Source organism: Arthrobacter rhizosphaerae, from assembly GCF_023062595.1.
In the GTDB taxonomy this organism is placed as follows: Bacteria; Actinomycetota; Actinomycetes; order Actinomycetales; family Micrococcaceae; genus Arthrobacter; species Arthrobacter rhizosphaerae.
The window spans coordinates 396,633-453,554 of sequence record NZ_JALLAN010000001.1 but is presented as its reverse complement, the minus strand read 5'-3'; the positions used below and the strand labels follow the sequence as shown (position 1 = coordinate 453,554).

Genomic DNA, 56,922 nt, shown 5'->3' with positions numbered 1-56,922 from the left:
TGACCGGGTGTGCGAGGTGCTCTTCAGCTACGGATACCTTGAAACGACTGAATCCGGCAAGGTAGTGATCGGCCCGGACGGGCAGCGTTTGCGCCGCATCTACGGGGAAAAGGATCTGCTGATCTCCCAGGCCCTCCGGCAAGGGGCGTTCGACGACCTCGATGCGGCAGAGATCGCCGCCTTGGCGAGCATCCTTGTGTTCCAGGCAAAGCGCGAAGACCGCGGCCTGAGGCCGAGAATGCCAAGCGTTTCACTGGAAACTTCTGTGGACATTGTGGTTCAGGAATGGTCCGCGCTGGAAGACACAGAGGAAGCAAACAAGCTTCCGCTGACGGGAGAACCGGAACTGGGCCTCATGTGGCCTATCTTCAAGTGGGCGAAAGGCCGCCATCTCCAGGAAGTGCTCAGCGGAACCGATCTGGCCGCAGGCGACTTCGTGCGCTGGGTCAAGCAGGTCATTGACCTCCTTGACCAGCTGGCCAAGATCCCAGGCCTGGATCCCAGGATTGCCAGGCTCTGCAGCGAAGCGATCACGTTGGTGCGGCGGGGCGTCGTCGCGTATTCGACGGTCGCATGATCAGCCTTGCCCGCGAATAAAGGTTCGTCACCAGCGGTTTCCGCCGGAACTTCAGCTGTCAGTTTTCACTACCAGGTTCAGGAGTAGTTCATCCATGTCTGACTCATCGTCTGGCTCCTCGTCCCAAGGGCCGGCAAAAGACAAGCAGGCCCAGAGGCGGGTGACGTTGTACCGCAACGGCTCCGTCTATACCGCTGCTGATCCATTTGCGACTGCGATGCTCGTGGACGAAGGAACCGTGGCCTGGGTTGGCTCTGAGCAGGCAGCTTCCTCCATAGCTGACGATTCCATGGAGGTCATTGACCTTAGGGGCGCGCTGGTTGCGCCGGGTTTTGTCGACTCACATGTCCACCTCACAGAGACGGGGATTGCCCTGGGCTCGCTCCGGCTGGACGGCGTTCGTTCGGCAGGGGAACTGCTCGACGCGGTGGCGGGCTGGGGTGGCACTGGAACTGTCATGGGGCATGGCTGGGATGAGAGTGCCTGGCCTGATGGGACTCTCCCCAGCCGGGAAGAACTGGAGCGGGCCTCCGGGGGCAGACCGGTTTACCTGGCCAGGGTGGACGCCCATTCGGCGCTGGTCTCCTCATCCCTGGCAGCTGCGGCCAACTTGTCATCCCCGGACACTGCGGAAGCAGGCACCGACAGCCAAGTGAAGCGCGGGGACCATTCAGCCGCCCGCTTGGCAGCCCGCCAATTCCCCGCCGAACAGATTCGGGAGTTCCAGCGCCGAGCTCTTTCCGAAGCCGCAGCCAACGGCTACGTGGCCCTCGCCGAAATGTCCGCCCCCCATATCGGCACGGTGCTGGACCTGCAGCAGGCAGTGGGCTGGAACGCGGCCTCCGGCCAGGATTTTCCCGAGATTCTCGCCTACCGCGGCGAGCTCGCCGAATCCGAAGGGGATGCACGGGCCATACTTGATGGGCTAGGAGTTCCCGTCCGGGGGCTTGCCGGGGATCTGAACATTGACGGTTCCATCGGGTCCAGGACGGCCGCCCTTCGCGCGGATTACAGCGACGCAACGGGGGAGCGGGGCACCAGATACCTTTCTGTGGACCAGGCGGCTGCGCACGTCGCAGCCTGTTCGCTGCTGGGAATTCAGGCCGGCTTCCATGTAATCGGCGACGCCGGACTGGACGCTGTGCTGGAAGCATTCGACCAGGCTGCTGCGGAGGTAGGCGATCAGCGCATCCGGGCGGCGGGACACCGGCTTGAACACGTGGAAATGGCTGACTCATCGGCTATCGAGAGACTGGCCCGTCACTCCGTCACTGTCAGCGCCCAGCCGGCTTTCGATGCGGCGTGGGGCGCTGAGGGAGGCCTGTACCAGGAACGGCTCGGTACACGCCGCCTCACCATGAATCCTTTCGCCTCCCTCTATGCGGCCGGAGTGCCTGTGTGCTTCGGCAGTGACAGCCCGGTGACACCGCTTCGGCCCTGGGAAAGCGTGCGGGCCTGCCTGGAGCACAGCAATCCGGAACAGCGGATTTCGGCGCGGGCAGCATTCCTGGGGCACACCCGGGCGGGCTGGCGGGCCGCGAAATACTCCAATCCGATGGCTGGTCAGCTGGTACCCGGGGCACCGGCGAGCTTTGCAGTCTGGGAGGTTGAGGAACTGATGGTCCAGGTTGCCGACGGCCGGGTGCAGTCCTGGAGCACGGATCCCCGGGCAAGAACACCGCTCCTGCCGGCCCTGGACACCGGGGCCAGCCCCATATGTCTCCAGACGGTCCGCGATGGCAAGGAGCTTTATTCGCAGGACAGCCTCCGCGGCTAGCCGCTGTTGCAGGAACCCACCCCACTTTGGACGCCCTATAATAGAAAGTTGCGCCTGCAGCTCGGCTTTTCGCCTGGTCTGTGCGCTCTGACCGCTTCCACCAAGGAAAGGCCTCGCTGTGCGTGTCCTCACGATCATCCCCACCTACAATGAGCTGGAATCCCTGCCGAAGACAATCGGCCGCCTCAGGACCGCAGTCCCCGCATCGGATGTATTGGTTGTTGACGACAACAGCCCTGACGGCACCGGACAGCTGGCGGATGGCCTGGCCGCAGAGGATTCCCAGATCCATGTCCTGCATCGCCAGGGCAAGGCAGGACTCGGAGCGGCCTACATCGCTGGGTTCAAATGGGGACTTGAGGCGGGTTATGACGTTCTCGTAGAGATGGACGCTGACGGCTCCCACCAGCCGGAGCAACTTCCGCAATTGCTGGAGGCCCTGGAGCAGGGTGCCGATCTGGCCATGGGGTCCCGCTGGGTTCCTGGCGGAAGCGTAGTTAACTGGCCGCTGTACCGGCAGGCCATTTCGCGCGTCGGGAGCACTTATGCGCGGCTCATGCTGGGATTGAAGATCAAGGACGTCACCGGCGGCTTCCGCGCCTTCCGCCGCACCACCCTTGAAAAGCTCAACCTCGAAGAGGTGGCCTCGGTTGGCTACGGCTTCCAGGTGGACCTTGCCTGGCGCGTTGCAAAGCTGGGACTCACGATTGTTGAGCGTCCCATCACGTTCGTGGAGCGCGAGCTCGGGGACTCGAAGATGAGCGGGAACATTGTGGTTGAAGCCATGATCAATGTCACGCGCTGGGGCCTCGCCGCTCGGTGGCAGAAACTCACCTCCGGGAAGAGCTCCGCAGCTTAAGCTGCCAGGCGGTATTAAGACACAAAAAAGCCGGGCCTCTCGTCATGTAAGCGATGAGGGAGCCCGGCTCTCTTATGTGCTCGGTTCTTTTGTGCGCTGTGCGGTTCGGCCCTTAGGCTGAGCGGCGTTCTCCACGGCGTTCACGCAGAATCGTCAGGCGGTCCTCAAGGATCTGTTCCAGCTCGGGAAGCGACCGGCGCTCAAGGAGCATGTCCCAGTGGGTCCGGACGGCTTTTTCGTTGCTGTTGATGGGGCGTTCGCCGTCCACCAGGAGAGCTTCCTTGCCCGTTTTCGACACCCATACCGGAGGGATTTCAGCTTCCGAGGAGAAGGTGACGAAGACCTGTTCGCCGTCCTCGCAACGGTACTCAACCCGCTGGCGGGGAGCCGGCTCGACACCGGATTCCGTCTCCATGCTTTGTGCGCCGAGGCGCATGCCCCGCAGGCTGCGATCGCTCATGATTTCTCCCTTTGGTCGGTTCGCAGAGCCTGGCCCTGCGCTAGCCGGAGGTAAGTGACAGCCCCCGGACTACGGTTTGCACTACGTTGCATCGTTAACTCCAACGCTTTTCGCAGCATTCTTGTTCCAGCCTTATTGAACCGGTCGGACAAATATCCTATTATACGGTTTCTTCTACAGCCAAGCAAAAACAGCGAAGCAAAAATCAAACATAGGAGGAGTTGCCCTGTTCCGGGCAACTCCCCTTATTTATGGGCTAAGGCCCCTGCACAGCCTGTTTTTCAGTGGTTTGCTTTGCCGGAGCGCCCGCGCCGAAAAGGCCTTCGGAGTCCGAGTTTGTCCCACCCAGGGCGTTACCGATGCCCTTGAGTGCCTCGCCAACTTCGCTGGGAATGATCCACAGTTTGTTCGAGGATCCTTCGGCCAACTTCGGCAGCGTCTGCAGGTACTGGTAAGCCAGCAGCTTCTGATCCGGGTTGCCCTTATGAATTGCGTCGAAGACCTTCTGGATCGCCTGGGCTTCACCGTCGGCGCGCAAAATGGCGGCCTTTGCGTCGCCCTCTGCCTTGAGGATTGCTGCCTGTCGCTGGCCCTCGGCGGTGAGAATGGCCGACTGCTTGGTGCCCTCGGCGGTGAGGATAGCCGCACGCCGGTCCCGTTCGGCCCGCATCTGCTTCTCCATCGAATCCTGGATGGAGTGGGGCGGATCAATCGCCTTCAGTTCCACGCGCGAAACGCGGATGCCCCAGCGGCCGGTGGCTTCGTCCAGCACGCCTCGCAACTGACCATTGATCTGGTCGCGGGACGTCAGGGCCTCTTCGAGGTTCAGACCACCGACGACGTTACGGAGCGTGGTGGTGGTCAGCTGTTCGACCGCCTGGATGTAGTTGGCAATCTCATAGGTTGCAGCCCGCGGGTCAGTAACCTGGAAATAGACCACGGTGTCGATCGAGACCACCAGGTTGTCTTCGGTGATCACGGGCTGCGGGGGGAAGGAAACCACTTGTTCCCGGAGATCCAGGAGCGGCAGCAGCCTGTCCACGAAGGGGATCAGGATAGTAAGTCCCGGATTAAGTGTGCGCTGGTACTTTCCGAGCCGTTCGACTACGCCTGCCCGCGCCTGCGGGACGATTCGTACTGAGCGTACAAGCACGATGATTACGAATACGATCAGAACCAGCAGCACGATCGTGACTGCGATATCCATGCATCTCCTTCATTCCCCAATAGTTGTATTCAAGCTGAGTACGCAAGCGCGGCCACCTGGCGGAGGCCCCGCCGTTCACACCTTCTTGCTGCCCGGCGGCCGTGCCGGCGCAGTTACTGTACTGGTTCCGGCTGGGGAACGACGACTGCCGTAGCTCCTTCGATGGCCGATACCACCACGCGCTGGCCCGCCTCAAGAACTCCGTCCTTGGAGCGCGCACTCCACACGTCGCCTCCAATCTTGACCAGGCCGCCGTTGGAACTGACTGATTCCATGACCAGCGCTGATTCCCCGATAAGGCGGTCCACATTGGTCCTCTGTTCTGCAGGACCTTTATGGAGGTGTTTGAGCGCCACGGGCCGGACGAGGCCAACCATGAGGAGTGACACGACGCAGAAGACGATGATCTGCAACCAGAGGTCGGCGCCGGCAAAATCTGCAACGAGGGCGGCAAGGGCGCCACCGCCGAGCATAATGAAGAAAAGGTCCAAGGTGAGCATTTCCACCACGGCAAACGCCAGAAATACGGTCAGCCACAACGCCCACCAGTTCTCGCCAAGCCAATCAAACATGTAGCTCCCCCTTCGTCGCCGGGACCTGCGGGAGCAGACCCTCAGTAACTGTGCTTCCATCGTAGTCGGAAGCCTGAGGGGGCGGGGAGGGTCAGGAGGAGAGGTCGGGAAAGTGGCCAAGTCGTTATCTCGGACACTCGAGGTCAAGAGCCTGGGACGGAAGGGCGGCGGGGTTCAAAAGCGGTGATCCGGAAACGGGCAGAAACGTTGGTGCGGGACGGCAGGGAAGCCAGCAGGTCGGGAAGCGCCGATCGGTCCAGATGGTGCCCGGCCGGCCCCATCAACGCGAGATTGACGACGTCGACCGCTGGAAGGCTCAAGTCGAGGTCCAACTCCCGGGTGGCCAGTTCAATGAACGCTCCGTCCATGGATGCTGCCAGCCGTTCCTCTTTGGCCGGCTCCAGCCCCAGCATTCCGGTCGTTCCCGCAACTTCGGCCAGATGACCAGGCCTGGGCGTTACCACGATGAGTCTCCCACCAGGACGCAGGACCCGGGCAAACTCGGCGGGGTTGCGTGGAGCGAAGACGACGGTGACGACGTCGACTGCCCCATCCGCCAGTGGAAGGGGCTGCCATACATCGCAGACAATGTTGATGGCGTCGGGATTCAACCTGGCAGCGCGCCGCAAGGCGAACTTGGAAATGTCCAGGCCGATGGCTGAAGCCGGGAACCTGTCAAGAATCGCCCGCAAATAGTGTCCGGTTCCGGTGCCGGCGTCGAGGACAGCAGCGTTGGTGGCAGCGAGGGCCGGCGCGGCGGTGTCTGCGATGGCCAGGGCCAGCCCGTCATAGTGCCCGTGGGACAGAAAATCGCTGCGCGCGGCCACCATGTCGGCCGAGTCTGCCTCGAAGGCAGTCCCCTTGCCCACCAGGAAATTGAAGTATCCCTGTCTGGCGGCATCAAAGCTGTGACCCGCAGTGCACTTCAGCGTGCGCAGTTCGCCGGCGCCGAAGCTGAGTGCCTGCCGGCAAACGGGGCACAGCAGCAAATGGACGGTGTCAGAAGGCATAGCCCCATCTTAAGTGCCCGGCTCACCACTAAGTTGTTCCGCATCCGACCCCCGAACTACTAGGCTCGCAAGGGTGAAACCAGAACACCTGCCTCTGCTGAATTCCGTATCCGCCCCCACCGTTCATCCTGACGGCACGAGGGCGGTCGTGTCCGTTGTCCGTCCGGACTTCGATGCTGACACCTATGTGGGCCAGCTCTGGAGCATCTCCCGGAATCCCGAGAGACTGCCGCGGAGACTCACACGCGGGTTCCGTGACACGTCGCCGTCGTTTTCTCCGGACGGGCGTGTGCTCGCATTTCTCCGCGCGTCTCCGGACGGGAAACCGCAACTCCATGTTGTGGACGCGGCCGGAGGAGAGCCGCAGGTCATCACCAACGCGAAGCTTGGCGTCTCCTACTTCGCCTGGGCGCCTGACTCGCATCGGATAGTTTTCGCTGCCAGAACTCCAGAGGAGGGCCGGTACGGAACGGTCGACGGCGTTTCGTCCGCCGCCGAGGACGCCCGGTTGATCACGGATTACAAGTACCGGATGAACGGCGTGGGCTACACCGCTGATAAGCCCCTCCAGTTGTTTCTCGTTCACGTCCCAGATCTTGACGACGAGCCCAAAGTGGTGCGCGCCGGCCGTGCCGCTCGACAGGGGAAAGATTCCACGGATCCGCGTGCTTCGAAGGATTCCCCCGACGTGCCGGAGGACGAGACAGTGCCTACCGCCCGGCAGCTGACTGCGGCAGCGGTTGACCATGAAAGTGCAACGTTCAGCAGTGATGGAAGCACCATCTTCTTTGTGGCAGCACTCCACGAGGGAAGCGACGGCGATCTGGCCACCGGTATCTACTCCTTGCCCGCGGCGGGGGGACAGGATCCCGTTCCTCTGCAGCCAACTGAGGGACCGCGGCAGGCGGTCCACAGCGTCCGGCAGAGCCGGGACGGCAAGTGGCTCTTTTACCTGGCCCAGGAACTCGGCACCTCGGGCCTCGACTTCGTAGCCCGGAACACCGCCATGTACGTGATGCCCTCGGGCGGTGGTGACCCCATCTGCATGAGTGACGTCGAGAACATGGATCTGGATACTGGCGCTGGGCTGCTCGAACTCCATGGGGACGATTCGGTGCTCGTCCTGAACAACGCCCAAGGCACAGTGGAACTGCTGGAATTCGGTGCCACCGGCAACCACTCGCTCGTTGTCCACGGGGACCGTGTGGTTGTTGGAGCGGGATCGGGAGGAGGCTCGATCTTCGTCACTTTTGCGGATTCAGCCACTACCGGTGACGTGGCCATCCTGGAGGCTGGTCAACTGCGCTTGCTCACCGACTTCTCGGCGCGGCTGCGGACCGAAGCAGGCATCATCGAGCCCCGGGAGCTTACCTTCACTTCGCCGGACGGTCATCCGGTGCACGGCTGGCTTGTCATGCCTCCAGGCAAGGGACCCCACCCGGTGCTGCTCAACATCCACGGGGGGCCCTTCGCTCAGTACACGGTTGGAGTGTTCGACGAAGCCCAGGTGTACGCCGAGGCGGGATACGCCGTCCTGATGTGCAATCCCCGTGGCTCGGCCGGCTACGGCCAGGCCCATGGGCGTTCCATTAAGGGCAAGATGGGCACCGTGGATATGCAGGACGTCCTGGCATTCCTCGACGGCGCATTGGAAAAGTTCCAGGAACTGGATTCCACCGCGCTGGGAATTATGGGCGGCTCCTACGGCGGGTACCTGACCGCGTGGACCATCAGCCAGGATCACCGTTTCAAAGCGGCCATTGTGGAACGGGGATTCCTTGACCCGGTCAGCTTCGTGGGCTCTTCTGACATCGGCTGGTTTTTCGGCGGCGAGTACACCGGACCAATGCCTGAGGAAATGGCTGCCCAGAGCCCGATGGCCACCATTTCGGCCGTGCGGACCCCCACGCTCGTGATCCACAGCGAGGAGGACCTGCGGTGTCCGGTGGAACAGGGGCAGCGGTACTTCACGGCACTGAAGCAACAGGGAGTGGAGGCCGCGTTCCTGGTCTTCCCGGGGGAGAACCATGAACTTTCGCGATCCGGAACGCCCCACCACCGCAAGCAACGCTTCGAACACATCCTCCGCTGGTGGGCGAAATACCTCCCAGTGAAGGCTTGATCAGTCCGGCAGGAACCCGAGTTCCTGCCGGGCCCGGCTGATGTCCGGCGCCATCCAGCGCAGACCGTATTCCTCGTTCGTGGTGAGGGACCGGAGCTCGGCCTTGTCTACATAGAGCGTGCCGTGGAGATGGTCGGTTTCGTGCTGAACGATCCGCGCCTGCCATCCGGCATACTCTGCTTGCATGGCGGCCCCGTCCGGAGTGGTGTAAGTCAGCTGAACGCGGTCCGGGCGGGACACCACCGCCTGCAGGCCGTTCAGGGACAAACAGCCTTCGTAGAACGCTGCCCGGCCTGCGCCTATGGCGATATACGAGGGATTGAGCAGCACCAGGAAGTCCAGGGGTGCCCGCTCGCGGAGGCCCGCAACATCAGGCTCGACGTCGAACGCGTCTTCCGCCACGGCAATCTGTAGCGGGATCCCCAACTGCGGGGCAGCGAGCCCGACGCCAGGAGCGTTATGCATGACCCGGCGCATAAGGTCGATCAGCCCAGCCAGTTCCTCATCGGTGAGCTGTCCGTCGTAGCGGGCGGCGGACTGTCGCAGTGCAGGATGCCCCACCTGGACGATGGGCGGGAGACCCTCCGCAGCCAGGATGGATTGAACCGTCTCCTGTATCTCGGCGGGACTGGATGGAGTGGGGACTGAAGCCATAGGAAAAGCTTAATGCGGCTGAGTCCTACTGCGGTCCGCAGGTAGCGGTGACGAAATCGTGGATTCGGCCCCGAAGCTCGGCACCCGCGTCTACCTTTAAGACTCCTTGCTGCCCGGCCACGGTTATCCGCAACGGGAACAACGTCCCTACCTTGTCCTCTGCCACCGCATGGGGATCACACCGGGCCGGACGGATAACCAGGCGCAGCTCCGAAGCCGGTCCGCCCTCCTGAACCTTGACTCCGCGCGGCCATGGCCGGGAAGGTTCTTCAGCAATGAGCGGTGTCCCGTCGATTTTCTCTATGGTCAGGCTCCGCGGTTCTGGGCCAGGGTCCCCACCGCCCTGGGTACTCCCAGTGCTGCCTTGGGGTGACGGCTTGGGGAGTATGAGGATACGGACGACGGCGGTGCCGCCTTTCTCAGTAGCATCCAGTTCGGGCACCGGGCGGAACTCCGCAATCGCCTCGGCAGCCTTACTGACACACCGTTCCGCATTGTTCCGGGTCAACACACCATGTGGATCCGTCGGCTCCAGTGTTGCTTGACCTGGCATCGCCGGCTGAGTGGTGATCTGAAGCTGTGGTTTATCACCCTGAACCGTTGTCAGGCCTCCGGTCGGTTCACCGAAGCCGGTGCAGGCAGGCTCGGGGAGCTGCGCGGGAAGGCTTTTGGTCTGCCTCGGCGGAAGCTCGATGCCACCGGCGGACGGATCCCAGGTAATCGCGGCACCGAAAAGTCCGCTACGGAGGGAGGCATCCAGAACCGTCACGGGTTCAGGAGTGTTGTTCGTGAGCTGTATTTCGATGATTTGCCTGGCGTAGTTGTCCCTGAACTGGTTGATTTGGGCGCTGATGGCCGGCAGCCCGCCTATGGGAGTTGGCGATGGCGGCACAGGCGCAGAGGCTGAATCGGGACTGCCTTCGGGCCGAGGGCCAGAATTGCATGCGGCGAGCGTCATGAGCATCGCCATGGCAACGATAGAGGCAAGAGCGGACTTGAACCGGCGTCGTGAGGTCAGCGGTGCGCGGCTCATTCCTGAAGTCTAGGCCGTTGGTCCACGCCCCGTCACTGGCTGGCGCTGCTGGCAGTTCTGCGGGCTAGCGAAGGTGACTGGGGTGAAGATGCCCAATTCGGCTAAGGTCGTTTCATGACAGAAAAGGACCCCGTGGTTTTGGACCCCTTAATGTGTGTGCTCGGCTTTATCCGCGCGCTTGAATCAGGCGGCGGCGCAGAAGACATCAGGCCATTTTTGGCGGATGACTTTGTCCTCGTCGAAGCGCCGCATGTGCTGGCACCCCGCGGTTCGACCAAAACCCTTGAGGCGGTACTGTCAGGAGCAGAGAACAGCGGGGAAGTGGTGGCCGGGCAGCGCTTCGAGGTGAACCGAACCACTTGCGAAGGCGGCCGCGTGGTCATCGAAGCGGACTGGTCAGCGACGCTCCGGATGGACCTTCCGCACTGGGACTCCGGAGAAGTCATCAGGGCCAGGACCACCTCAGTGTTCGAGGTCAGCGACGGCCGGATCCTCAGCCAGGACAGCTACGACTGCTACTTCACGGGCGGCTGAACCTAAGCGCAGGCAGGATCTTCAGTGCATGGTAAAGCGCCGCGCAACCCAGGCATTGACTGTCGGGATTCCCGCAAGAGAGCTCAGCATCCGATTTCTGGCGGCCAGCAGGAGCGGCGGCACGGGGCGACCCAGAGCCATATTGATCTCGGCCTGACGCATGGCCTTAGCCGAGGCGCGCAATCGTGAGCTTTCGTAAGCACGCAGCTCAGTTGCCACCGGCTGCCCTCTTATCGCCGCCACGATGATAGGCGCGAGCGCTGCAGCATCAAGCCATCCCAGGTTCATTCCCTGACCGCCGATGGGACTGACCTCATGGGCGGCATCCCCGATCAAAGCTGTTCTGCCATGGATCAGCCGCACGGCTCGTCGCGACCGGACGCCGAAGGTGCTGAGCATGCTGTTGGTTTCGGGATCTATGCGTATTCCCGTTCTTTCACACACCAAGTCAGCCAACATCAAAGCCCCTGCCTGTGGCGGCAGACCCGGCATTCTAGCCACCCAGCGGCGGAGGGAGCCGGGCAGGGGGAACGATTCGACGATCCCCTTCGGTGCAAGGAACAACACAGCATCTGATCCGAATTCGGTAGAGTCCTTGAAATCGCCCATCAGGTAGGTGTCGGGATAGGTCTTCAGCCGCGACGGAACGCCCAGGAAATCCCGCATGCTGGACCGGACGCCGTCGGCCGCGACGGCGAGCACTGAAGTCTGCGCGGAGGATGCGGAAGCGGAGGCAACGTCCAGCGTGACGGTCCGTCCGTCGTCGTGCATTCCGGTCACAGTGGAGCCGCGCTGGAGGGCATCCGGATCCAGTTCCCGGAGGCGGCGCTCCAGTATTTCTTCCGTCTGTTCCTGCGGGAGGGAGAGGACGAAGGGGAAGCGGCCGGAGAGCCCGTCAAAGGACATCCCGGCTAGCGGTTTGCCGTTTCCGATCGCGACGCCGTGGCGGATTTGAACTCCCGAGGCCACCAGCCGGGAGGCGACGCCGATCCTGTCAAGGGCTTCCAGCGCAGGCGGGTGGATCCCGATGGCCCGCGAAAACGGCGACCGCGACGGTCGTTGCTCAAAGACCCGCACCGCCAGCCCCTGGCTGACCAAGAGGGACGCCAGATACAGGCCCACAGGACCTCCGCCAACGATCAAAACGTCGATCAAGGGTTCAGTGCCTCGGGCAATTGCGGCACCCTGTAATGCAGGACGGTCCTGAAGGGAAAACGCCGCTCGGCCACCCAGCCCGGGGGAGTGACGGCGTTCAGTTCCTGGGGCGTGTAGCTGCGGCGGATGGATGTGAGCCCGTCCTGCCTGATGAACGAACGCCTCAGTGGCAAGGCCGCCACGGAGAAGACGGCATACGCGATCGGGCTGCGCCGAAGGTCGTTGTGGATGACAAATCCGCGGGATAACGACGCCGACTCCGCCAAGAATTGTTGGAGTCCCGCCGAGGGAACGTGGTGAAGGACGTGGTTGGAGATCACGACGTCGAACGTAAGTCCTTCTGAAACCAGCTCGGCGGAGGATGCCTGGCGGAAGGTAACGCCGGCTGTTGCCGGGCGGCCAGCGGCAAAACGGTAGGCGCGCTCATCGGGATCGATCGCGGTGACCAGCAGCTGCTTGCCGTCCCGGGCAGCCCAGGCCGCGAGCAACACGGGGACGTCGCCCCCTCCGCACCCGATGTCCAGGAGGGTCGTAGGAGTGGTAGCTGATAACCGGGGCAGCAGCTGCTTCCGGTAGAGCCTGCGCCAGCCCGAGACCAGCCTGTTAACCAAGGCGAACTGTGCGTAGGTATTCTCAAGGCGTACCGGATCGCAATCGTCTGCGTCCATTTCCTCGACGGCATCAACCGCCCGTTCCCGCAGCAAGGCCATCACCGGCTCAGGCACGGAAGGGCTGGGCGAGAGCATCCAGCGGCGCCTCCATGAGCAGTTCAGTCGATGCCGTAGCCATTCCGGCAGTATTCCCTGCTGAAGCCTTGGGGCGGGACGAAATCTTGGTGAAAAGGGCCGTCTCCACCGTCAGTCCGGGGCCGAAGGCCATGGAGCAAATCCGTTCGTCGCCCGGTTCTTCCGGTAGTTCCAAAATGTATTTGAGGACAAACAACACGGTGGCGCTGCTCATGTTTCCGTAGTTCCTCAACGTCTCGCGGGCAGGAATCAGTTGTTCATCGCTGAGCTGCAGCCGGCTTTGGACCTTGTCCAGAATGCTGCGGCCGCCAGGATGGATTCCCCAGTGCCTGATGTCCGTGTAGGGCTTGTTGCGGAGAGATTCCTCGCGCGACAGCAATGGTTCCAGGGCGCCGATAATGTGATCGTCGATGATGTGTGGGACGTAGTTTCCCAGGACCATCTCGAAACCCTCGTCGCCGATGTTCCAGGCCATGGATTCCTCGCCGACCGGAGTCAAAACGGTCTCAAAGTGATCCAGCTGCAGGAGCGGTTCGGCGTCAGGAATGTCCCGGGCGGTCACCACCGCGCCTGCAGCGCCGTCGGCAAACAGTGCTGATCCCATGATCGTGTCCGGATCGTTGGACGTGCGCACGTGCAGTGAGCAGAGCTCGGCGCAGACCACCAGGACCGCGGCCTCCGGATCCGCTTCACAGAAGGACTTTGCTGCGCGGAGTGCTGGAAATGCTGCATAGCATCCCATAAAACCAAGGTGGTACCGCTGGACCGAGGGATTCAGGCCGAGGGCGCGGACGATCTTGTAGTCAGGGCCGGGATTGAAGAATCCTGTACAGGAAACTGTCACGAGGTGGGTGATGTCCTCCGGTCCGATACCGGCGCAAGCAGTCAGGGCAGCATCTGCTGCCTCGATAAACAATTTGGTCGCTTCCCGCGCGAAGATGTCGTTCCGGACCTTGGTGCTGGGCCGGAGCAGGAGACCGGTCCGGGGATCAAAGAACTGGGGGTTGTCGGAGCGGATTTCCATTGTCAGCTCGTCAACTGCGGTGTACCGGGTGTCTATGGCTGCCGAGTCGAAGCAGGTATTGACGAGCCTCGAGCCGAGCCTGGTGAGCCCGGGCTGGGCTGCGAAAACCTCCCGCGCTTCGGACTGGATCAGGATAGTCGGAGGGACTGCAGTTTCCAGGGATCTCAGGTAGACCGTCATGGTTCATTGTTAGTGAGAGACGGTGGATAAAACAATGCGAAAGGCGGCCACTCATCGGGAAAGATGAATGGCCGCCTTCCAGTTGCGGGGTGGTTATCCCTGACGAGTGATAGTCGCCGCCCGGAAATCGTCCAGGACGCTGCCGGTCGCCTGCGAGGTCACGACACCGCCCTTGCCCGTCTTACCGGTAAAGAACTGCACGTCGGCTGCCCGGAGCGACACAGCAGCAACAACCTCTGTGTTCTTGTAGATGGTGACAGTGCCGTTCACGTAGCTGGCAGTGAGGACGTCTCCTGCCGCGAATGGAGCCAAAGCGTCGGGGTAGGAGTACCACGCTTTCTCAGCACCCAAGGTGGACAGGCGCACTGATTTGGTGGGTGCGTCATAGACCACTGAAACTCCGCCCGAGAGGAATGATTTCCCGGACTGGGCCTTGAGCATCACACCCTGAACCGACTTGGGTGCGATGGACTTCAGCGTCAGGGAAGCCGTCTGGTCTGCACCAAACGTGCTGGAGTAGAGCGTCGAGCCCCCAAGGAGCGGGCTAAGGGCCTTGTCCTTGATGACGTAGGACTGAGGTCCGGTCTCGCCGCTCCACGAACGTCCCAACGTCCCGTTCGCCCGGTCAAAGTTGTCCAGCACCGGGGCGTTGACCGTAAAGGAGCGGACGACGTCGGGGGCCGCCAGGAACCGTTGGTTCCCGTCCTGCTTGGCAGTGATGGTGCAGGTTCCAGCGCCTGCCAAGTGAACCGAGTTGTTTTGCAGGGTGCACGAGCCGGCGGCAGAGAGCGATACAGGCAGACCGGAAGTAGACGTTGCACTGACTGCGAAGTCAGCGTCCCCGAGCGTCTTGGTTGCAATCGGTCCAAAGGAGATCGACTGTGAAGCCGGTGCCGGGACGTCCACGATTCCCTGAGTGGAGTTGCCTGCTATATCGATAGCCCTGAACTCAACAGTTGCCGCTGTCCGTCCTGCGGGAAGGGGCCCGGAGTACGGTGCCCATTCGGCCGTGCCCACCCGGTAGTCAAGGGCAGCAACGCCGGAGTAGGGATCTTCGGCGGTGAGGGTGAGCGTTCGGTCGTCGTCGAGGGTGGCAGCCGTTCGTGGTGCTGTCCTGTCGATCTTCAACGCGATTGATGCTTCCGCGGACACGTTTCCGGCCGCATCTGTGGCCTTTGCCTTGACAGTGTGAGCGCCATCGGATGCCACGTCGAAGGAGTGCGTGTACGGAACCCAGGCACCGTCGTCGACCGATACCTCAACGCTGGGGGCCGTTGCGGAGTTATCACTCACAGTGACGTTCACCGTAACAGGACCCACGTACCAGCCCTCAGTACCATTCGGTGCTGCAGGCTCGGTAGCCACCGTAACGGTCGGGGCAGAGGTGTCGGCGAATCTTGGCTCCACACTTTCGAGTGTGGGAACAACCGGATTAATCGATCCGTCTGCAGCGAAAGTGAGCCGGTCAATGGTGGTTTCCCGGTGCATTCCGTCGCCGCCCGGGATGGCGAAGCGGTGGTACACGATGTACCACTCGTCCGTACCGGGGACCTGCACCACAGAGTTGTGTCCGGTTCCCAGGATGCCGACTTCAGGCTTCTTCTCGAGAATGACTCCCTTGGAGGTCCACGGTCCGGCGATGCTGCCGGCTGTGGCGTAACCGACGCGGTAGTTCTCGCTCCTTGTGTCATCGATCGAATAGGTCAGGTAGTAGGTAGCGTTGCGCTTGTGTACAAAGGCTCCTTCCCTGAACTGCGTCAGGCCGGTGATGGTCTTTATGTTGGCAGCGTTGTAGGAGACCATGTCCGGGTTCAGGGGAACATAGCGCGCGGTGCCGTTGCCCCAGAACAGGTAGGACACGCCGTCGTCATCAGTGAATACAGCGGGATCGATCTGTTGGGCACCTCCGAAGGCCGCCTTGTTTACCAGCGGGGCGCCGGAGTCGACAAAGGGGCCAGTGGGAGAATCAGCGACAGCGACGCCGATGTTCTGACCGGCGCTGAAGTACAGGTAGTACTTGCCGTTCTTCGTCGCAGCTGCTGGAGCCCAGGCATTTGTATGCGTCCAGCTGACGTTCGCGAGATCGAGCACCACGCCTTCATCTGTCCAGTCCACCAGGTTCTTGGACGAGAAGACGGAGAATTTCGTGCTGCCCCAAGAAGCAATTCCATCGGTCGTGGGGTAGATGTAGTACGTGTCCCCGTAGACCACGATGTTCGGATCAGCTGTGTAGCCGGGCAACACCGGGCTCTTCATTTCCAGCACTGAGAAGGTCCAATCCGCCGTTGAACCATCAGGCCCTGTCACCTTGTACGTGACTGGCTTGCTCAAGTCCGCAGTGTCTCCGGAAGCGGGGCTTGAGGCAGCTCCGGGAAAGAGGCTGAATGTAGGCGAGAGCTTGCTCAGATCCGTGCCGCGCTTGACGGGGAAGGTGACTTTTTTGCTTGTGCTGTCGACGATGGGCGCCACCTTCAGAAGGCTGGCATCCGTCAGGGAAACGTCTGCCAGTCCGGTCTTATCGCCTGAAAGGTTCATGACTTCATCCGCTGACAGCGCCCGGTTGTAGATGGCGAACTCGCGGAGGGAGCCGTTGAGGGTTTTGTCTGCGGTGTAGACGGACTTGCCAAGGTAGTTCGATGTGGTGCTGCCCACCCCGATGTCGGCGGGGTTCAGGGTGGCGTTCAGGTTCTCGCCAACCTTCTTCCCGTCGAGGTACACAGTGGCGACAGTGCCCTTCAGCGTGTAAACCAGATGCTTCCATGAATCGCGGGGGAGGGCTGATGTGCTGTTGGCATTTTGTTCCGTTGTCCAGTTACCTGAAGCGATACCGGTCTTATAGACAGAGTTGCCGGTGGCGAACAGGTATCCGTTACCCACTCCGGCGGCGTCGGTGTTACCGAATCCATAAAGAAAGTAGGACCCGCTCTGGGCGGTGCTGACTTTGACGTCCGCTTCCACCGTTAGGTCCTGAACACCGGAGAGGATGTTGTCGGGGACATCGACATAACCGCCGGCGCCGTCGAGCTTGAGAGCGCCGTCCGGCTGCCAGCTGCCGCCCGCCACGATCTTGCCGTTGAGGCCATTGCCTGAGGAGTCTGTGACGTCCGTCCCCGAGGTCTGGTCAAAGGAGTAGCGGAGGATCTCGCCCTTTTCATTGGCGGGAGCGGGTTTTGGTGTCTGGCGAAGGGCATCCAGCTCAGCTTGCGTTACCGGGAGAACGGTTCCGTGACGGGGACTGGCCGGCAGGTCATAGTTGGTGGACAGCTTCCAGCTGGGGGTTTCCAGGCTTGTGCTTTCGAGCGGGATGTAGCCGCGTCCTCCGAACTCGTCAAGGAAGAGGTAGAACTTCTCCTCTGTGTTGGATTTGAAGACGGTGGGACCTTCCACCGCTGCAGTTCCTGCGTTCTTGCCGATGCACGAGCTCTGGAGCGCCCAGTTCCTGGGGTTGGTGGTGGGAAGGTCGACGGCGAGAAGGTTGTTGGACTTTTCCTGCATGATGTCCACGCAGCCCGAAACGCCGCCTTCATCCTTGGTGAAGCGGTAGAACGTGTCCTTGTCCTTGATGACCGTTGAATCGATGACTGAGGTGCCCGGGTCGTTCCAGACCTTGGCTTCAGAGAAGGTGCGGAAGTCGCGTGTGGTCGAATACATCATCTTGTTCACAACCCCGGCGGTGTGGCCCGGGTCGGATTCTGCATAGATCTTCGATGCCCAGAACACAACGTACGCGCCGATGCTGGTGTCGTAGTAGGCCTCCGGAGCCCAGGTGTTGCCGGCCGTGCTGGGGGAAACCTTCACATGCCTTTGTTCGGACCAGTTTTTGAGGTCGTAAGATTCCCAGACCTCAAGGTATTGGCTGCCCTGGCGCTGGGAGGAGTCCCAGGAGGTTCCGCTGCCGATGGAAAGGTCCGTGGCGATCATGTAGAACTTGTCGCCTTCGGGGGAGCGGATCACGAAGGGATCGCGCAGGCCTTTGGTGCCCATGGTGGACGTGAGGATCGGCTTGCCGCCGTTGGTCTCATCCCAGTGGAGGGCATCGTTGCCGCGGCTTGCGGCCATGTAGATGTTTTCCCCGGCAAGGCTGTTCCCCGTGAAATAGGCGAAAGCGTATCCGGCATAGGGTGCAACAGTTGGCTTGGCCTTTACGTGGGCCGAGAATTGCTTCGTTCCGGTCGCTGTTCCGACCTTCAGGGTGGCCGTCAGGACGACGTCGGTATCCACAGCCGGGCGGTTAACGACGCCTGTGGCGTCAATGATCGGGCTTGCGGACTGCCAGGTTACCGCGGCTTGTCCGCTGGTTGCCGGCAGCGTGACATTGCCGCGGACGTCGTCGAGGGCCGGAAGGGACAACGCAGCAGTGGCGGCCGCCAGCTTTTCTTCATCTGACTCGGCAGGGAGAACGGTTGCAGTGAATGTTTTTGTTCCGGAGGCGTCACCGCGCGTGATTGTTGCCGTGAGGGTCACGTTTGCCGGACCCTGCGCCGCGTTTGGCCGCGTCACTGCTCCTGTGTTGGTAATGACAGCGGGGTTGCTTGACGACCACGTCAAGGTGGAGCCATTGACGCCGCTTGCCGGCAGGGACAGGTTGCCTGTCACTGCCGAGAGGTCTCCGAGAGACAGTGCTGCTGCATCCCGTTCCACCCTCAGTGTGTCGCTTGGTGCTATTGCTGCCGCCACCTCGCTTGGAGTGAGGGCAGCATCGTAAATCCGGAAGTTACGGACGGACCCGGACAAAAATTTGTCCGCTGTGTAGACCGAACGGCCGAGGTAGTTCGCCGTCGTTATTCCGTTGCCGATGCTGCCTGGCGTGATGGTGATGCCGGTTTTTTGTCCGACCTGTGCGCCGTCGAGGAACAGTGTGGCTGTTCCATTTGCCAGTGTGTACGTGATTGTCTTCCAGACGCCGCGCGCCAGGGGCTGGCTTTGGGAAAGGGTCTGCTCGGTGGACCAGTTGCCGGAGGCGATAGAGGTGCGGTAGCTGTCACCAGTGGTAAACAGGTAGCCGTTACCGGCGTTCGACGTCGTGTTGCCCAGGCCATAGATGAAGTAGGGAGTTGCTTGTGTCGGTGCCATCAGAACCTCGGTGCTGACGGTGATGGCGGACAGTCCCTGCATGATGTTGTCCGGAAGGCGGACATAGTCATTGACGCCGTCCAGCTTGAGGCCTTCGCTTCCCGTCCACGTGCCGCCATTTACGACCGTGCCGTTGCGTCCCTTTCCGGAGGTGTCCACAGCCACGGTTCCGCTGCTTTGATCCAGGTTGTACTGCAGGACGAGCCTTGGGTCGGGGGTGGTCTCAGCCAACGCCGGGACCAGCGGGGTCAGGGCAAGCGCCGAGGCGATGGCCCCCGCCGCTGCCGTCCTGGTGAGTAACCGTATGGGTCGCATCGTTGCGCCTGCTTTCCGTGCCCCTTAGTGAACGGGGCGTTTTTGTGGGTAATTTTCTTGCCAGGGGACGGCAGCCGTGACAGGGCGCGGTCGCTTCTACGCCAGGGGTGTGGCTATGGCGCGGTGAAATCTGTGGGGTGTATTCGGTGCGGTGATTTCCGCGCATTTTGATCCGTGCGGCGGCACGCGGGCAGCTTGGGGGTGCTGTGCTGTGCCGCCGCATGGACGATCAGGTGAGCGGGGCTCAGTACTGACGGGTAGGCAGGGCCTTGGTGGCCTGTTCCTGGGTGAAGGTGGTTTCTTCGGTGACGACGCGCTCGGGGACTGTTTCGCCGGCGAGGACCTTCTTGGCGAGGTCCATGAGCTGGGTGCCCAGCAGCGGGCTGCACTCGACAATGTAGTTGATCTTGCCGGCGCTCAGGGCGGTCATGCCGTCCTTGACGGCGTCGATGGTGATGATCTTGATGTCCTTGCCCGGGACCTTGCCGGCGGCTTCGATCGCTTCGATCGCGCCGAGGCCTTCGTCATCGTTGTGGGCGAAGACAACGTCGATGTCCGGGTTGTTCTTCAGGAAGGCTTCCATGACCTGCTTGCCGCCGCTGCGGGTGAAGTCACCGCTCTGGGAGGCGATGATCTTCAGCTTCGGGTCAGCCTTGATGGCAGCTTCGAAGCCTTCCTTGCGGTCGTTGGCGGGGGCGGAACCGGTGGTGCCCTGGATCTCGACGATGTTCACGGTGTCGGTGGCGGCCTTGGACTCGCCCACGAGCCACTCGCCGGCCTTTTTGCCTTCGAGGACGAAGTCAGAGCCCAGGAACGTCTTGTAGAGGCTCTTGTCTGCGGAGTCCACGGCACGGTCGGTGAGGATCACGGGGATTTTGGCGTCCTTGGCTTCCTTCAGGACGGTGTCCCAGCCGGATTCAACCACGGGGGAGAAGGCGATGACGTCGACCTTCTGCTGGATGTAGGACCGGATCGCCTTGATCTGGTTTTCCTGCTTCTGCTGCGCGTCGGAGAACTTCAGGTCGATCCCGGCTTCCTTCGCGGATTCCTGGACGGACTTGGTGTTGGCGCTGCGCCAGCCGCTTTCCGCGCCGACCTGGGCGAAGCCCATCACGATCTTCTTATCAGCACCGCCCGTGCTGGAAGCGGCCTGGCCGCCACCTCCGCAGGCAGTAAGGGCAATAGCTGAGGCGGCCAAAACGGCTACTAGAGATTTCTTAAACACAACATCCTCCCGGAAGCGTTAGTTACATGCAGGCGGGAGACCCCAACACCACCGTTGCTGCAAACTGAAGCAGATTCGCTCTGGCGACAAGTGTGAACGCTAACAAACAAGTGCGTCAAGTAAGTTAGATCACATTTCGGTGACGTCGAGACATCGGGGGAGCGCTGGGGAAGCAGCGGGCTTCGCCCAATTAGTGTCGGAGGGACCTAAACCGCGCGGGTGGAAAGAGAGTTGTAGGGGCGTCGAACCACCGGACGCCGCGGTGTGGAGTGCTGTTTTTGGACAGGTTCGAGGGAAGGCTTTGGGCAGAGGTCCTGAATCAGCCCGGTTCCGGCGCATTCACGTACATCTTTGATTGCCGCGGCAGCGAGACGTTTGTCAGCGAACTGTTCAGAGACCGCCAGTACAACTCCATTGGGGGCAACCAGCCTGAACCGCACGTGCGATTCGGCATCCATGAATACCTCGAACGAACCTGCCATCAATTTGCTCCTTCCAGGCAACATCGCCTTTTGAATCGTGGCGGGTGCTTGCCTGGCCGACATTCGGCGAGAAGGATCAGTGATTTGGTAAAACCCAACCGGTCGATCCACATCCAGTGCAGCGGCTGGCAGCCCCAAAACGATGTTTCCAGAGAGGGGCGGAGCCCGTAAGGGACAAAGGTCCCTTGTTGCGTGAAAACAGGAACAGCGGCTGTTAGTTGTGGGGCGATGTTCCCCCCGATCATGACCTGCCTCCAGACTGGCAGCGGACATGTTGATATGGGACGAGTTGGTGACAGGATTCTCTCGTGACATCTATCGTTGAGGCAGCCATTGAGACACTTTACGAGGCGCGTATTCCGTTGGGTCCTGGTCTAACTAATACCGAGATCGCCGACGTTGAGCAGCAATTTGGTATCAAGTTCAGCCCTGATCATGCGGGGCTGCTGAGTCTGGCTACTCCGATGGGCCCTGGATGGGTTGATTGGTTGGGGGAGCCTTATGGGATTAATCAGCGGCTGAGCTGGCCCCTGGAAGGAGTCCTGTTTGACGTCGAGCAGAATGCCTTCTGGCCCGGTGAATGGGGTGAAAGGCCAAGTGAAACAGCTACGGCTGTGCAGGCAGCGCGGGAACGTATGCAATTCGTGCCGACGCTGATTCCTGTCTACTTGCACCGTTTTCTGCCCGGAGCGCCAGCGCCGGCGGGAAGTCCGGTTTTTTCTGTTTACCAGACGGACGTGATCTATTACGGCAGTGACCTTGCTGCCTACTTCGCCGCTGAGTTTTTCCGGGCGCCCGACGTGAAGTTACCGAGGTATCGTGTCGGCTTTTGGTCTGATTTAGCGGAGGGCCGCTGGGTCTAGTCTCTGATCGAGCTGAGCGACCGCGACGTGACATGAGAAAGGCGGAAAGCAGACTGAGAGGAGTTCACTCATCTACTTCTACTCCTCCTTCCAAACTGGCATGCACGGTTATTCATGGGCCGGGAGTAGCCCAGAATCCGAGGGCGACAGTTCCCCTGAAGCTCCGCGTCTTCCGAGCGTCAGTCCTGCGGAAACTGTCGGCCGCCTTATCGTTACATCGTGAGATTCGTACAGCGGGTCGCCGCTCCGGTCCAGGTTGAAGTCACCGAGCACCATCAGGTTGCTGTTCCAGTCGTTGGGCCTGCGCGACCGCGCGGTTGTTTCGGCTGCAGGTTCCGCGGTTCGCAATAGGCGGGCACGTAGACTTCCTTCCATGCGCGTCTTCGACATCGCCTTCGACTACCTTCTCGACACCACGCCTCCGGGAAAGGACGCGGACTCTCATAGTCCGCGGCTCAAGGCTGACCATCAGCTGCTCTGGAAGAAGGAGCTATGCGATGGGCAGCTGTTCGAACTGGCGGTCTCGGAAATTCCCAAGGTGCGTCGGGAAAACTACCTGATGTTCGAGCAGACGCCCGATAAATCGTTCACGTTCGGCAGCGACGCCATCACGAACTCCTACACCAGGTGGGGGAAGCCCAATGCCTTGGTCGCGGCTAAGGCCGAGTTGAGTGAGGAGCAGAAGCGCCGCTATTTCGACCCGCCGTACACGATCGGCAGCGCCATGATCTGGCCCGTCAGGGGAATACACCTGCCCACCCTCAACACCGCCAGGGGAATGCGGATACGGATTGCGGACCGGATGGACCTGACTCTGGAATGCATCCGGCGCCACTACGCCAAGGAGCCAGGCAGCCCCCTCGCCGACGTCACCACTAACTATGGGGACTTCTTCGAACTCTTCCGCACGTTCGAGAAGTTCGTGGAGTTCTTCCACTTCCAGGATCTCGTGACGCCGGAGGGAAAGATCGACTTCTTCCTAGAGGAGGATGAGGACAAGGTCTTCACGCGCACCGGCGTCCCGGTCACGAAAGAAGAGTACATCAGGGTTCAGGAAGCCTCGCTGAAGTTCATAGCGTTGCGGGGCAACCGGATGGCCGACTGGGTCGAGGAGAACCACCGCGACATTGAGGTCCGACGACAATAAACACCGGCCTGTCCCTGCCCCAGTGGCAGTCGCACGCTGGCTGATGGAACCGGTCAGCGGTACCCTGCGCATCAAGCGGCGGATCATGCTAGGTGTCGACGAGGTCAGCAAAGGTGATGCTTCTACTCCCGTGGGTTCAACGCCGATAATCTACATTATGTAAAGTAACGGGAATTCTGTGATGCTCTGCAAAGTGAAGCTCGCTGACATTGCCCCTTCCCCAGCTGATCGGGACCGACAGAAGACGTTGCATACTCAGGACGCCCGAAAGGCCGATACGTCTGGATCGTGATACCCCGTGACGTCGTCCGCGAGTTGACGAGTTCGAGCGCAAGATCCGGACCGGAATCCGGAAACAGCCGTGTGCCCTGTCCGACGACGACGGGATAAGTGACCAGGTCGAGCTGGTCAACCAAGTCGTTGGCAAGGAGCCATCGGACGAGTACGCCGCTTCCTGGCACCACCAGTTCGCCGTCTCGCTGCCCCTTCAGATCACCGATGGCAGTGGCAAGGTGGCCGTGCAGGACTGTCGTGCCCGCCCACTGCGGATCGGTGAGGCTGGTAGATGCCACATACTTGGGCCGGTCGTTCAGCGCTGCGGCAATCGGGTTGACACTCGGGTCAGTCATCGCGCCCCAGTAACCGGCGAATATTTCGTAGGTCCGCCGGCCGAACAGGAAAGCGTCCGCGCCGCCGTAGACCTGGTTGAGGTAATCTCCGGCTTCAGTGTCGAGAAGCGGTATGGCCCATCCCCCGCGCACGAAGCCGCCGCTCCGATCTTCGTCAGGCCCGCCCAGCCCCTGCATCACACCATCCACAGAGACGTTGGTCGTGGTCGTCAACCTCATGTGTGTCACCTCGTTGAAGAACGGGTCCTGCTCCCCTGCTCAAGCGTTATCTGCTTCAGACAAGCACACTTCTTTGTGTAAATTAAGCCCTCCGCGCTCTGAGGCTCGGGATAAGCGCGAGGCCCCTCGCCTCTCCCCTACCGACCCCTGCCGGGAAGCTACGTCCAAGAAAGCATTGCGGCATATCAGCCCAAATCGGTCACTCCCCCGTCATAACCCGGCGCTACCTCTTATAGAGTCGGGCCATGACCATTCGAAACCGTTCGAAGACCGCAATAGTAACGGGAGTCGGGAGGCGCCGATCGATCGGGGCGGGTCTCGCCGTCGGACTGGCAAGTGATGGCTGGGATCTCATCCTGAACTATTGGAAGCCCTACGATGTGCGGATTGGCTTGGAGAGAGGCACCGCCGACCCCGAGACAATCGCCGACGAGTGCCGTGCACTTGGAGTCGCCGTAAAGCTTGTTTCCGGGGACCTGAGCGACCCGACGGTGCCGGCAGAGTTGATCCGGGTGGCTCAGAGTCTGGGGCCGGTGACGGGTCTAGTCATGTCACATTGCGAGTCCGTGGACAGCTCGATCCTGACCACCACCATCGAGAGCTGGGACCGCCATTTCGCAGTGAACGCGCGGGCGACATGGCTCCTCATCAACGCTTTCGCCGAGCAACTGCCGGAGTCGGTGAACCCGGGCCACGTCGGCGGCCGGATCGTCGCGTTGACGAGCGACCACACTGTGAATAATCTGCCCTACGGGGCGAGCAAGGGAGCCCTCGATCGCATCGTCACGGCGGCGGCGGTCGAGTTGGCTGATCGAGGGGTTCGGGCGAACGTCGTCAACCCGGGTCCGATCGACACGGGTTGGATGGATGACGCAACGCGTGAATCAGGGATCGGAGCGACGCCCGCCGGGCGCCTCGGCACGGCCGACGACACAGCAGATCTCGTTCGATTCCTGTTCTCGGAGTCTGGCTCCTGGATTAACGGTCAGATTCTGTCCAGCAACGGCGGCTTCAAAGTCAGCTGACCGGTGTGCAGCCCTGTCCTGACGTCACGTGCGCCTGAACACTGGAAGACTGCCGAGTCCCACCTCAAGCTCAACGAGCCCCTCCCCGTACTCGGTTCCATCGGGGCCAACCCATGTTCCGCCCGGGAGCACCACAGTGCGGCGAACCGCGCCTCTGGCAAGGACCGGCGCAACCAGGATCCGCTCGCCGAGGAGGAATTGGTCGGTCACCTGTTCAAAGCCCGGAAAGTGGTAAGCAAGCGGACGGATGATCGGTTCGCCGGTCTGTGCCGCATGCTCCGTCAGCGCCCGGATTTCCGGGAGCAGTTCCTGGCGGATCGCGACGGCGGAGAGCACCGCAGCGAGGTGCTCTCCGTCAAGCACACGGCTGGGCGATATGGAGAACTGCATCATGGGGAACAGTGCTGCGCATTGGGCGTAGCGGACGAACTGCTCCTGGTCGACGGCGGAGCCGGGCGCGAAGGCAGTGAGTTCACCTCCACCCACCATGTCGGCGCAAGTGAATGCGTGGCCGATGAGGCCCTGGGCGATGCCTTCCGGAATGAGGGAGAGCAATCCGTCTGTGCCCCACGTCGGAGGCTTGTCGTGCAAACGCTGGGCGAGCGGTTGTCCGCCCATCTTCCAGCAGGCCCTGTACTCGTTGAACCCGTAGTTGAGGCCAAGCCTTGCATAAGCCTCGCACAGGTCAGCCGGGCTGTTGCCGTGCGCCGGCCGGTCGCCGTGACGGTAGTCCCGCAAGTCCCCGGCGTCGAATTTGAAACCGTCAACGCCGTACTCATCGCGCAAGGCATCCAGCTGCGACAGCAGCCACTTGCCCGCCTCGGGATTGGTCACATCAAGAAGGGCACTGAAGCCGTTCCACCACTCCCGCACGATCACCTCCCCGTCTGCACCGGCGAGCAACAGGCCGCGGGACCGCAATTCACGGAACTGATCGCTGTCCGGGCTGATAAACGGCACGAGCCAGAGCATTACATGAAAGCCTTTGGCATGCAGCTGCTTGACCATGGCAGCCGGATCCGGAAAACGAGAGGCATCAAACCGCCAGTCCCCGTAACCGGCAGACCAGCGGTCGTCGATCATGACTACACCCGGCGGGAATCCGGCGTCGAGCAGTCCTTCCACATAGGCGAGCACGCCCTCCTGGGTGGGCGCATAGGGCATTTCAATCCAGGTGTTGTATTGCGGACCGTCGAAGAGTTCGAGGGCCGGTATCAGGCCCGACGGCGGGAAGAAGCTCCCCGAGGCGAGAAGGAAGGCATCCTGCAGTGTCCCTCCGGCTGCCTCGAAGAGCTTCGCTCCGCCGTCGGCATGGAGCTGACCGTCCGCGAAAGCGAAGGCGAAAGGGTTCTCCGACCATAAGACCCTGCCCCTGCTGGAGACCAGCAAGGGAGCAGACTGGTTTGCTCCCTTGCTCGGATCATCCGCGAAACCGGCGTTGACGGCGAGGTCGCGTCGGTGTGGGCGCGGACCGAAGGGCATGGCCTGCCCATCGGCGACGGCGCCGCCCCACCAGCCCTCCCCTGGCAGCAGCTCGACGGTCATCATCGCAGCATTTTTGGACATGAAGGCTCCTGGGAGTGGTTGAAAAATGGGAGAGTTACTCGAGTAGATTATCGGGAGAGGTTCACCTTGTGTAAGGCAGGCTCAGCTTCTAAATACTGCCCCGAAGGCCGCCAGCGCGGCATCGCCCGCGGGGAGGCCGTCACCGCCGGAAGGGCTGGCTTCCAGTCCGATGACGCCTGAATAGCCGGCATCCCTGAGCTCTGCCGCGACTGCGCTGTAATTGATTTCCCCGGTGCCGGGTTCAAACCGTCCTGGAACATCCGCCACCTGAACTTCGCCTGTCCAGGGCAAAGCCGCCCGAACGAGTTCGATGAGGTTCCCCTCCCCGATTTGGGCATGGTAGAGGTCCAGCATCATCTTCAGGTTCGGGTGATCGACGGCCGAGACCAGAGCCAGAGTGTCCTTCGCCCGTGCCAGCGGTATGCCCGGATGGTCGAGGATGGTATTCAGGTTCTCAAGGGCAAACGTCACACCGTGCTTCTCGCCCAGGCGGGCAAGCCGTTCAAGCGTACGCAGGCCGGTCAGCCACATCTGCCCGGTGGAGCGGTGAACCGGGCGAACCGCGAGGCCGCCCTCCCCCAGCTCTGCCGGATGCACCACCATCCGCTCGACACCAAGTTCCAGGGCGGTGGGAATCAGTTTTTCGGCAGAAGCGAGAACCTCGTCGGCGCCGTCCGGGTCGATCAGGCTGCCGCCGAAGTAGCCGCTCATCGAAGAGAAAGACGCTCCGGTGGACGCCAACGCACTGATGTCCCGTCCACGGGTGTCCCAGAGTTCCACCTCGAAACCTTGTTCGTGAATCCGCGTCACCCGGTCCATCAGAGGCAGATGGCCATAAACCATCTCGGCGCATACAGCCAGGCGGAAGCTCATGCACTTTCCCCGGCCGGCTGGAACTGCGGCTCAGCCGGGCGCAAGTCGGCCACCGTCGCAACATCCACCGGCATCCCGGATTCAGCAGAACGAAGCGCTGCCAGCGCCACTGCCAAAGCGTTGCGGGCGTCCACCCCTCCCGGATGTTTGTTTCCGTGCTCCTGAATACCTTCCCGGCGTGCTTTCACCGCGTCAACAAAGGCACTCAATTCCGCAGTGTAGGCGTCGCGGAAGAGGTCCACGTTCAGCCGCGCGGTTGCAGCGCCCATGCCCGCAGCAGTGTAGGTGGTGGCGCTGGACTCCTGTGGTCCGCCGGCCGTGACCATTCCCGCGGAACCAAAGACTTCGCCGCGGACGTCATAGCCATAGAGGGCATTGAAGTTTGCCTCCGCCACCGCTATCGCTCCATTGCTGTAGGTGATGGTGACGACGGCGGTGTCCAGCAGCCCGCCCGCCTTGGCTTCCGGGGCGACGAGAGCGTCGGCGACGGCATACACACTGATGGGAATGGCGCCGGGATTGAGCCAGTTCAGGGTGTCGAAATCATGGATCAGTGTTTCCAAAAAGATCGTTCCGGGTGCAATGCGCTCCGGATTGGCGATTCCGGCAGCGGTGCCGGGGTCCCGGGTCAGAGACCGCATCAGCTGCGGAGTGCCCACAACGCCGTCGTCAATGAGCTTGCGTGCAGCGGCGAAATCCGCCGCATAGCGGCGGTTGAATCCGAACTGGACGGTGACCCGGGCCGTGTCAGCCTCTCGGAGCGCCTCATCGAGTTCCTCAACGGTGCGCCCGCCAGGCTTTTCGCAGAACACATCCTTGCCCGCGCGGGCGGCGGCCGCGATCAGGCCGGCGTGGAAACGCACCGGTGCCGCAATCAGGATGGCGTCGATTTCCGGATCGTTGATCACATCTGCGGGATCGGCACTGATCTTGCTGACTCCCAGCCTGCTGGCCAAGGTTTCTACCGCCGGAAGATCCGGGTCTGCAATCGCGTCAAGACGGGCAGCAGGAATGCGGAGGGCAACGGACTCCGCATGAAAGCTGCCGATCCAGCCAGCGCCGATCAAGCCGACCCGGACAGGCTTGGCATCGCTCACTGGATGCTGAAAATAACTCATGAATGTTCCTCTTCCTTGGTCCTAGATCGTTCTAGTCCGTCTATGCTGGCACGTCATACGAGACATGTCTAGATCGTTCTATACACTGAAGGGGACGAGGAGGAACATGAAGGAACAGCAGCGTCGGCCCACGTTGATGGACGTTGCCCATGCGGCAGGCGTCTCGCGGGCCCTGGTTTCCATAGTGATGAGGGGTGCGCCCGGCGCAGCTGAATCCACCCGGCAAAAAGTCTTGGATGCCGCCCGGGAACTCGGTTATAGGCCGGACACCAGGGCCCGGTTGCTCCGCAGCAGCCGGACCAAATTGATCGGTCTCAGCTTCTCCAGTTCCCAGCCCTTCCACGCCGAAATTGTGGACGCTGCTTACGCGCAGGCCAATTCCCGTGGATACGAAATAGCCTTGAGCGCTGTAGCCAACGGCCGGACCGAAACCCGCGCCATCGAGTCCCTCCTGGATCTCGGCGCGGAAGCCCTGATCATGATTTCGCCGACCCTCGGCGGGGATGAGATGGACCGATACTCCGACCAGGTGCCTGTCGTAAGCCTCCTCCGTAATAACGTGGGTAGGCTTGTGGACTCCGTCAGCAGCGATGATCACGCTGGCATCCGTCTTGGCGTGGACCACCTGGTGGGCCTGGGACACAGCAAAATTGTCCATGTCGGCGGCGGTACAGCAGTGTCAGCCCAAGAGCGCCGCGAAGCCTTTCGCAGCGAAATGCAACGTCACGGGCTGGAAGCAACAGTTATCCAGGGAGGGCCTGGCGAGGAGGACGGCCTGCGGGCGGCCCGGTTCCTGCGGGATAACCTGCCGACGGCTGTTGTCGCCTTCAATGACAGATCAGCACTGGGCCTGATCGAAGGCTTCAGGGCGTATGGACTGCGGGTTCCAGCCGATGTGTCTGTGCTCGGCTATGACGACAGCCAGATGGCCCGGCTCAGCTATGTGCAATTGTCGTCCGTGAGCCAGGACGCGCCGCTGCTTGCCGCGGCCGCCGTCGACAGGGCCGTGGATCGGATAGAAGGTACTGCGAGTCCTGCCCATGTCGTGAGAACTCCACACCTCGTTATCCGCAAGACAACTGCTCCTCCTGCGGCCTAGCCAAGGATGGCGTCGTGCCACCAACCTTCCCAAGGGCTCGAAGTCAGCTGGCCGCTAGGAAAGCCTGTGGCATTCTCCGCGCCGGAGTGGGCGTCGTCGTCTTTGCCGCGGTAATCGAGAAAGAGAGTAAGGCTGCTCGCAAACAACATCAGAATTTCCTTTCGTGTTTTGCTGGGACGTCGTTGTCCAACTAGGCATTAGCGTAGCTCCGCAATGTTTCCTGGCCTCGACGCAACGTTTCGTGTTTGTATCAATGTCCTCACCGAGCGATTCCCCGGTGGTTTAGCGACACGGCAAACGGGCGACGGGGTGGGTTGGCCGGTTAGAGTCCCGCTGATCTTGTGCTGCTGCAGGAGCAGAAGCAAGGATTGGTTATGGACCTGCGTTTGAGGGCGAGAACACTGCTACAGCGGGAAGATCTGGCGTTGGTCGACCTCTGGATCCAGTACTGGAGCCGTGGCGGAGACTGCGATCCTTTTGAGTTCGACGCCTTTATCCACGACTTGTTGCCCGATTCGTGGTTCGACATGTGTGCTCTTGCCGGGGCTATTGACGACCTCGCCTACGAGACCAGCAGCTAGTAATGCTGGGCACAAAGGCTATGGACAGGACCACCTGGCGTCAGTAAATTCGAAGAAGGATCCCAGCATGGCAGTCATGCCGGGGAACACCCTTCCGGCTCCGGTGTGCGGCCGGAAAGCGGCAACCGCTGTAGCCGTTCGGCGGCACAGTATGCACACCCGAAAAGAGCCGATGATGGCACAGACACATAGTGAACAGTCCGGGGGGCAGTGACCTTGGCCAGTTACAAGTATGCAACCGGCGGGACCGCCGCGCCGACAGCATCTCCCCAGGTGGTGCCCAAACGCAAGGGCAGCGTCATCGTCAACTGGATCACCTCCACGGACCACAAGACGATCGGCTTCATGTACCTGATCGCGTCCTTTGTGTTCTTCTTACTGGCAGGGGTGATGGCCCTGGTCATCCGTGCCGAGCTGTATGAACCCGGTATGCAGATCCTGCAGACCAAGGAACAGTACAACCAGCTCTTCACCATGCACGGCACGGCCATGCTCCTGATGTTCGCAACTCCCCTGTTCGCCGGCTTCACAAACGTCATCATGCCGCTGCAGATCGGCGCCCCCGACGTTGCCTTCCCGCGACTGAATGCCTTGGCATTCTGGTTCTTCCTCTTCGGTTCCACCATTGCCATGGCCGGCTTCATCACTCCCCAGGGTGCGGCGTCCTTTGGCTGGTTCGCGTATGCCCCGCTGAACAACACAACTTTCACACCCGGTGTCGGCGGTGACCTGTGGGTCTTCGGACTGGCACTATCGGGTTTCGGCACCATCCTTGGCGCCGTCAACTTCATCACCACCATCATTTGCATGCGTGCCCCCGGCATGACCATGTGGCGCATGCCGATCTTCACCTGGAACGCCCTTGTTACATCCATCCTCGTGATCATGGCCTTCCCCCCGCTGGCTGCAGCACTCTTCGCGATGGGAGCGGATCGCAAATTCGGTGCGCACATCTACGATCCTGAGAATGGCGGTGCGATTCTCTGGCAGCACCTGTTCTGGTTCTTCGGCCATCCCGAGGTTTACATCATTGCCCTCCCGTTCTTCGGAATCGTCTCGGAAATCTTCCCGGTCTTCAGCCGCAAGCCGATCTTCGGCTACAAAGGCCTGGTCTACGCAACGATTGCGATTGCCGCCCTCTCGGTGACCGTGTGGGCCCACCACATGTACGTGACCGGCTCCGTGCTCCTGCCGTTCTTCGCCTTTATGACAATGTTGATCGCTGTGCCAACCGGCGTGAAGTTCTTCAACTGGATCGGCACCATGTGGGGCGGATCCCTCACGTTCGAAACGCCCATGCTGTGGAGCATCGGGTTCCTGGCAACGTTCCTGTTCGGCGGCCTGACGGGCATCATCCTTGCGTCACCACCCCTGGACTTCCACCTGTCCGACTCGTACTTCGTGGTGGCGCACTTCCACTACGTCGTCTTCGGCACCGTTGTGTTTGCCATGTTCGCAGGATTCTACTTCTGGTGGCCCAAGTGGACGGGCACCATGCTCAATGAACGCCTGGGCAAGATCCACTTCTGGATGCTGTTCCTGGGCTTCCACGGCACGTTCCTTATCCAGCACTGGCTGGGTGTGGAAGGAATGCCCCGCCGCTACGCGGACTACATGCCCGAGGACAACTTCACCTATATGAACCAGTTCTCCACCATCGGCTCATTCCTCGTCGGGGCCTCGGTGATCCCGTTCTTCTGGAACGTCTACATCACCTGGCGCGCAGGGGAAAAAGTGGAAGTGGACGATCCTTGGGGCTTTGGCGCCTCCCTGGAATGGGCTACCTCCTGCCCGCCGCCGCGGCACAACTTCACCTCGCTGCCGCGTATCCGTTCAGAACGTCCGGCCCTGGACCTGCACCACCCGGAACTCCGGGTGCGGGAACATGAGACCACGCATTCGCCTGCAGCGGATGTCCTGGGCGCAGCCGATATCGGGGAGAAAGACGTGCGCAGCCCCAATCCCGATGAGTAAGTCGAGCTGAACCAGCTACTCCAGGCCCATGGCGTGCCGGACTTCATTCAGAATCCGGTGCATGCTTGTCTCCGCTGTTCCTGCATCGCCTGAAGCAACAGCGGCAGCAACCTCTTCGTGCGCTCGCAGTGCCTCAGGGCTTGGATGAAACGGCATCAGGCCTTGCCGGGTGCGGCTTGTCAGCACTTCCTCCACCATGCTGTCCAAGGCTGAGAACATCTCATTGCCGCAGCTGTTCAGCAGGAGACGGTGGAAAGCTATATCCGCTGCCAGGAATGACTCCTGATCCCCTGCTTCTCCGTACTGCCTAAGCTCGGCCGCCAATCCTGCCAGCCGGCTTCGTTCTGCTGAGCTTGCCCGGCGAGCGGCCCCGGCAGCCGCGATGGGTTCGACGGCGATACGCAACTCAGTCAGGCTGCTGTATTGCTCAGCCCTGCGCTCGGAGGCCAGCCGCCACCGGACCAGTTTTGGATCAAAAACGTTCCAACGCGCCGGCTCCTGAACGACAATGCCTACCCGACGGCGGGAGTAGACAAGGTTTATTGACTCAAGGACCTGCATGATGTCACGTGCCAGGGTCCGCGAAATTCCGTATTCCTGCTGGATCTCATCCAAGGTAAGGCGCCGACCCGGGGCCAGCCTGCCAGAAGCTATGGCCTCCCCCAACGAATCCAAAACTTTCCGGTGCAACACGGGACCCGCCGCATTGGCTGTTGCCCCGCTCCCCTGTGTCGCCGTCGACATGGCAGTCCTCTCTTGTGTACTGGATCTGCCAGACAGAAACAGCACTCCCTAGAATACCCGACCGCCAGTCATAAGGTATGACCTGTGTTACAAAAGATACTACTTATCGCCTTCAATGGTGCTATCTTATTTCCGAGCAGTCTTGGGCTGCGAGCTTCAAAACAAAAGCCAGCGTCGTCTTCTACGGAGATCAAAACAATGAAGTGTCCTCCTACCCACCTTGTGGTTATGGGTGTTGCCGGTGCCGGCAAGTCCACGATCGCGGAAGCTCTTGGCGAAGCCCTTGGCTGGGCCCAGGCAGAAGCGGACGAATTCCACCCGCCGTCGAACATCAGCAAAATGAGTCAGGGCGTCCCCTTGGAGGACGCTGACCGCTGGCCGTGGCTGGTTGGCATCCGGGATTGGATGACCGCCAAAGCCGAAGGCGGCGACAGCACAGTGTTGACCTGCTCCGCCCTGAAGCGAAGCTACCGTCGCCTCTTGTCCGAAGCGCACGGCCGTGTCGTCTTCATCCACCTCGACGGCGATGCGTCCCTTCTGGCCGAACGCATGCGCGGACGGGAAGGCCACTTCATGCCTACCACCCTGCTGCCCAGCCAACTGGCAGCACTGGAGCCTCTGGACACGTCGGAGCTGGCAGCCGGGAGCATGCAGTTGGATATCGCGAGCCCCCCGGCGCAGCTCGTTCAAACTGTCATAACCGCTCTCCGCCTCCGTGATGCAGAAGCCAGCACCCCCACCCCTGCAATCAGCTCCCTTTCCCCGAACTGTCTCAAAGGAGAATCATGACCATCGAAGGATGGACCCAAACGCTCGGCGCGGTTCCGCTGCTGTTGATCGCGGCCGCGGCAATCGGTGTCCTGCTGTTCCTCATCATCAGGCTCCGGATGCACGCGCTCATCGCCCTCATCGTGGTGAGCCTTGCAACGGCCTTTGCCACAGGCATACCCACGAACCAGGTTGTTCCAGTGCTGATCAACGGCTTCGGCACCACGCTCGGAACGGTGGCGCTGCTCGTCGGGCTGGGGGCCATGCTGGGACGCATTGTCGAGACCAGTGGCGGGGCCAAGGTCCTCGCCGATTACCTGATCGGGATCTTTGGCGAAAAGCGGGCGCCGTTCGCCCTGGGGCTGGCGTCGCTGATCTTCGGCTTCCCCATCTTCTTTGATGCCGGACTGGTGGTGATGTTGCCGGTGGTCTTCGCGGTCGCGCATCGTCTTGGCGGTGGCGTCCTGCGCTATGGCCTGCCGGCCGCAGGAGCGTTCTCCGTGATGCACATCTTCCTGCCACCGCATCCCGGCCCGGTCTCCGCCTCCGCCTTCTTCGAAGCAAATGTTGGCCTGGTGATGATTGCCGGCCTCATCGCAGCAATCCCCACCTGGTATGTGACGGCCTACCTTTACGGGCTCTGGACCGGCAAGCGCCTGGTCCTCCCCGTGCCGGAACTGCTGGGACATGCCTCTGCGGCCGCCGAAGCGAATCCGCCCCGATTCCGAACCATCATTGGCTTGCTGCTGCTCCCGCTCCTGCTGATTTTCGTCAACACCGGCCTCAGCACCCTCGCGTCCTCCGGCGTGTTCGCTGAGTCCGTCAAGAACGAGTACTGGTTCCAGCTCCTCCGCACGTTGGGGGAAACTCCGGTGGCGTTGCTGATCGCAGTACTGGTGGCACTCTTCGTTCTCGGGGCAAGGCGCGGAACTCATGGCGGCGACCTTGAAAAGCTGCTCGAGTCCTCTCTGGGGCCAGTCTGTTCAGTGATCCTCATCACAGGTGCCGGCGGCATGTTCGGAGGTGTGCTCCGGGCATCAGGCATTGGCTCCGCTCTCGCCGGCGTGCTTGGGAATATCGGAATCCCGCTCATCGTGGCAGGTTTCCTTATTTCCGCCATCCTCCGCATCGCCCAAGGATCCGCCACCGTGGCCTTGACCACCACCGCAGGCTTGATCGCCCCGGCCGTGGCTGCCGCAGGGTTGAACGGAATGCAGGTCGCAGCGCTCGTCATCGCTGTCGCCGCCGGCTCGGTGGTGGTCTCCCACGTCAATGATTCAGGCTTCTGGCTCGTGGGGCGGTTCTTTGGAATGGACGTGAAGACGACGCTGGCTACGTGGACCGTGATGGAAACGCTGATCGGCGTGATGGGATTCGCCATCGCCTCCGCCATCTTTGTTCTTGCGGGGCTGGCGGGCTAGTACCCCGCCGGGCGGCGACTTGCTTCCCTGCGGGTGGGCTAGGTTGCGGCTGGGTGGCTCAGCTCAGGTTCCTTCGTAAGCTTTCTCCAATGCCGCAATGTCGAGCTTCTGCATCCCGAGCATGGCCTGCATTGCCCGTTGGGCTCCCTCAGGATCCGATCCGCCCAGCAACTCGCCCAGCCTGTCTGGAATGATCTGCCAGGACACTCCGAACCGGTCTTTCAGCCACCCGCACTGGCTTTCTTCACCGCCGTCGGAAAGGCTGTCCCAGTATCTGTCCACTTCTGACTGATTGGCACAGGGGACCATAAAGGAGATGGCTTCATTGAAAGTGAAGCCGGGGCCGCCGTTCAGGGCCGTGAACTCCCGGTCTCCCAACTCGAACTGCACGGTCATCGCCTCCCCGGGTGTCCCAGGGCCAGCCTCTCCATATCGGGCGACTTCCAAAATCCTGGAATCTTCGAATATTGACGTGTAGAGCTCGGCTGCTTCCTCGGCCCGGCCGTCAAACCAAAGGCATGTTGTGATTTTTTTCACGATTAATTTCCCATCACTGTAGGTCTCCGCAGACGCCATTCAGAGGGCATACGCAAGAACCCGGAAGCCCAGTGCGTGTGACCAGAGCCTAGTCCAGCGGCAGTTGGCTGACCAGCCCTACCGTGTTGCCTTCACTGTCCCTGATAAAAGCCATCCATTCCTGGGTTCCTGCTGGCCCCAACTGTGCGTCGGCGTGGCTGAAAATCACACGCGGTTCGCTGACGACTTCGACGCCTCTGTCCCGAAGCCGTTCAATATCAGCCCGGACATCCTGCACAGCGAGATAGATAAGTGACGACGGCGCGCCCCGATCCAAAAGAAGCCGGACGCCTTCCAAATCGAAGAACAAAAGACCCGGAGGGTCAAAAAGCCCGGTGGGCTGGGTACCCAGCAGTTCCGAATAGAAAGAGGCTGCGCGATTCAGGTCATTGGCCTTTTGCGCGACTTGCAGCAGGTGCACTTCTTCCTCCAAGGCGTGATTGTGGCGGATTCATGCCTAGTGTTGATCTTATGACTTCCCCTCACCGGCCTTCTGTCCCGACTACAGCCGCCAAGGTCTCTGCCGCGACTGTCATCGGGGCCGCCGCCGCAGATGCCCTGCTTATTCTCGTCTTCGCAGCCCTCGGCCGGGAGGCTCACGAGCGGGGCGACGTTATCTCCGGTGTCCTGCTCACAGCCTGGCCCTTCCTTGCCGGCGCAGCAATAATGTGGCTGATGATGCTCGCCTGGAAGGCGCCCTTTTCGCCATGGCCCGCTGGAGTGGGCGTGTGGCTCGGCACCGTCGCCATCGGAATGCTGCTGAGGGCCCTGACTAATCAGACGGTGGTGGTGACATTCATCATCGTCGCCTTGGTGACCCTCGGTGTCTTCCTCCTCGGCCACCGTTTTGCAGTAACGGCCTACATACGCCTCCGCGCCCGCCAGAGGCAGATGCACTAGGCTGGGCAACACAGATTCAAGGGCCTGCCCGAACGGCAATGGCACAACCGATCCGGAAGGGTTCGCAGTGATCACCGCTTTTGTCCTGATCAAAACAGACGCCTCACGCATCCCGGAAACGGCGGAGGAAATCTCCTCGATCCCGGGCATCAGCGAGGTTTATTCGGTTACCGGCGAGTGGGACCTCATCGCGGTTGCCCGCGTTTCACGCCACGAGGAACTTGCAGACGTCATTGCCGACAAGCTTTCCAAGGTCCCGGCCGTTGTGCACACGACAACCCACATGGCTTTCCGCGCCTACTCTCAACACGACCTCGACGCCGCCTTTTCGTTGGGATTCGAGCAGTAGGACTTAGCCCTGGCTGAGGGCAACCCAGCGATCCAACACTGCGGCAGCCGCACCGGAATCGACGGCGTCCTCTGCTTTAAGCAGTGCTGCACTCATCCTCAGCATCAAGGGCCCTTCGGCAGCGAGGTCAAAAGCCACCAGTCCAGCCGCGGCGTTCAGCAGGACGGCGTCCCGTGCCGGTCCTTTGGTGCCTGACAGAACCTGACGCACGACGGCGGCATTGGCTTGGGCGTCTCCGCCACGCAGTTCCTCCATCGTCGCCGGACGGATACCGAGTTCCCGGGGATCAAAGGTTTCCTGCTCCACCTGACCGTTCCGGATTTCCCAGACAGTGGACGGCCCGGTGGTGCTCAGCTCATCCAGTCCGTCGTCGCCACGAAATACCAGTCCGCGGCTGCCCCTGCGCGCCAGCACACCGGCTACCAGCGGTGCCATCCGCGCGTGGGCGACGCCCACGGCTGACGCCTGGACTTTGGCGGGGTTGGTCAGCGGACCAAGGAAATTGAATGCCGTGGGTATGGCAAGTTCCCGGCGGGGAACAGCGGTGTGGCGGAATGAGGGATGGAACACCTGGGCGAAGCAGAAGGTGATCCCCGCCTCTTCAGCATTCCGGGCGACTCTGTCGATGGCCAGATCCAAACGCACTCCGAGTGCTTCCAGCACGTCAGCGGACCCGGAGGAAGATGAAGCCGCTCGGTTGCCGTGCTTAACCACCCGGGCACCGGCCCCAGCCGCCACAAGGGCAGCCATAGTGGAGATGTTGATGGTGTTCAGCTGATCTCCGCCTGTGCCCACGATGTCCAGCTTCTCCCCCGAGATGCTGATGGGGTTCGCGTGAGCCACCATGGCCTTCACCAGGCCGGTCAGTTCATCGACGGTTTCGCCCTTGGCCCGGAGCGCCACAAGAAAACCGGCGATCTGTGCAGGGGTCGCTTCCCCCGACATGATGTTGCCCATGGCCCACTCGGTATCTTCTGCCGTGAGGTCCGTGCGATGGATCAGTGCCGAGATGAGCCGCGGCCATGTGTTGGCGGGCGGCTGCGCAGATACCTGTGAAGTCACCTCCTGATGCTATCGAGGCGAATGCTGCCAGACCAATGTGAACGCAGTCGGGAACTTTTTCGCGCGAATTCGCGTCTTTGTAGAAAAAGTCCCCTGAAAACCCGGTTTGCGTTGGGCAGGAGGAACTTTTGCAGACATAATGTCTATGTGACTGCTGCGACCCATGCCCCCAGTACCCCGGCGCACCCGACGCTCAACCGCCCGAATATGGTTTCCGTAGGAACCGTGGTCTGGCTGTCCAGTGAGCTGATGTTCTTCGCCGGCCTCTTTGCCATGTACTTCACCTTGCGTTCCACATCCGGAGGGATGTGGGCCGAGGAGACTGCCAAGCTCAACTTCCCGTTTGCCCTGGTGAACACCATCGTCCTTGTGGCGAGTTCGTTTACCTGCCAGATGGGGGTGTTCGCTGCTGAGCGTCTGCAACCGCGCCGAAGCGGCGGAGCTTTGCAGTTCACCCGCTGGGGAATGAACGAGTGGTTTACTCTGACGTTCCTTATGGGTGCGTTCTTCGTTGCCGGGCAGGCCACTGAATACGCGATGTTGGTCTCGGAGCACGTATCGCTCTCTTCCAATGCCTACGGTTCAGCCTTCTATATGACCACCGGCTTCCACGGCCTGCACGTCATTGGCGGACTCATTGCCTTCCTCTTCATCATGGGACGTTCCTTTGCCGCGAAAAAGTTCGGGCACTTTGAGGCAACGTCGGCAATTGTCACCTCGTACTACTGGCACTTCGTCGACGTCGTGTGGATTGGCCTGTTCATGGTCATCTACGTGCTGAAGTAGCCCGACTTGACTCTTTTTCTACAAGAGGCAGAATTTCAAGAAGCGGCTCCCGGAGCCGGCGCACCATCGAAAAAAGGAACCACCACGTGAAGGCACTCTCGCAGAAGCGACGTCACCCACTGGCCGCAATAGCATTGCTGTTGATGGGCCTCCTGGTCACGGGTGGGCTGTACGCCGTTGCCACCACCATGAACCAGGCCAAGGCTTCGACCACAAACTTCACCGAGCACGATACAGAAGAAGGCGGAAAGCTTTTCGCCGCTAACTGTGCAACCTGCCACGGCATGGGTGCAAGTGGAACGCAGGATGGCCCTTCCCTGGTAGGTGTTGGCGCTGCTTCCGTCGACTTCCAGGTAGGCACCGGCCGCATGCCGATGCAGATGAACGGCCCGCAGGCGCAGGAAAAGCCGGTTCAGTTCAACGAAGAACAGACCCGCCAGCTCGCGGCCTACGTTGCCAGTCTCGGCCCCGGCCCGTCCATCCCCGAAGCCGGGCTTCTGGACGAGAAGGGCAATGCAGCTGAAGGCGGAGAGCTGTTCCGCGTCAACTGTGCCATGTGCCACAACGCTGCCGCTGCCGGTGGTGCCTTGACCAGGGGCAAGTACGCACCGCCTCTTGCTGGAGTTTCCGGACAGCACATCTACGAGGCCATGGCCACGGGTCCGCAGAACATGCCTGTGTTCAACGATGCGAACATCTCCCCCGAGGGCAAGCGCGACATCATCACCTACCTGAAGCAGATCGAAACCAACGGCTCGCCGGGTGGAGCAGATCTCGGGGCTTTGGGCCCGGTTGCTGAAGGTCTGTTTGTCTGGATCGCCGGTCTCGGCGTCATCATTGCCTTCACCATCTGGCTAACCTCCCGGACGTCATAGCTGCCGCTCCGGACAACGTAAGAATCTCCGCCGATCAGGCGGATAGGAATTGAAAACTAACTCGGCACCGACCGAGACGAGAGAAGGATGAGGCGAATCATGGGCAACCATAGTGACGGCAGTCCGAACCACTCGGGCACCGTAGCTACGGCTGGTCAGAATGAGGTGGAGAAGTTCCAGGATCCTGGGCTTCCTCCGCATCGTTTGCGCCTGGCTGACACGGACCCGCGGGCCGCAAAACGAGCAGAACGGCAGGTAGCCTTTCTGTTTGGCCTTTCGGTCGTTGGCACAGCGACCTTCATACTGGCGTATTTCCTCATTGACTTGGGGGAAGGCTCCGGTGCCACCATCGCGACCATCCGGCTGCAGAACGCCCTGCTGGGGCTCGGTACAGCCTTTGCCATGCTTGGCATCGGCACCGGCATTGTGCACTGGGCCAAGGCCCTTATGCCGGACCACGAGGTATCCGAAGAGCGGCATGCTGTCCGCTACGAGGAGGACCGCCAGGCCGCTGTGCGCATCGTCGACGACATTGTCGAGGAAACCGGCATCAAGCGCCGGCCGCTCATTCGCAACACCCTCCTTGGCGCTGTCGCCTTGGCACCCCTGCCCGCGATCGCCATCTTCGGTGACCTCGGTCCCCGGCCTGACAAGGCCTTGGCCCACACCATGTGGGCACCCGAGGACGGCAAGCTCAAGCGCCTCACCCGCGACCCTGACGGAACCCCGATCAAGGCTTCGGACGTCACCATCGGTTCGGCCTTCCACGTCATTCCAGAGGGCCTCAACGAACTCCACGAAGGCAAACTGAACGAGAAGGCCAAAGCCGTCGTTCTGTTGATGCGCCTGGATCCTGAATCCCTGAATCCCTCACCGGGACGCGAAGACTGGGGATACAACGGAATCGTTGCCTACTCCAAGATCTGCACCCACGTCGGGTGCCCTGTTGCCCTTTATGAGCAGCAGACGCACCATCTGCTGTGCCCGTGCCACCAGTCGACCTTTGACCTGACGAAGGAATGCAAGGTTATCTTTGGCCCGGCCAGCCGTCCTCTCCCCCAACTGCCTATTGCAGTTGACGACGAGGGCTACCTCGTCGCTACGAGCGACTTCAACGAACCTGTAGGACCGAGTTACTGGGAGCGTGATGAGCATGAGCGCAGCATCAAGAGCTGAAGCCCCCGCCTACGTCGCTAAAACAAAAGTCGGCCGGATCACGGACTTTGTAGACGAGCGCGTTGGCGGCTCGGGCATCCTCCGGGAATTTGGCCGCAAGGTATTTCCGGACCACTGGTCCTTCATGTTCGGCGAAGTCGCCTTGTACTCCTTCGTCATCCTTCTTTTGTCGGGCACGTTCCTCACGTTCTTCTTCGACCCCTCCATGGCGGAGACCCATTACGATGGCTCCTTCACCGGGCTGCAGAACGTTGAGATGTCAGTCGCGTACAGCTCGTCACTGGACATTTCCTTTGACGTCCGTGGCGGTTTGTTCATGCGCCAGGTACACCACTGGGCCGCCCTGCTGTTCGTAGCCTCGATTGCGGTTCACATGTTGCGTGTGTTCTTCACCGGTGCCTTCCGTAAACCCCGTGAACTCAACTGGGTTGTCGGCGGAGTCCTGCTGATCCTCGCCATGGCCGCCGGTTTCACCGGTTACTCCCTTCCCGATGACCTCCTTTCCGGCAACGGCCTGCGCATCATCGACGGTGTCATCAAGTCGATTCCGGTCATCGGAACGTACATCTCGTTCTTCCTCTTCGGCGGCGAGTTCCCGGGCACGGTCATTATCGGCCGGCTCTACATGCTGCACATTCTGTTGGTCCCGGCCCTGATCCTGCTCATGATTGTGCTGCACCTCTTTATGGTGGTTGTCCACAAGCACACGCAGTACCCCGGTCCCGGCCGCAATGACGGAAACGTCGTCGGCTACCCCCTGGGTCCTGTCTATGCAGCGAAGGCCGGCGGGTTCTTCTTCATCGTGTTCGGTGTTATCGCACTGATGGCAGCCTTCTTCACGATCAACCCGATCTGGAACTACGGCCCCTACGACCCCTCCCCTGTATCCGCAGGCACCCAGCCTGACTGGTACATCGGCTTCGTTGACGGCGCGCTCCGTCTGATGCCGGGCGTCATCGGCGACTTCCACTTCGAGTACGTGATCTTCGGCTATGTCCTGACACTCAATGTGCTCCTGCCGGCACTGGTTCCTGCGGGCATTCTCTTCACGGTCATGTTCATGTACCCGTGGATCGAACGTTGGATCACCAAGGACAACCGCGAACACCACGTTCTTGACCGTCCGAGGAACGCTCCCACGCGTACCGCAATCGGCATGGCAGGCTTCACGTGGTACTGCGTCATGTGGGCGGCAGCTGGTTCCGACCTCATTGCGACACACTTCAACGTGTCCCTGAACGACGTCACCTACTGGCTCCGTGCACTGTTCTTCATCGGCCCTGTCCTGGCGTTCATCGTCACCAAGCGTGTCGCACTGGCCCTTCAGCGCAAGGACCGTGAGATCGCCCTCCATGGCCGCGAGACAGGACGTATTGTACGTCTGCCCCACGGTGAGTTCATTGAGGTCCACGCTCCGCTGGACGACTACAAGCGCTACAAGCTGGTCGGTTTCGAATCGCCTGCGCCGCTTCCGGCCGTTCCCAACGAACACGGAATCGTGACCAGGAAAGAGAAGCGCCGTGCTGCCCTTTCCAAGCTGTTCTTTGAGGACCGCGTCGCTCCGGCCACACCTGGAGAGCTTGAAGCCGCCCATGGCCACCACGGGGAGCACGAAGCTGTAGAGACTGCAGAGGAACAACGGAGCCTCACCCACTAGAAGCGGTCGCAATCGCGACAATTGCTTGAAACACGTAAGGCCCGGTCCATTGGACCGGGCCTTACGTGTTGCTTGGAACATTATTGCTATTGCTGCCGGTAACCTGACGCGTAGTTCCGGGTAGGCCGCACGCCTGGACGCTGCAAGGGCACCCAGAGCTTATAGCGGTCAGCACGGTAGTAAGAGACGGAATAGTCCACCATCGCCCTTGCGACGAAGGCATGGCGCTGGATCTTCAGCAGCGGCGAGCCGACTTCGACATTAAGAAGACGTGCCGTAGAGGGAGTGGCTGCCGTGGCCTCAATCATGTCCTCGCCCCACTCCATGACGAGTCCGTAGCGTTCACTCAGGACGTTGTACAGGGACGTGGGTGGCTCACCGTCGAGCAGGCCTGGGACACGATGGGCGGGGATAAAGTTCTCGTCCACGCTCATAGGCTCGTTATCGGCCAACAGGAGCCTTCGGAACCGGACCAGGGCCGTACCTTCCTCCAGTTGCAGCTCCCGGGCAAGAAAAGCGTTGGCGGCTATCTGTTCGAAACTCAGGACTTTGGCTGCAGGCACCATTCCGCGGCGTTGCATCTCTTCGGTGTAGGACGTGAGCTTAACCTGCAGGTCGAGCTTGGGCCTGCGGACGAAAGTACCCAGCCCCACTACGCGCTCAATGACCTCCTCCCCCACGAGGGCATCGATTGCCTGCCTGACCGTCATCCTTGCCAGCCCAAACCGTTCCGCCAGGTCTCTTTCTGAGGGGAGAGCTGAACCAGGCGGGCACGAAGAACCGATATAGGCGCGGAGTAGTTCCCGAAGCTGAATGTAGATAGGAGTGCCGCTCTTGCGGTCGATGTCCCCGGCGATGCGGGCGGCGTCAGAAGGCATCAGAGGCGCCCTTCCGATTGTTTTTCATATGACAAGCCTAGGCCAAGACAGGCAAAGGTCTAGACCACCTTCCGGTCTCGAATTCCACTCTCTGAAGCGAGCCCGGCTACCCTTGGATTGGTTGATCAAACAGTGGCTGCGTGCCGCTGCAGAGAAGGAGTTACGTTGCCAGTTCGTAAGGCGATCGTGGAATCAAAAATAGGGCTCCATGCCCGCCCGGCAGCACGGTTTGTACGGGCTGTCACCGACACCGGGCTTCCGGTGACCATCAGCAAAGAAGGCATGTCCCCGGTGGATGCGCGCTCCCTCCTGGAGGTCATGACGGCGGACTTTGAATGCGGGTGCGAGGTTGAGTTGTCCGTGGACTTGGACGCTCTCCCGGCCGGATCCACAAGGGAAGATGCCGATGGCGCGCTGACGGCACTGTGTACGCTGTTGGAGTCGATGGGGACGGACCACAAGTCCTCACGCCTGCCTTCCCCTGCTTCGGACCGGGCAGCGGCTTCCTGACCACTTGATTCTTGAATGTCCGGTATTCTCCGGGAGGCGAACGCCTTAAACGCGGCGGGCCCCACCAAAGGTGGGGCCCGCCGTCCTACGTCTAAAAAGCTTGCGCCTGAAGGCTAGTGTGCGTGGTCTCCACGGCTGTACTCAAACACCCAGCCAACGAGGGCTACCGTGGCAAGCCCCGCTGCGATGAAGACAATCCAGAAGCCCACAGCAAGGCCCAGGAAGCCAGCTGCACAGGAGAGTCCAAGAACCAGGGGCCACCAGCTCCAGGGGCTGAAGTGACCCTGCTCGCCGGCGCCTTCGTGGATCTCAGCGTCGTTGCGGTCTTCCGGCCGCATGCCGACCCGCTTGCCAGTGAAGCCGAGGTAGGCGCCGATCATGCCGGCCAAACCGCCCACGAGAAGAATCCCGAGGGTGCCCACCCACTCAGACCACTGAGTGAGGAAACCGTAAATCAGCGAGACCGGGACGAAGAAGAAGACTCCGGCTCCAAATATCCATGATTCGATTTTCACTTTGCGGTGTCCTTCTGGTCAGCGTTACCAAGCGTCGCCGCAGCCGGTGCCGGAGACTCAACGGTATGGGATTGGGCAAGCTCCGGGTGGTGCAGGTCCAGGGCCGGACGCTCCGAACGGATGCGCGGCAGCGAGGTGAAGTTGTGCCGCGGCGGCGGGCAGGAGGTAGCCCATTCCAGGGAGGCGCCGAAGCCCCACGGGTCATCGACTTCGACCTTCTCGGTGCTGCGCCAGGTGATGTAGACGTTCCAGAAGAACGGGATCAGTGACGCACCGAGAACAAAGGAGGCAATTGTGGAGAACTGGTTCATCCAGGTGAAGCCGTCCTGGGGCATGTAGTCCGCGTAGCGGCGGGGCATTCCTTCCACACCCAGCCAGTGCTGGATAAGGAACGTGCCGTGGAAGCCCAGGAAGAGGAGCCAGAAGTGGATCTTGCCCAGGCGTTCGTTCAGCATCTTTCCGGTCCATTTCGGCCACCAGAAGTAGAATCCCGCGAACATGGCAAACACAACGGTGCCGAAGACGACGTAGTGGAAGTGCGCCACCACGAAGTACGAGTCGGACACATGGAAGTCCAGGGGCGGCGACGCAAGGATGATGCCCGTCAGGCCGCCGAACAGGAACGTTGCCAGGAACCCGATGCTCCAGAGCATGGGTGTCTCGAACGTGATGGAACCGCGCCACATGGTGCCGATCCAGTTGAAGAACTTCACGCCGGTTGGCACAGCGATCAGCATCGTCATAAAGGCGAAGAACGGCAGGAGCACGGAGCCGGTCACGTACATGTGGTGGGCCCACACGGTCACCGAGAGGGCAGCAATCGCAATCGTTGCGTAGACCAGGCCCTTGTAGCCGAAGATCGGCTTGCGGCTGAAGACCGGGAAGATCTCCGAGACGATTCCGAAGAACGGCAGGGCAATGATGTAAACCTCGGGATGGCCGAAGAACCAGAACAGGTGCTGCCAGAGCACAGCTCCGCCGTTCTCCGGGTCAAAGATGTGTGCACCGAATTTGCGGTCCGCACCCAAGGCGAACAGTGCTGCTGCCAGCGGAGGGAACGCCATCAGCACGAGGATGGATGTAACCAGGGCGTTCCAGGTGAAGATCGGCATGCGCCACATGGTCATGCCGGGGGCACGCATGCAAATGATGGTGGTGATGAAGTTGACCGCGCCAAGGATGGTGCCGAAACCCGACAGCGCCAGTCCGAACACCCACAGGTCGCCACCAATACCGGGGCTAAAGGTGGTGTTGGACAGCGGAGCATACGCAAACCAACCAAAGGAGGCGGCACCCTGCGGGGTGATAAAGCCGGAAACCGCAATAGTGGAGCCAAACAGGAAGAACCAGAATGCCAAGGCATTCAGTCGCGGGAAGGCAACGTCGGGGGCGCCGATCTGCAGCGGCATGATGACGTTTGTGAAGCCGGCGAACAACGGCGTTGCAAACATCAGCAACATCACGGTTCCGTGCATCGTAAAGAGCTGGTTGTACTGTTCCTTGGTCTGCAGGATCTGCATACCCGGTTCAAACAGCTCGGCACGGATAAGCAGCGCCATGACGCCACCAAAGCAGAAGAACACGAATGACGCGATCAGGTACATGTACCCGATGGTCTTGTGGTCGGTAGAGGTGATCCAGTTGACGACAATGCGTCCCTTGGACTTAGGAACTACGGGAGCATCGAGGATCCCGGCGGGCGATTGAGTGTACGTAGCCACGGTCGCTCCCCTTACTTAATTTCGTTCAGGTTGGGATTGCGGTCGTACTCTTCGCCGAGGAGTCCCGTGTTGCCGTCCTGGCGCAGTTTGTCCATGTGGGCCTGGAATTCGGACTCAGAGACAACCTTCACGCGGAACAGCATTTCGGAGTGGTATTCCCCGCAAAGCTCGGCGCACTTGCCGTCGTAGGTTCCTTCTTTGGTGGGCGTAAACCGGATGTAGTTGGTCTTGCCCGGGATCATGTCGCGCTTCTGAAGGAAGGCGGGTACCCAGAAGGAGTGGATAACATCGCGGGCGTTGAGCTCCAGGTCAACTGACTTGTTGACCGGCAGGTAGAGAGTGGGCAGCTTCTCCTTGTCCACTTCCTCACCCGTCAGGTGGGCCTGGACGCCTGCTTCGTGGAGGTCTTCATTGATGACCTCGCCGGCCTTGTAGTTGAAGTCCCACGCCCACTGCTTTCCGCGGACATCTACTACGACGTCGGCCGGCTTGGACCTGTCATCGATGGCCTGCTGGTCGCGGTCGGTGAAGTAGAAGAAAACCAGCACCATGAACAACGGAATGGTGAGGTAGAAGACTTCCAAGGGAAGGTTGAAGCTCGTCTGCCGCGGAAATCCAACCGTGCCCTTCCGGCGACGGTAGGCGACGATGCACCAGATCATCAGACCCCACGTGATGGCGCCGACGATCAATGCGGCTATCCATGAGTTGACCCAGAGGTCCATGATTCGGTCAGTGTGATTGGTGGTGCCACGCTCGGTGGGCAACCACCCTTTCTGTACCTCTGGTGAACATCCAGTCAAAGCCAACGCGCCGGCTAATGCCAAGCCTGTGATCGAAGAGATCTTTTTGCGTCGGCTGCCGGTTCGGTTCTGCGAACTCACAGACGGCCCTTCCTACTTGTTGCTGTCGCCCGGGCTGTCTAAGCCCCCGGGCACACGAAAAGTTTTACTACTCGGTGTAGAGCTTACCGCTCCCCGGGGGTTTTCGCCCACATGACTGCACCGTGCGTCGGCGCCGGTTTAAACCGGTCACCGGGGCACGGTGAAGTGGACGTTATTTCCGGTCAGTGGAACGAATCGCCGCAGGCGCAGGAGCCTCCGGCGTTGGGGTTGTCAATGGTGAAACCCTGCTTTGCGATGGTGTCCTCGAAGTCGATGCTTGCACCGCTAAGGTAGGGCACGCTCATCTTGTCAACCACAACCTCGACACCGTCGTAATCGCGTACGGCATCGCCGTCCAGGATCCGCTCGTCAAAGTACAGCTGGTAGATAAGCCCTGAGCAGCCGCCGGGCTGGACGGCCACGCGCAGGCGAAGGTCGGTGCGGCCTTCCTGCTCCAACAGGCTGCGGACCTTGCCGGCCGCGACGTCGGTCAGCTTGACCTCGTGGCTGGCCAGCTCCTCGCCGGTGATCTCGGTGGATTCGATGCTGTTTTCATTGGTCGTAGTACTCATTGGCCTACCTTCTTGCAACATGGTGGCGACCAGGCTGTCGCCTTGTCCGCCCCGGGGAAACGGTATGGGCTATAGCTAATGCTACGTCGCGCAGTGCTCTAGCTCTAACTTCAGACGTAACCGTTCTGAGGACCCGAATGTTCCCGGGGACGGATTTTCCGGTCCTACCGCCGCTTCTTAAGCCTTTAAGCCAGGCCTTCGTGATTGAGCCTTGCCAGCAGGAGGGCCTCTGCCACCACCGCATTGCGGAAATCGCCGAGGTGAAGGGACTCGTTGGCGCTGTGAGCCCGCGAATCGGGATCCTCAACCCCTGTTACCAGGATCTGGACGTTCGGATAGAGCTCGGTGAGGTCTGCGATAAATGGGATGGAACCGCCGATCCCCATCTCAACTGCCGGAACGCCCCACGCCTCGCCTAAGGCCCACATTGCCTTGCGGGCTGCCGCGGAGCCGGTATCCGTGAGAAAGGAGTTCCCCTGTTCCCCTGGAGTAAACACCACGCGCGCGCCAAAGGGAGGGTTGGTCTCGACGTGCTTCCGAACGGCCTCCATGGCCTGATCGGGATCCTGCCCGGGAGCCAGGCGAAGGCTGAACTTTGCTTTTGCCCTCGGTAAGAGCGTGTTGGAGGCAACGTCCACGCCTGGTGCGTCAAAACCGATGATGGAGAGTGAAGGCTTAGTCCACAACCGGGACGCGATACTTCCCGTGCCTGCGAGCCTGACGCCGTCGAGCACTGATGCGTCGGCGCGGTACTCTGCCTCCGTGAGGTCCACCGCCACCTCGTCCCGGCCCACCAACCCTTCAATGGCGACATTTCCGTCGGCATCATGAAAGGTGGCGATGATGCGGGACAGCAGAGTGGGGGCGTCGAGCACAGGCCCACCGAACATACCTGAGTGGACAGCATGTTCGAGCACCTGGACTTCAACCGTGCCGTCCACCAGTCCGCGCAGGCTTGTGGTCAGGGCCGGAACCCCAACTTTCCAATTACTGGAATCGGCAACCACGATGACGTCTGCCCGGAGCAAGTCCCGGTGCGTTTCGAGGAAGGCCCTGAACGTCGGGGAGCCGGCCTCCTCCTCACCTTCAAAGAAAAAGGTGACTCCCAGTCCGAACTGATCAGCCAGAACATCTGAGACAGCGGAAAAGGCTGCAATGTGCGCCATGATTCCTGCCTTGTCATCCGCGGCCCCGCGTCCGAACAGGCGGCCATCACGTTCGACGGCGGTGAACGGCTCTGATTCCCAAAGGCCGGGGTCCCCGGGAGGCTGCACGTCGTGATGCGCGTAAAGGAGGATTGTGGGCTTGCCGGGGGCGGCTTTGCGGCGGGCGACGACGGCGGGTCCGCCAGGCGTTCCATCCTCCTTGTCGCAGCGGAGGATCTGGACGTCGCTAAGGCCTGCATGGCTTACGAGTTCCGCGACGTGCTTGGCGCTGCGGTCCAGCTCTGCAGGGTCGAAGCTCGGCCAGGCGATCCCCGGGATGCTGACCAGGTTCTTCAGCTTTTCCACAGTTGCATCAAAAGCATCGTCCACTGCACGTTTGAGGTCTTCAATCCGGGCTTCGTCCAGGGGCTTGCTCGAGGTTTGTGAGGGCTGGGCGGGAGTTGATGTCATGGCCACACACTACCTCTGCACTAAGGGACAACAAACCGCCCCGCCCCCGCGTGTGGTGCCGAGATTCCGGCGCCTGCAGCTGCCCGCCCGGCACCAGTGACCGCTCGGACGCAGGACGTCGGTGGTACCGGCCTCGGGGTATTCTGTAGTGGTGTTTGGACGTAGAAAAGAAGCGCCATTGGCGCAAGACGTAGTTGATCAGCAGGCTGCCGAGGCTGAGGCCCGGCAGAATGCGGCCGTTGGCAAGGGCACGCCGACGCCCAAGCGCAAGGCACAGGAAGCCGCACGGAAGAGGCCGCTGGTGCCTGAAGACCGCAAAGCCTCAAAGGCCGCAGAGCGCGCCGCCGTCCAGGAACAGCGGATGAAAATGCGCCGCGCCCTGGATACCGGCGATGAGAAGTTCCTGCCGCTGCGCGACAAGGGCCCCCAGAAGCGTTACGCGCGGGACTACGTGGACGCACGCTTCAGCCTTGGCGAGTATTTGATGTTCGGAGCCCTCGTGTTCGTCATCGTGTCATTGCTCATCCCTGCAAGCAGCGAACTGATGGTCTACGTCCTCGTGGGGTTCTGGGTCATGTTCCTTGCAGTTTTCGTCGACGTCTTCATCCTGTCCAGGAAGCTGAAGAAGCGCCTCACTGAAAAGTTCGGTGAACCGGAACGCGGAACCGTCTGGTATGGGTCCATGCGCTCCCTGCAGTTCCGTAAGCTGCGCCTCCCGAAGCCGCTGGTCAGCCGCGGCGAATACCCCTCCTGACAGCCAGCCCTCGGTTTGAGGGTTGGAACAGGGAAAGCGACGCCCCGGCGGAACATCCGCCGGGGTTTCCTTTATGCCCTGGATGCTTTCCCGATCAGGGGCTATTCGCCCTTTTCCCGCGCCTGTTCCAGCTTGGACAACTTAGCGAGCTGCCTGTTGATGTGTGCCGCCCAGAACGGTCCTTCGTACAGGAAGGCGGTGTAGCCCTGGACCAGGGTTGCCCCGGCATCCAGCCGTTCCCGGACGTCCTGGGCGGTCTCCACTCCCCCGACGGCGATGAGCGTCAGCTTTCCTTCCGTTGCGCTGCTTAGTCGCCGCAGAACATCCAGTGCCCGGCCTTTCAGCGGGGCCCCGGAAAGACCACCGGCGCCACACTCGGCTACCTTCTCCGGCGCCGTCGCAAGTCCCTCACGGCCGATGGTTGTGTTGGTGGCGATGATGCCATCCAGTTTCAGGTCAAGGGCAAGCCGGGCGACGTCGTCGATATCCTCGTCGCTGAGATCCGGTGCAATCTTCACAAGCAGCGGGACGTGCCGCCCTGCGGCCTGGTCTGCCGTCTCACCCACTGCCTTCAGCAGCGGCCGCAGTGTTTCCACATTCTGGAGCAGCCGCAGGCCAGGAGTGTTCGGGGAGCTGACGTTCACCACGAGGTAGTCAGCTGCCGGCGCAAGATTGCGGGCGCTGAGGAGGTAATCCTCGGTGGCGTCCTCGAGCTCCACCACCTTGCTCTTGCCGATGTTGACGCCGATCAAGGGGCGCACCCCGGGATGCCTCCTCTGCAGAGCCGCCCGGGCTGACCTCAACCGCGGAGCCACGGCGGAGGCGCCGTCGTTGTTGAACCCCATTCGGTTTATCACCGCGCGGTCCTCGACCAGACGGAACAGCCGGGGTTTTTCGTTGCCCGGCTGGGCTTGCCCGGTGATGGTTCCAACCTCCACATGCCCAAACCCGAGCTCGCTCAGTGCCTCGATGCCAAGCCCTTCCTTGTCGAAGCCAGCGGCAAGGCCAAAGGGCGACGGGAAGGTCAGGCCGAATGCTTTGGTTTCCAGGGAGGGCGCCGGCGCTGTGAACTTGTACAGTGCCTTGCCGGCACCCGAAGCATGGACGAGCCTGATGGCACGGAAGCCGATTTTGTGGGCGCGTTCGGCGTCCATCCAAGAAAAGGCCAGCCGGAAGAAAGTTGGGTATACGCGCATGCCTCTAGTTTTCCGCTTCGAGGGGTCCAGACCAAACTGGACAGGCTTCTCCACTCCCTGACTTCCCGTTGGATGCCTAGGCTGTTGCCATGGAGTGGAGACCAGACATCCTCGGCGCGGACTTCCAGGCATACAGCTTCCAGGCACGCGGTGACGACGGGACAGAGCGGACTGCGACCCTCATCCGCTACTCCCCTGCGGGGATTGAGGCCGAGTCACCGACCCAACGGCGGGCCGTCCTCTTCCTGCATGGCTGGAGCGACTACTTCTTCAACGTTGAACTTGCCGCCTTCTGGTACAGCAAAGGATTCGAATTCTTCGCCCTGGACATGCACAATCACGGCCGAAGCCTGCGGGAGGGCGTACCTGGCGGATATGTCGCGGACCTTGCCGACTACGACGCGGAAATCGCCCAGGCAATCGGCGTCATCAATACGCTTGGACCGCAGGATTCCAGTCGGCCGTCGCTGACTCTGATGGGGCACTCCGCCGGCGGGCTCGTTGCCGCGCTGTGGGTCAGCCGACATCCCGGAGTCGCAAGCCACCTCGTCCTCAACAGCCCCTGGCTCGAGATGCACGGCAGCACGCTGGTTCGGCGGGTCGCCTGGACCATGGTGGAACCGCTCGCCCGTTTCAAGCCGGAAACCGTCCTCCGCCTGCCGGAACGTGGCTTCTACTGGCGCAGCATCAGCAACACCGCTGAGGGCGAATGGGCCCTCGATGACAAGTACAGGCCACCCATGGCATTCCCTGTCAGGGCAGGTTGGCTAAGTGCGGTTCTGGCCGGACACGCCAAGGTGGCCCGCGGACTTGGTATCGAAATACCCATACTGGTCCTGCTCTCCGGAGCCAGCGCCAACGGCCTCTTCTGGACCGAGGAGATGCGCAGGACGGACGCCGTGCTCGATGTCAACGCGATCGCCATCCGCGCGTTGGCACTGGGAAGGTCGGTCACCCTTGAACGCATCCAGGGTGGCCTCCATGATGTGTTCCTCTCCCCTCCCAAGGTTCGTGAGGATGCCTATGCCCGTCTTTCCCGCTGGATCCGCGGGTACGTCCAGGATCACGATCAATAGGCAACCGTCAGGAGCAGGGGAGGTTCCGCGGTCGCCCCAACTTGCGGCCTACGTTGCCGCGGCGTCCACTGCGCCACCGTAGCGGCGGTCCCGCTGGGCGTAAATTTCGACGGCGTCCCACAGGGTCCGGCGGTCAACATCAGGCCAAAGCGTATCCATGAAGACGAACTCCGCGTAGGCCGACTGCCAGAGCATGAAGTTGGACAGCCGCTGCTCCCCCGAGCTTCGCAGGAAGAGATCGACATCAGGCAGGTCAGGTTCGTCCAGGTATTTCTGAATGGTCTTCTCGTTGATGGCTGACGGCTTGAGGTGACCGGCCGCCACATCCTGGGCTATAGCGGCGACAGCGTCTGCGATTTCCGCCCGCCCGCCGTAATTAACACACATGTTCAACGTGCAGGTGCTGTTGCCGCGGGTGTACTCCTCGGCTTCCTCAAGTTCGCGGATCACGGAACCCCAAAGCTTCGGGCGGCGGCCGGACCAGCGCACCCGCACTCCCCATTCATCCAGCTGGTTGCGCTGGCGACGCAGCACATCCTTGTTAAAACCCATCAGGAACCGGATCTCCTCGGGCGACCGCCGCCAGTTTTCCGTCGAGAACGCATAGACGCTTACGTGCTCTATACCGAGCTGGATGGCGCCGGCCATCACGTCAAGCAAGGCCGGCTCGCCGGCTTTGTGCCCTTCAATTCGTGGCAGTCCCCGCTGGTTGGCCCAACGGCCGTTGCCGTCCATGACAATGGCCACGTGGCGCGGGATGAACTCGGCTGGAATGGCCGGGGGAAGCGCTCCGGAAGGATGGGGGTAGGGGCTGATCACCGGAGCGGTTCGTTGGCGGACCGTTTTTCTCTTATTTCCCAAGGCCAAGTTACGTTCGCTCCACATGTTTGAGGGATTTCAGTACACGTTCAAGATGCCATTGCAGGTAGCTTGCCACCAAACCCGCAGACTCCCTGCGGTGGACGCTGAGGGACGCATCCGCCGTCGTCCAGTCACCTGTCAGCAGAGCACCGAGCAATAACACTGTTTCGGCCGCCGGCGCCGGGGAACCCGGGGGGCGGCAGTTTGCGCAGACCATCCCGCCCAAAGGAGCGGAGAAAGCTGTGTGCGGACCTGCGGCGCCGCAGCGTGCGCACTGGGTGAAGCTTGGCGCCCATCCGCCGGTAGCCAGGGCACGCAGCAGATAGGAATCCAGGATGAGTTCCGGAGAATGGTCACCGCGGCTCAATGAGGCCAGCGCCCCGACCAGCAGGTTGTACTGGGCGGTGCCGGCTTCGCCGTCGACGTCCGTCAGCTTTTCCGCTGTTTCGGTCATCGCGGCCGCCACAGTGTAACGGCCATAGTCGGCGGCTATGTTGCTGCCATAGGCACCCTTCGCGACGGCCTGGGTGACAATATCCAGGGAACGTCCGGAGATAAGTTGCAGATCCGCGACCATGAACGGTTCCAGCCGCGCGCCAAAGCGGCTGCTTGTGCGTCGCACGCCTTTGGCCACTGCACGCACCTGCCCGTGATGCTTGGTGAGCAGCGTGATGATGCGGTCGGCTTCACCCAGCTTATGGGTGCGCAGTACTACCGCGTCATCCCGATAGGAGCGCGCCGCAAATGATTGGTTGGCCACAGTTAATCTTCGCACCGTCCATGCCTAAACAGGCCGGGAGTCAGGGTGTGCCGCGGCATAACTGCTGCGGCACACCCTCGGATCGTCAGACTCGTACCAGGAATCTCACGCTTGTGCGTCGCGGATGGCGCGGTTCACGGCAGAGATGACAGCCTTCAATGAAGACATGCTGGTGTTCGAATCGATGCCAATGCCCCAGAGGACCCGCTCCCCCACTGCAGCCTCGACATAGGCGGCTGCTATGGCATTTCCGCCTTCTGACAAGGCGTGCTCACTGTAGTCCAGAACCCGCACATCCACACCGTCTCCGCTCAGAATGTTCAGGAGGGCGGCGATGGGGCCGTTGCCGGTCCCGGTGCGGCGGACCTGGGCACCATCGATGTTCAGCGTGGCGTGCAGTGTCATGTCGCCGGACTCGTCGACTTCGGTGCTGAAGGAGCCGAGGGAATAGCGGCCCCATTGGTTGCCTGATTCGGTGGAGGGAAGGTACTCGTCCTGGAAGAGCTTCCAGAGCTGCGCCCCGCTCACTTCGCCGCCCACGGAGTCGGTCTGGCGCTGAATGACTCCGGAGAATTCAATCTGGGCGCGGCGGGGCAGGTCCAGGCTGTGCTCGTTCTTCAGCAGGTACGCCACGCCGCCCTTGCCGGACTGCGAGTTCACGCGAATAACGGCTTCGTAGCTGCGGCCCAGGTCCTTGGGATCCACGGGCAGGTACGGGACCTGCCAGGTGAAGTCGCTGACATCCTTGCCGGCTGCCGCGGCTTCCTTCTCCAACGCCTCGAATCCCTTTTTGATGGCGTCCTGGTGGGAGCCCGAGAATGCGGTGAAGACCAGGTCGCCGCCGTACGGGGAACGCTCCGCGACGGGAAGCTGGTTGCAGTACTCCACAGTCCGGCGGATTTCGTCGATGTCGGAGAAATCAATCATGGGGTCGATGCCCTGAACGAACATGTTCAGGCCCAGTGTCACGAGGTCCACGTTGCCGGTCCGCTCGCCGTTGCCAAACAGGCATCCTTCGATACGGTCTGCACCGGCCAGATAGCCCAGCTCAGCAGCGGCAACGCCGGTGCCGCGGTCGTTGTGCGGGTGCAGGGAGAGGATGATTCCCTCCCGGGGGTGCAGGTGCCGGCTCATCCACTCAATCGAGTCCGCGTAAACGTTGGGGGTTGCCATCTCAACGGTCGCCGGCAGGTTGATGATGACCTGGCGGTCAGCCGAAGCTTCAAAGACGTCAGCGACTGCGTTACACACGCGCACGGCGTATTCCAGCTCGGTGCCGGTGAAGGATTCGGGGGAATATTCGTAGGTCACAGCGGTATCGACGAGGGTTTCTTCGTACTTTTTGCACAGCCTGGCGCCCTGGAGGGCGATGTCCAGAATCCCGTCTTCGTCCTGGTTGAAGACAACACGCCGTTGCAGAACCGAGGTTGAGTTGTACAGGTGGACGATGGCCTGCTTGGCGCCGACCAGGGACTCGTAAGTCCGCTCGATCAGGTGTTCGCGGGCCTGGGTGAGCACCTGGATGGTGACGTCATCCGGGATGTGGTTGCCTTCGATGAGCTGGCGGACAAAATCGAAGTCCGTCTGGGACGCGGAAGGAAAACCAACTTCGATCTCCTTGTAGCCCATGCGGACCAGCAGATCGAACATCTTCATTTTCCGGGCCGGGCTCATGGGGTCGATCAGTGCCTGGTTGCCATCGCGGAGGTCAACAGCGCACCAGCGCGGTGCCTTGGTGATTCTCTTGTCCGGCCAGGTGCGGTCCGGCAGATCAACGGTGATCTGCTCATGGAACGGCAGGTAGCGGTGGACGGGCATTCCTGAGGACTTTTGTGCGTTTCGCATCAGTATCGTGGCCTTTTCTGGTTCTTGATGAAAGGGTGGCCGGGCAACACAAACTCCGCAGCGAGGGTGGCCTTGAGCTAGATTGCGTCTGAGGCCTCGCCACGGCAGCTAAGAAGGAGCAGTTCTGCGCGCACCATTTCACAGTAACACGGGTGCGTAAGATGAAGGAGCAACACCCTCCGTAACGTCCACCATGCAGACGCTGCCCCGGTGACCGCACCGGCTGCAGCCCTCACCTGAAGGAGCACCTGTGCCATACTCGGGGATCGCCCTGTCGAACATCGACCAAAGTGTCCGGCCGCAGGATGACCTGTACCAGCACATAAACGGCGCCTGGCTCAAGAGCACCACAATCCCGGACGACCGGCCTCTGGAGGGGACCTTCACCGCGCTTCGCGACGGCTCCGAATTGGCCGTGAGGGAGATCATTGAGGAAGCTGCCAACCGTGGCGAAGAGGCCACCGGGATAGAACAAAAGGTCGGAGACCTTTACAAGAGCTTTATGGATGAAGAAACCGTGGAGGCCAAGGGCCTGGAGCCCATCAGGGAACGCCTGACAGCTGTTTTCGCGACGACGTCTTCCGCGGAGCTTATGGCACTGGCAGGACGCCTGTTCAGGTCGGACGTCAGCGGGCTTTTCTATATCTACCCCGCGCCCGATGCCGGTAACCCGGATCGCATCCTTCTCTACACCGGACAGGGCGGCCTTGGCCTGCCGGACGAGTCGTACTACCGGGAGGAGAAATTCGCCCCGATAGTCAGCGCTTACCGGGAGCATGTGAGGACCATGCTGGGCATGGCCGGGATCGCGGACCCGGAGGGAGCCTCCTCGCGGGTGGTTGCTTTGGAAACGGCCCTTGCCTCCCACCACTGGGACAACGTCACACTCCGTGATCCGCAGAAGACGTACAACCTTAAGAGCGCAGAAGAAGCCAACCAGCTCTTTCCGCTGATTGGCACATGGTTCGATGCGGCTGAGATCTCACCGGAGAAACGCACAGAGATTGTGGTGAGCACTCCCGATTTCTTCGTCGGTGCGGCAGCGCTCCTTGACTCCGAATCCTTGGAATCCTGGCAGGAATGGCTCGCGATGCGCGTTGTCGGTTCAGCCGCCCCTTACCTTTCCTCCGAATTCGTGGATGCCAATTTCGCTTTCTATGGCACAACCATCAGCGGCACGCCACGGAACAAAGACCGGTGGAAGAGGGGCGTCGCCGTGGTCGAGGCTTCTCTCGGCGAAGCGGTGGGCCAGATTTATGTTTCGCGGCACTTCCCCGAGTCCCATAAGGCCAGGATGCAAACACTCGTATCCAACCTGATC

Annotated in this window: 54 protein-coding genes (2 of these 54 running past the window's edge); 23 read left to right on the top strand and 31 right to left on the bottom strand. The window is 61.3% G+C overall.

What is annotated here, in order from left to right; all coding sequences use genetic code 11:
* The 3 genes from MU551_RS02245 to MU551_RS02235 all read left to right on the top strand — a co-directional run.
* Positions 1–577 carry the final stretch of a DEAD/DEAH box helicase gene (locus MU551_RS02245; RefSeq protein ID WP_247040502.1) on the top strand. Its footprint begins 2,318 nt before the window's first position, so the window shows 577 of its 2,895 coding nt (coding positions 2,319–2,895); the start codon falls outside the window, past its left edge; the stop codon is at positions 575–577.
* Between the two features lie 94 nt (positions 578–671).
* Positions 672–2,354 carry an amidohydrolase gene (locus MU551_RS02240; protein ID WP_247040501.1) on the top strand — a complete coding sequence of 561 codons (1,683 nt, stop codon included), beginning with the start codon at positions 672–674 and terminating at the stop codon, positions 2,352–2,354.
* Positions 2,355–2,472: 118 nt separating this feature from the next.
* Complete coding sequence (locus MU551_RS02235; RefSeq protein ID WP_247040500.1) at positions 2,473–3,213, top strand: polyprenol monophosphomannose synthase; 741 nt, start codon at positions 2,473–2,475, stop codon at positions 3,211–3,213.
* 112 nt (positions 3,214–3,325) lie between these two features.
* On the opposite strand, the gene MU551_RS02230 is transcribed toward MU551_RS02235, so the two are convergent.
* The 4 genes from MU551_RS02230 to MU551_RS02215 all read right to left on the bottom strand — a co-directional run bounded on the left by MU551_RS02230 (position 3,326) and on the right by MU551_RS02215 (position 6,462).
* Positions 3,326–3,673, bottom strand: a complete 348-nt coding sequence (locus tag MU551_RS02230) for an RNA polymerase-binding protein RbpA (RefSeq protein WP_011692034.1) — start codon at positions 3,671–3,673, stop codon at positions 3,326–3,328.
* Between the two features lie 256 nt (positions 3,674–3,929).
* Entirely contained in the window at positions 3,930–4,880 is a 951-nt protein-coding gene (locus MU551_RS02225; protein WP_247040499.1) for an SPFH domain-containing protein, read from the bottom strand.
* Between the two features lie 113 nt (positions 4,881–4,993).
* Entirely contained in the window at positions 4,994–5,452 is a 459-nt protein-coding gene (locus MU551_RS02220) for an NfeD family protein (protein WP_247040498.1), read from the bottom strand.
* A 143-nt stretch (positions 5,453–5,595) separates the two neighbouring features.
* Positions 5,596–6,462 carry a methyltransferase domain-containing protein gene (locus MU551_RS02215; protein ID WP_247040497.1) on the bottom strand — a complete coding sequence of 289 codons (867 nt, stop codon included), beginning with the start codon at positions 6,460–6,462 and terminating at the stop codon, positions 5,596–5,598.
* 73 nt (positions 6,463–6,535) lie between these two features.
* Between MU551_RS02215 and MU551_RS02210 the strand changes: the two genes are divergently transcribed.
* Positions 6,536–8,584, top strand: coding sequence for a S9 family peptidase (locus MU551_RS02210; RefSeq protein WP_247040496.1), 2,049 nt, complete (start codon positions 6,536–6,538; stop codon positions 8,582–8,584).
* Here MU551_RS02210 and MU551_RS02205 read toward each other — a convergent pair whose 3' ends face one another.
* Both MU551_RS02205 and MU551_RS02200 read right to left on the bottom strand, forming a co-directional pair.
* Positions 8,585–9,238 (bottom strand): peptide deformylase, encoded by a 654-nt coding sequence (locus MU551_RS02205; RefSeq protein ID WP_247040495.1) that lies wholly within the window; start codon positions 9,236–9,238, stop codon positions 8,585–8,587. It lies immediately after the preceding gene.
* Positions 9,239–9,263: 25 nt separating this feature from the next.
* Entirely contained in the window at positions 9,264–10,271 is a 1,008-nt protein-coding gene (locus MU551_RS02200) for a putative periplasmic lipoprotein (protein ID WP_247040494.1), read from the bottom strand.
* A gap of 114 nt (positions 10,272–10,385) precedes the next feature.
* On the opposite strand from MU551_RS02200, the gene MU551_RS02195 reads away from it, so the two are divergent.
* Complete coding sequence (locus tag MU551_RS02195) at positions 10,386–10,805, top strand: nuclear transport factor 2 family protein (protein WP_247040493.1); 420 nt, start codon at positions 10,386–10,388, stop codon at positions 10,803–10,805.
* Positions 10,806–10,826: 21 nt separating this feature from the next.
* Here MU551_RS02195 and MU551_RS02190 read toward each other — a convergent pair whose 3' ends face one another.
* The 6 genes from MU551_RS02190 to MU551_RS02165 all read right to left on the bottom strand — a co-directional run bounded on the left by MU551_RS02190 (position 10,827) and on the right by MU551_RS02165 (position 21,005).
* Positions 10,827–11,960, bottom strand: coding sequence for an FAD-dependent oxidoreductase (locus MU551_RS02190; RefSeq protein WP_247040492.1), 1,134 nt, complete (start codon positions 11,958–11,960; stop codon positions 10,827–10,829).
* Positions 11,957–12,706, bottom strand: a complete 750-nt coding sequence (locus MU551_RS02185; protein ID WP_247040491.1) for a class I SAM-dependent methyltransferase — start codon at positions 12,704–12,706, stop codon at positions 11,957–11,959. The genes MU551_RS02190 and MU551_RS02185 overlap by 4 nt, the downstream gene beginning before the upstream one ends.
* Positions 12,678–13,910, bottom strand: coding sequence for a type III polyketide synthase (locus MU551_RS02180; protein WP_247040490.1), 1,233 nt, complete (start codon positions 13,908–13,910; stop codon positions 12,678–12,680). The genes MU551_RS02185 and MU551_RS02180 overlap by 29 nt, the downstream gene beginning before the upstream one ends.
* Before the next feature lie 93 nt (positions 13,911–14,003).
* A complete protein-coding gene (locus tag MU551_RS02175; RefSeq protein ID WP_247040489.1) occupies positions 14,004–19,298 on the bottom strand; it encodes a family 43 glycosylhydrolase in 5,295 nt (1,764 codons plus the stop codon).
* A gap of 244 nt (positions 19,299–19,542) precedes the next feature.
* Entirely contained in the window at positions 19,543–20,523 is a 981-nt protein-coding gene (locus MU551_RS02170) for an ABC transporter substrate-binding protein (protein WP_247040488.1), read from the bottom strand.
* 206 nt (positions 20,524–20,729) lie between these two features.
* On the bottom strand, positions 20,730–21,005 hold the full coding sequence (locus tag MU551_RS02165; protein WP_247040487.1) for a YegP family protein: 276 nt from the start codon (positions 21,003–21,005) through the stop codon (positions 20,730–20,732).
* Between the two features lie 308 nt (positions 21,006–21,313).
* Between MU551_RS02165 and MU551_RS02160 the strand changes: the two genes are divergently transcribed.
* Together MU551_RS02160 and MU551_RS02155 are read left to right on the top strand one after the other, a co-directional pair.
* On the top strand, positions 21,314–21,868 hold the full coding sequence (locus tag MU551_RS02160; RefSeq protein WP_247040486.1) for a hypothetical protein: 555 nt from the start codon (positions 21,314–21,316) through the stop codon (positions 21,866–21,868).
* 373 nt (positions 21,869–22,241) lie between these two features.
* The gene (locus MU551_RS02155) at positions 22,242–23,015 is read left to right on the top strand and encodes a DUF6994 family protein (RefSeq protein ID WP_247040485.1); all 774 of its coding nucleotides are present in this window, start codon (positions 22,242–22,244) and stop codon (positions 23,013–23,015) included.
* A 155-nt stretch (positions 23,016–23,170) separates the two neighbouring features.
* On the opposite strand, the gene MU551_RS02150 is transcribed toward MU551_RS02155, so the two are convergent.
* On the bottom strand, positions 23,171–23,863 hold the full coding sequence (locus MU551_RS02150; RefSeq protein WP_247040484.1) for a dihydrofolate reductase family protein: 693 nt from the start codon (positions 23,861–23,863) through the stop codon (positions 23,171–23,173).
* A gap of 245 nt (positions 23,864–24,108) precedes the next feature.
* Between MU551_RS02150 and MU551_RS02145 the strand changes: the two genes are divergently transcribed.
* A complete protein-coding gene (locus MU551_RS02145) occupies positions 24,109–24,888 on the top strand; it encodes an SDR family oxidoreductase (protein ID WP_247040483.1) in 780 nt (259 codons plus the stop codon).
* A 24-nt stretch (positions 24,889–24,912) separates the two neighbouring features.
* Here the strand turns inward: MU551_RS02145 and MU551_RS02140 are convergent, their stop codons facing one another.
* The 3 genes from MU551_RS02140 to MU551_RS02130 form a co-directional block, all read right to left on the bottom strand.
* Positions 24,913–26,454: a glycoside hydrolase family 31 protein gene (locus MU551_RS02140; protein WP_247040482.1), complete on the bottom strand. Its 1,542-nt coding sequence runs from the start codon at positions 26,452–26,454 to the stop codon at positions 24,913–24,915.
* Between the two features lie 81 nt (positions 26,455–26,535).
* The gene (locus MU551_RS02135; protein WP_247040481.1) at positions 26,536–27,327 is read right to left on the bottom strand and encodes a TIM barrel protein; all 792 of its coding nucleotides are present in this window, start codon (positions 27,325–27,327) and stop codon (positions 26,536–26,538) included.
* Positions 27,324–28,445 (bottom strand): Gfo/Idh/MocA family oxidoreductase, encoded by a 1,122-nt coding sequence (locus tag MU551_RS02130; RefSeq protein WP_247040480.1) that lies wholly within the window; start codon positions 28,443–28,445, stop codon positions 27,324–27,326. The genes MU551_RS02135 and MU551_RS02130 overlap by 4 nt, the downstream gene beginning before the upstream one ends.
* Positions 28,446–28,551: 106 nt before the next feature.
* Here MU551_RS02130 and MU551_RS02125 point away from each other — a divergent pair, with 106 nt between their 5' ends.
* Complete coding sequence (locus MU551_RS02125) at positions 28,552–29,544, top strand: LacI family DNA-binding transcriptional regulator (RefSeq protein WP_247040479.1); 993 nt, start codon at positions 28,552–28,554, stop codon at positions 29,542–29,544.
* On the opposite strand, the gene MU551_RS02120 is transcribed toward MU551_RS02125, so the two are convergent.
* Positions 29,541–29,693 (bottom strand): hypothetical protein, encoded by a 153-nt coding sequence (locus tag MU551_RS02120; RefSeq protein WP_247040478.1) that lies wholly within the window; start codon positions 29,691–29,693, stop codon positions 29,541–29,543. The genes MU551_RS02125 and MU551_RS02120 overlap by 4 nt on opposite strands.
* A 225-nt stretch (positions 29,694–29,918) precedes the next feature.
* Here MU551_RS02120 and MU551_RS02115 point away from each other — a divergent pair, with 225 nt between their 5' ends.
* Entirely contained in the window at positions 29,919–30,125 is a 207-nt protein-coding gene (locus tag MU551_RS02115) for a hypothetical protein (RefSeq protein ID WP_247040477.1), read from the top strand.
* 216 nt (positions 30,126–30,341) lie between these two features.
* The gene (ctaD, locus tag MU551_RS02110) at positions 30,342–32,099 is read left to right on the top strand and encodes an aa3-type cytochrome oxidase subunit I (protein WP_247040586.1); all 1,758 of its coding nucleotides are present in this window, start codon (positions 30,342–30,344) and stop codon (positions 32,097–32,099) included.
* Positions 32,100–32,114: 15 nt separating this feature from the next.
* Here ctaD (MU551_RS02110) and MU551_RS02105 read toward each other — a convergent pair whose 3' ends face one another.
* On the bottom strand, positions 32,115–32,843 hold the full coding sequence (locus MU551_RS02105) for a FadR/GntR family transcriptional regulator (RefSeq protein WP_247040476.1): 729 nt from the start codon (positions 32,841–32,843) through the stop codon (positions 32,115–32,117).
* 198 nt (positions 32,844–33,041) lie between these two features.
* Between MU551_RS02105 and MU551_RS02100 the strand changes: the two genes are divergently transcribed.
* On the top strand, positions 33,042–33,632 hold the full coding sequence (locus MU551_RS02100) for a gluconokinase (protein ID WP_247040475.1): 591 nt from the start codon (positions 33,042–33,044) through the stop codon (positions 33,630–33,632).
* On the top strand, positions 33,629–35,032 hold the full coding sequence (locus tag MU551_RS02095; RefSeq protein WP_247040474.1) for a GntP family permease: 1,404 nt from the start codon (positions 33,629–33,631) through the stop codon (positions 35,030–35,032). The genes MU551_RS02100 and MU551_RS02095 overlap by 4 nt, the downstream gene beginning before the upstream one ends.
* Before the next feature lie 63 nt (positions 35,033–35,095).
* Here the strand turns inward: MU551_RS02095 and MU551_RS02090 are convergent, their stop codons facing one another.
* Positions 35,096–35,569 (bottom strand): VOC family protein, encoded by a 474-nt coding sequence (locus MU551_RS02090; RefSeq protein ID WP_247040473.1) that lies wholly within the window; start codon positions 35,567–35,569, stop codon positions 35,096–35,098.
* Between the two features lie 88 nt (positions 35,570–35,657).
* Positions 35,658–36,029, bottom strand: coding sequence for a VOC family protein (locus MU551_RS02085; RefSeq protein WP_247040585.1), 372 nt, complete (start codon positions 36,027–36,029; stop codon positions 35,658–35,660).
* 50 nt (positions 36,030–36,079) lie between these two features.
* Here MU551_RS02085 and MU551_RS02080 point away from each other — a divergent pair, with 50 nt between their 5' ends.
* Both MU551_RS02080 and MU551_RS02075 read left to right on the top strand, forming a co-directional pair.
* Positions 36,080–36,508, top strand: a complete 429-nt coding sequence (locus MU551_RS02080) for a DUF3054 domain-containing protein (protein WP_247040472.1) — start codon at positions 36,080–36,082, stop codon at positions 36,506–36,508.
* A 67-nt stretch (positions 36,509–36,575) separates the two neighbouring features.
* The gene (locus MU551_RS02075; RefSeq protein ID WP_247040471.1) at positions 36,576–36,857 is read left to right on the top strand and encodes an Lrp/AsnC family transcriptional regulator; all 282 of its coding nucleotides are present in this window, start codon (positions 36,576–36,578) and stop codon (positions 36,855–36,857) included.
* A 3-nt stretch (positions 36,858–36,860) separates the two neighbouring features.
* On the opposite strand, the gene trpD is transcribed toward MU551_RS02075, so the two are convergent.
* Positions 36,861–37,919 (bottom strand): anthranilate phosphoribosyltransferase, encoded by a 1,059-nt coding sequence (trpD, locus tag MU551_RS02070; RefSeq protein ID WP_247040470.1) that lies wholly within the window; start codon positions 37,917–37,919, stop codon positions 36,861–36,863.
* Positions 37,920–38,066: 147 nt separating this feature from the next.
* Between trpD and ctaE the strand changes: the two genes are divergently transcribed.
* The 4 genes from ctaE to qcrB all read left to right on the top strand — a co-directional run bounded on the left by ctaE (position 38,067) and on the right by qcrB (position 42,413).
* Complete coding sequence (ctaE, locus tag MU551_RS02065) at positions 38,067–38,705, top strand: aa3-type cytochrome oxidase subunit III (RefSeq protein WP_247040469.1); 639 nt, start codon at positions 38,067–38,069, stop codon at positions 38,703–38,705.
* A gap of 86 nt (positions 38,706–38,791) precedes the next feature.
* Positions 38,792–39,580 (top strand): cytochrome bc1 complex diheme cytochrome c subunit, encoded by a 789-nt coding sequence (gene qcrC, locus MU551_RS02060; RefSeq protein ID WP_247040468.1) that lies wholly within the window; start codon positions 38,792–38,794, stop codon positions 39,578–39,580.
* A gap of 99 nt (positions 39,581–39,679) precedes the next feature.
* The gene (gene qcrA, locus MU551_RS02055; RefSeq protein WP_247040467.1) at positions 39,680–40,756 is read left to right on the top strand and encodes a cytochrome bc1 complex Rieske iron-sulfur subunit; all 1,077 of its coding nucleotides are present in this window, start codon (positions 39,680–39,682) and stop codon (positions 40,754–40,756) included.
* A complete protein-coding gene (gene qcrB, locus MU551_RS02050) occupies positions 40,734–42,413 on the top strand; it encodes a cytochrome bc1 complex cytochrome b subunit (protein WP_247040466.1) in 1,680 nt (559 codons plus the stop codon). The genes qcrA and qcrB overlap by 23 nt, the downstream gene beginning before the upstream one ends.
* An 86-nt stretch (positions 42,414–42,499) precedes the next feature.
* On the opposite strand, the gene MU551_RS02045 is transcribed toward qcrB, so the two are convergent.
* Positions 42,500–43,291 carry a GntR family transcriptional regulator gene (locus MU551_RS02045; RefSeq protein ID WP_247040465.1) on the bottom strand — a complete coding sequence of 264 codons (792 nt, stop codon included), beginning with the start codon at positions 43,289–43,291 and terminating at the stop codon, positions 42,500–42,502.
* Positions 43,292–43,456: 165 nt separating this feature from the next.
* Between MU551_RS02045 and MU551_RS02040 the strand changes: the two genes are divergently transcribed.
* On the top strand, positions 43,457–43,801 hold the full coding sequence (locus MU551_RS02040) for an HPr family phosphocarrier protein (protein WP_247040464.1): 345 nt from the start codon (positions 43,457–43,459) through the stop codon (positions 43,799–43,801).
* A gap of 113 nt (positions 43,802–43,914) precedes the next feature.
* Here MU551_RS02040 and MU551_RS02035 read toward each other — a convergent pair whose 3' ends face one another.
* The 5 genes from MU551_RS02035 to MU551_RS02015 form a co-directional block, all read right to left on the bottom strand.
* Positions 43,915–44,316 (bottom strand): cytochrome c oxidase subunit 4, encoded by a 402-nt coding sequence (locus tag MU551_RS02035; RefSeq protein ID WP_247040463.1) that lies wholly within the window; start codon positions 44,314–44,316, stop codon positions 43,915–43,917.
* Entirely contained in the window at positions 44,313–46,037 is a 1,725-nt protein-coding gene (gene ctaD / locus MU551_RS02030; protein ID WP_247040462.1) for an aa3-type cytochrome oxidase subunit I, read from the bottom strand. Before ctaD (MU551_RS02030) ends, MU551_RS02035 begins: the two co-directional genes overlap by 4 nt.
* Positions 46,038–46,048: 11 nt before the next feature.
* Positions 46,049–46,921: an aa3-type cytochrome oxidase subunit II gene (ctaC, locus tag MU551_RS02025; RefSeq protein ID WP_247040461.1), complete on the bottom strand. Its 873-nt coding sequence runs from the start codon at positions 46,919–46,921 to the stop codon at positions 46,049–46,051.
* Positions 46,922–47,103: 182 nt separating this feature from the next.
* Entirely contained in the window at positions 47,104–47,493 is a 390-nt protein-coding gene (locus tag MU551_RS02020) for a HesB/IscA family protein (protein WP_247040460.1), read from the bottom strand.
* Positions 47,494–47,678: 185 nt separating this feature from the next.
* The gene (locus tag MU551_RS02015; protein ID WP_247040459.1) at positions 47,679–49,109 is read right to left on the bottom strand and encodes a dipeptidase; all 1,431 of its coding nucleotides are present in this window, start codon (positions 49,107–49,109) and stop codon (positions 47,679–47,681) included.
* A gap of 151 nt (positions 49,110–49,260) precedes the next feature.
* Here MU551_RS02015 and MU551_RS02010 point away from each other — a divergent pair, with 151 nt between their 5' ends.
* Entirely contained in the window at positions 49,261–49,863 is a 603-nt protein-coding gene (locus MU551_RS02010) for a DUF3043 domain-containing protein (RefSeq protein ID WP_247040458.1), read from the top strand.
* Between the two features lie 101 nt (positions 49,864–49,964).
* On the opposite strand, the gene MU551_RS02005 is transcribed toward MU551_RS02010, so the two are convergent.
* Positions 49,965–51,059, bottom strand: coding sequence for a quinone-dependent dihydroorotate dehydrogenase (locus MU551_RS02005; protein WP_247040457.1), 1,095 nt, complete (start codon positions 51,057–51,059; stop codon positions 49,965–49,967).
* Between the two features lie 89 nt (positions 51,060–51,148).
* Between MU551_RS02005 and MU551_RS02000 the strand changes: the two genes are divergently transcribed.
* Positions 51,149–52,135 carry an alpha/beta hydrolase gene (locus MU551_RS02000; protein ID WP_247040456.1) on the top strand — a complete coding sequence of 329 codons (987 nt, stop codon included), beginning with the start codon at positions 51,149–51,151 and terminating at the stop codon, positions 52,133–52,135.
* 48 nt (positions 52,136–52,183) lie between these two features.
* On the opposite strand, the gene MU551_RS01995 is transcribed toward MU551_RS02000, so the two are convergent.
* The 3 genes from MU551_RS01995 to leuA all read right to left on the bottom strand — a co-directional run bounded on the left by MU551_RS01995 (position 52,184) and on the right by leuA (position 55,601).
* The gene (locus MU551_RS01995; protein ID WP_372489770.1) at positions 52,184–53,020 is read right to left on the bottom strand and encodes an isoprenyl transferase; all 837 of its coding nucleotides are present in this window, start codon (positions 53,018–53,020) and stop codon (positions 52,184–52,186) included.
* A complete protein-coding gene (gene recO, locus MU551_RS01990) occupies positions 53,004–53,756 on the bottom strand; it encodes a DNA repair protein RecO (protein WP_247040454.1) in 753 nt (250 codons plus the stop codon). Before recO ends, MU551_RS01995 begins: the two co-directional genes overlap by 17 nt.
* A 105-nt stretch (positions 53,757–53,861) precedes the next feature.
* Positions 53,862–55,601 (bottom strand): 2-isopropylmalate synthase, encoded by a 1,740-nt coding sequence (gene leuA / locus MU551_RS01985; RefSeq protein WP_247040453.1) that lies wholly within the window; start codon positions 55,599–55,601, stop codon positions 53,862–53,864.
* 250 nt (positions 55,602–55,851) lie between these two features.
* On the opposite strand from leuA, the gene MU551_RS01980 reads away from it, so the two are divergent.
* On the top strand, positions 55,852–56,922 hold the 5' portion of the coding sequence (locus MU551_RS01980) for a M13 family metallopeptidase (protein WP_247040452.1). The gene runs 882 nt beyond the window's last position; the window shows 1,071 of its 1,953 coding nt (coding positions 1–1,071); the start codon lies at positions 55,852–55,854; its stop codon lies beyond the right edge, outside the window.

Bases quoted from the DNA above. Each gene is read 5' to 3' on its own strand.
- MU551_RS02240 (WP_247040501.1), top strand. From the start codon at position 672: ATGTCTGACTCATCGTCTGGCTCCTCGTCCCAAGGGCCGGCAAAAGAC.
- MU551_RS02230 (WP_011692034.1), bottom strand. From the start codon at position 3,673: ATGAGCGATCGCAGCCTGCGGGGCATGCGCCTCGGCGCACAAAGCATG.
- MU551_RS02225 (WP_247040499.1), bottom strand. From the start codon at position 4,880: ATGGATATCGCAGTCACGATCGTGCTGCTGGTTCTGATCGTATTCGTA.
- MU551_RS02220 (WP_247040498.1), bottom strand. From the start codon at position 5,452: ATGTTTGATTGGCTTGGCGAGAACTGGTGGGCGTTGTGGCTGACCGTA.
- MU551_RS02215 (WP_247040497.1), bottom strand. From the start codon at position 6,462: ATGCCTTCTGACACCGTCCATTTGCTGCTGTGCCCCGTTTGCCGGCAG.
- MU551_RS02205 (WP_247040495.1), bottom strand. From the start codon at position 9,238: ATGGCTTCAGTCCCCACTCCATCCAGTCCCGCCGAGATACAGGAGACG.
- MU551_RS02200 (WP_247040494.1), bottom strand. From the start codon at position 10,271: ATGAGCCGCGCACCGCTGACCTCACGACGCCGGTTCAAGTCCGCTCTT.
- MU551_RS02195 (WP_247040493.1), top strand. From the start codon at position 10,386: ATGACAGAAAAGGACCCCGTGGTTTTGGACCCCTTAATGTGTGTGCTC.
- MU551_RS02185 (WP_247040491.1), bottom strand. From the start codon at position 12,706: ATGCTCTCGCCCAGCCCTTCCGTGCCTGAGCCGGTGATGGCCTTGCTG.
- MU551_RS02180 (WP_247040490.1), bottom strand. From the start codon at position 13,910: ATGACGGTCTACCTGAGATCCCTGGAAACTGCAGTCCCTCCGACTATC.
- MU551_RS02175 (WP_247040489.1), bottom strand. From the start codon at position 19,298: ATGCGACCCATACGGTTACTCACCAGGACGGCAGCGGCGGGGGCCATC.
- MU551_RS02165 (WP_247040487.1), bottom strand. From the start codon at position 21,005: ATGGCAGGTTCGTTCGAGGTATTCATGGATGCCGAATCGCACGTGCGG.
- MU551_RS02155 (WP_247040485.1), top strand. From the start codon at position 22,242: ATGCGCGTCTTCGACATCGCCTTCGACTACCTTCTCGACACCACGCCT.
- MU551_RS02150 (WP_247040484.1), bottom strand. From the start codon at position 23,863: ATGAGGTTGACGACCACGACCAACGTCTCTGTGGATGGTGTGATGCAG.
- MU551_RS02145 (WP_247040483.1), top strand. From the start codon at position 24,109: ATGACCATTCGAAACCGTTCGAAGACCGCAATAGTAACGGGAGTCGGG.
- MU551_RS02140 (WP_247040482.1), bottom strand. From the start codon at position 26,454: ATGTCCAAAAATGCTGCGATGATGACCGTCGAGCTGCTGCCAGGGGAG.
- MU551_RS02135 (WP_247040481.1), bottom strand. From the start codon at position 27,327: ATGAGCTTCCGCCTGGCTGTATGCGCCGAGATGGTTTATGGCCATCTG.
- MU551_RS02130 (WP_247040480.1), bottom strand. From the start codon at position 28,445: ATGAGTTATTTTCAGCATCCAGTGAGCGATGCCAAGCCTGTCCGGGTC.
- MU551_RS02125 (WP_247040479.1), top strand. From the start codon at position 28,552: ATGAAGGAACAGCAGCGTCGGCCCACGTTGATGGACGTTGCCCATGCG.
- MU551_RS02120 (WP_247040478.1), bottom strand. From the start codon at position 29,693: ATGTTGTTTGCGAGCAGCCTTACTCTCTTTCTCGATTACCGCGGCAAA.
- MU551_RS02115 (WP_247040477.1), top strand. From the start codon at position 29,919: ATGGACCTGCGTTTGAGGGCGAGAACACTGCTACAGCGGGAAGATCTG.
- MU551_RS02105 (WP_247040476.1), bottom strand. From the start codon at position 32,843: ATGTCGACGGCGACACAGGGGAGCGGGGCAACAGCCAATGCGGCGGGT.
- MU551_RS02100 (WP_247040475.1), top strand. From the start codon at position 33,042: ATGAAGTGTCCTCCTACCCACCTTGTGGTTATGGGTGTTGCCGGTGCC.
- MU551_RS02095 (WP_247040474.1), top strand. From the start codon at position 33,629: ATGACCATCGAAGGATGGACCCAAACGCTCGGCGCGGTTCCGCTGCTG.
- MU551_RS02080 (WP_247040472.1), top strand. From the start codon at position 36,080: ATGACTTCCCCTCACCGGCCTTCTGTCCCGACTACAGCCGCCAAGGTC.
- qcrA (WP_247040467.1), top strand. From the start codon at position 39,680: ATGGGCAACCATAGTGACGGCAGTCCGAACCACTCGGGCACCGTAGCT.
- qcrB (WP_247040466.1), top strand. From the start codon at position 40,734: ATGAGCGCAGCATCAAGAGCTGAAGCCCCCGCCTACGTCGCTAAAACA.
- MU551_RS02045 (WP_247040465.1), bottom strand. From the start codon at position 43,291: ATGCCTTCTGACGCCGCCCGCATCGCCGGGGACATCGACCGCAAGAGC.
- MU551_RS02020 (WP_247040460.1), bottom strand. From the start codon at position 47,493: ATGAGTACTACGACCAATGAAAACAGCATCGAATCCACCGAGATCACC.
- MU551_RS02015 (WP_247040459.1), bottom strand. From the start codon at position 49,109: ATGACATCAACTCCCGCCCAGCCCTCACAAACCTCGAGCAAGCCCCTG.
- MU551_RS02005 (WP_247040457.1), bottom strand. From the start codon at position 51,059: ATGCGCGTATACCCAACTTTCTTCCGGCTGGCCTTTTCTTGGATGGAC.
- MU551_RS02000 (WP_247040456.1), top strand. From the start codon at position 51,149: ATGGAGTGGAGACCAGACATCCTCGGCGCGGACTTCCAGGCATACAGC.
- MU551_RS01995 (WP_372489770.1), bottom strand. From the start codon at position 53,020: ATGTGGAGCGAACGTAACTTGGCCTTGGGAAATAAGAGAAAAACGGTC.
- leuA (WP_247040453.1), bottom strand. From the start codon at position 55,601: ATGCGAAACGCACAAAAGTCCTCAGGAATGCCCGTCCACCGCTACCTG.